Origin of the sequence: Donghicola tyrosinivorans (assembly GCF_003003355.1) — a bacterium.
Classification (GTDB): domain Bacteria; phylum Pseudomonadota; class Alphaproteobacteria; order Rhodobacterales; family Rhodobacteraceae; genus Donghicola; species Donghicola tyrosinivorans.
Window position 1 is genome coordinate 1 of sequence record NZ_PVTQ01000019.1, and the last position, 57671, is coordinate 57671.

At 59.8% G+C, this 57671-nt stretch carries 51 protein-coding genes, 1 pseudogene and 1 other annotated feature (1 of these 53 running past the window's edge); of the genes and pseudogenes, 33 read left to right on the forward strand and 19 right to left on the reverse strand.

Annotated features, from left to right (window positions below; genetic code table 11):
• Positions 1 to 298: 298 nt before the first annotated feature.
• From CLV74_RS22915 to CLV74_RS18980, 7 genes and pseudogenes are all read left to right on the forward strand, one after another.
• Positions 299 to 511, forward strand: a complete 213-nt coding sequence (locus tag CLV74_RS22915) for a hypothetical protein (RefSeq protein WP_170108110.1) — start codon at positions 299 to 301, stop codon at positions 509 to 511.
• A gap of 2 nt (positions 512 to 513) precedes the next feature.
• Positions 514 to 1251: an IS110 family RNA-guided transposase gene (locus tag CLV74_RS18955; RefSeq protein WP_245888613.1), complete on the forward strand. Its 738-nt coding sequence runs from the start codon at positions 514 to 516 to the stop codon at positions 1249 to 1251.
• Positions 1243 to 1358 (forward strand) — a sequence feature (AL1L pseudoknot). It overlaps the preceding gene by 9 nt.
• Positions 1266 to 2189, forward strand: a pseudogene (locus CLV74_RS18960) (IS3 family transposase); the annotation flags it as partial. Its footprint overlaps the feature before it by 93 nt.
• 187 nt (positions 2190 to 2376) lie before the next feature.
• Entirely contained in the window at positions 2377 to 3321 is a 945-nt protein-coding gene (locus CLV74_RS18965) for an L-dopachrome tautomerase-related protein (RefSeq protein ID WP_211299085.1), read from the forward strand.
• Positions 3322 to 3385: 64 nt separating this feature from the next.
• Positions 3386 to 4306 carry a sugar kinase gene (locus CLV74_RS18970; protein WP_106267952.1) on the forward strand — a complete coding sequence of 307 codons (921 nt, stop codon included), beginning with the start codon at positions 3386 to 3388 and terminating at the stop codon, positions 4304 to 4306.
• Complete coding sequence (locus CLV74_RS18975; protein WP_106267954.1) at positions 4303 to 5007, forward strand: SDR family NAD(P)-dependent oxidoreductase; 705 nt, start codon at positions 4303 to 4305, stop codon at positions 5005 to 5007. The genes CLV74_RS18970 and CLV74_RS18975 overlap by 4 nt, the downstream gene beginning before the upstream one ends.
• A gap of 20 nt (positions 5008 to 5027) precedes the next feature.
• Entirely contained in the window at positions 5028 to 5555 is a 528-nt protein-coding gene (locus CLV74_RS18980) for a 2,4'-dihydroxyacetophenone dioxygenase family protein (protein WP_106267956.1), read from the forward strand.
• A 183-nt stretch (positions 5556 to 5738) separates the two neighbouring features.
• On the opposite strand, the gene CLV74_RS18985 is transcribed toward CLV74_RS18980, so the two are convergent.
• Positions 5739 to 6749, reverse strand: coding sequence for a LacI family DNA-binding transcriptional regulator (locus CLV74_RS18985; RefSeq protein ID WP_281260670.1), 1011 nt, complete (start codon positions 6747 to 6749; stop codon positions 5739 to 5741).
• A 164-nt stretch (positions 6750 to 6913) separates the two neighbouring features.
• On the opposite strand from CLV74_RS18985, the gene CLV74_RS18990 reads away from it, so the two are divergent.
• From CLV74_RS18990 to CLV74_RS19050, 13 genes are all read left to right on the forward strand, one after another.
• On the forward strand, positions 6914 to 8443 hold the full coding sequence (locus CLV74_RS18990; protein ID WP_106267958.1) for a sugar ABC transporter ATP-binding protein: 1530 nt from the start codon (positions 6914 to 6916) through the stop codon (positions 8441 to 8443).
• Positions 8430 to 9449: an ABC transporter permease gene (locus CLV74_RS18995; RefSeq protein WP_106267960.1), complete on the forward strand. Its 1020-nt coding sequence runs from the start codon at positions 8430 to 8432 to the stop codon at positions 9447 to 9449. The genes CLV74_RS18990 and CLV74_RS18995 overlap by 14 nt, the downstream gene beginning before the upstream one ends.
• 29 nt (positions 9450 to 9478) lie before the next feature.
• Positions 9479 to 10522, forward strand: coding sequence for a substrate-binding domain-containing protein (locus tag CLV74_RS19000; protein ID WP_106267962.1), 1044 nt, complete (start codon positions 9479 to 9481; stop codon positions 10520 to 10522).
• Between the two features lie 122 nt (positions 10523 to 10644).
• Entirely contained in the window at positions 10645 to 11574 is a 930-nt protein-coding gene (locus CLV74_RS19005; protein ID WP_106267964.1) for an SMP-30/gluconolactonase/LRE family protein, read from the forward strand.
• A gap of 136 nt (positions 11575 to 11710) precedes the next feature.
• Positions 11711 to 12151 carry a GCN5 family acetyltransferase gene (locus tag CLV74_RS19010; protein ID WP_106267966.1) on the forward strand — a complete coding sequence of 147 codons (441 nt, stop codon included), beginning with the start codon at positions 11711 to 11713 and terminating at the stop codon, positions 12149 to 12151.
• 585 nt (positions 12152 to 12736) lie between these two features.
• Positions 12737 to 13996 carry a sensor histidine kinase gene (locus CLV74_RS19015; protein ID WP_170108111.1) on the forward strand — a complete coding sequence of 420 codons (1260 nt, stop codon included), beginning with the start codon at positions 12737 to 12739 and terminating at the stop codon, positions 13994 to 13996.
• 35 nt (positions 13997 to 14031) lie between these two features.
• Positions 14032 to 15102 (forward strand): isopenicillin N synthase family dioxygenase, encoded by a 1071-nt coding sequence (locus CLV74_RS19020; protein WP_281260671.1) that lies wholly within the window; start codon positions 14032 to 14034, stop codon positions 15100 to 15102.
• Between the two features lie 3 nt (positions 15103 to 15105).
• Positions 15106 to 15759, forward strand: coding sequence for a LysE family translocator (locus CLV74_RS19025; protein ID WP_106267971.1), 654 nt, complete (start codon positions 15106 to 15108; stop codon positions 15757 to 15759).
• Positions 15760 to 16005: 246 nt separating this feature from the next.
• The gene (locus CLV74_RS19030; protein ID WP_245888614.1) at positions 16006 to 16722 is read left to right on the forward strand and encodes an ABC transporter ATP-binding protein; all 717 of its coding nucleotides are present in this window, start codon (positions 16006 to 16008) and stop codon (positions 16720 to 16722) included.
• The gene (locus tag CLV74_RS19035; RefSeq protein WP_106267975.1) at positions 16716 to 19082 is read left to right on the forward strand and encodes an ABC transporter permease; all 2367 of its coding nucleotides are present in this window, start codon (positions 16716 to 16718) and stop codon (positions 19080 to 19082) included. The genes CLV74_RS19030 and CLV74_RS19035 overlap by 7 nt, the downstream gene beginning before the upstream one ends.
• A 3-nt stretch (positions 19083 to 19085) precedes the next feature.
• Positions 19086 to 20318: an efflux RND transporter periplasmic adaptor subunit gene (locus CLV74_RS19040; protein WP_106267977.1), complete on the forward strand. Its 1233-nt coding sequence runs from the start codon at positions 19086 to 19088 to the stop codon at positions 20316 to 20318.
• A gap of 122 nt (positions 20319 to 20440) precedes the next feature.
• Entirely contained in the window at positions 20441 to 21814 is a 1374-nt protein-coding gene (locus CLV74_RS19045) for an aspartate aminotransferase family protein (protein ID WP_106267979.1), read from the forward strand.
• A gap of 7 nt (positions 21815 to 21821) precedes the next feature.
• Positions 21822 to 23213, forward strand: a complete 1392-nt coding sequence (locus CLV74_RS19050; protein WP_106267982.1) for a glutamine synthetase family protein — start codon at positions 21822 to 21824, stop codon at positions 23211 to 23213.
• Positions 23214 to 23319: 106 nt separating this feature from the next.
• On the opposite strand, the gene CLV74_RS19055 is transcribed toward CLV74_RS19050, so the two are convergent.
• The 11 genes from CLV74_RS19055 to CLV74_RS19105 form a co-directional block, all read right to left on the reverse strand.
• Complete coding sequence (locus CLV74_RS19055; protein WP_106267984.1) at positions 23320 to 23772, reverse strand: SRPBCC family protein; 453 nt, start codon at positions 23770 to 23772, stop codon at positions 23320 to 23322.
• Between the two features lie 186 nt (positions 23773 to 23958).
• A complete protein-coding gene (locus CLV74_RS19060; protein WP_106267986.1) occupies positions 23959 to 24744 on the reverse strand; it encodes an XdhC family protein in 786 nt (261 codons plus the stop codon).
• A complete protein-coding gene (locus CLV74_RS19065) occupies positions 24741 to 25925 on the reverse strand; it encodes a vWA domain-containing protein (RefSeq protein ID WP_106267988.1) in 1185 nt (394 codons plus the stop codon). Before CLV74_RS19065 ends, CLV74_RS19060 begins: the two co-directional genes overlap by 4 nt.
• Positions 25922 to 26800 carry an AAA family ATPase gene (locus tag CLV74_RS19070; RefSeq protein ID WP_106267990.1) on the reverse strand — a complete coding sequence of 293 codons (879 nt, stop codon included), beginning with the start codon at positions 26798 to 26800 and terminating at the stop codon, positions 25922 to 25924. The genes CLV74_RS19065 and CLV74_RS19070 overlap by 4 nt, the downstream gene beginning before the upstream one ends.
• A gap of 114 nt (positions 26801 to 26914) precedes the next feature.
• Positions 26915 to 29344: an aerobic carbon-monoxide dehydrogenase large subunit gene (locus CLV74_RS19075; protein WP_106267992.1), complete on the reverse strand. Its 2430-nt coding sequence runs from the start codon at positions 29342 to 29344 to the stop codon at positions 26915 to 26917.
• Positions 29341 to 29835, reverse strand: a complete 495-nt coding sequence (locus CLV74_RS19080; protein ID WP_106267995.1) for a (2Fe-2S)-binding protein — start codon at positions 29833 to 29835, stop codon at positions 29341 to 29343. Before CLV74_RS19080 ends, CLV74_RS19075 begins: the two co-directional genes overlap by 4 nt.
• A 74-nt stretch (positions 29836 to 29909) precedes the next feature.
• On the reverse strand, positions 29910 to 30764 hold the full coding sequence (locus CLV74_RS19085; protein WP_106267997.1) for an FAD binding domain-containing protein: 855 nt from the start codon (positions 30762 to 30764) through the stop codon (positions 29910 to 29912).
• Positions 30765 to 30909: 145 nt separating this feature from the next.
• Complete coding sequence (locus CLV74_RS19090; RefSeq protein ID WP_245888615.1) at positions 30910 to 32049, reverse strand: MHYT domain-containing protein; 1140 nt, start codon at positions 32047 to 32049, stop codon at positions 30910 to 30912.
• Positions 32050 to 32184: 135 nt separating this feature from the next.
• On the reverse strand, positions 32185 to 35397 hold the full coding sequence (locus tag CLV74_RS19095; protein WP_106267999.1) for an efflux RND transporter permease subunit: 3213 nt from the start codon (positions 35395 to 35397) through the stop codon (positions 32185 to 32187).
• Positions 35390 to 36361, reverse strand: coding sequence for an efflux RND transporter periplasmic adaptor subunit (locus CLV74_RS19100; RefSeq protein ID WP_245888616.1), 972 nt, complete (start codon positions 36359 to 36361; stop codon positions 35390 to 35392). Before CLV74_RS19100 ends, CLV74_RS19095 begins: the two co-directional genes overlap by 8 nt.
• Positions 36362 to 36468: 107 nt before the next feature.
• Positions 36469 to 37425, reverse strand: coding sequence for a GlxA family transcriptional regulator (locus CLV74_RS19105; protein WP_106268050.1), 957 nt, complete (start codon positions 37423 to 37425; stop codon positions 36469 to 36471).
• A 76-nt stretch (positions 37426 to 37501) separates the two neighbouring features.
• On the opposite strand from CLV74_RS19105, the gene CLV74_RS19110 reads away from it, so the two are divergent.
• From CLV74_RS19110 to CLV74_RS19125, 4 genes are read left to right on the forward strand one after another with little or no spacing between them, the layout of a single operon-like run.
• Positions 37502 to 38662: an acyl-CoA dehydrogenase family protein gene (locus CLV74_RS19110; RefSeq protein WP_106268004.1), complete on the forward strand. Its 1161-nt coding sequence runs from the start codon at positions 37502 to 37504 to the stop codon at positions 38660 to 38662.
• Between the two features lies 1 nt (position 38663).
• Positions 38664 to 40688 carry an acetate--CoA ligase family protein gene (locus CLV74_RS19115; RefSeq protein ID WP_245888617.1) on the forward strand — a complete coding sequence of 675 codons (2025 nt, stop codon included), beginning with the start codon at positions 38664 to 38666 and terminating at the stop codon, positions 40686 to 40688.
• Entirely contained in the window at positions 40685 to 41467 is a 783-nt protein-coding gene (locus CLV74_RS19120) for a carnitinyl-CoA dehydratase (protein WP_106268008.1), read from the forward strand. The genes CLV74_RS19115 and CLV74_RS19120 overlap by 4 nt, the downstream gene beginning before the upstream one ends.
• 4 nt (positions 41468 to 41471) lie before the next feature.
• Positions 41472 to 42353 carry an alpha/beta hydrolase gene (locus CLV74_RS19125; protein ID WP_106268010.1) on the forward strand — a complete coding sequence of 294 codons (882 nt, stop codon included), beginning with the start codon at positions 41472 to 41474 and terminating at the stop codon, positions 42351 to 42353.
• Here the strand turns inward: CLV74_RS19125 and CLV74_RS19130 are convergent.
• Positions 42347 to 43282 (reverse strand): GlxA family transcriptional regulator, encoded by a 936-nt coding sequence (locus CLV74_RS19130; protein ID WP_170108112.1) that lies wholly within the window; start codon positions 43280 to 43282, stop codon positions 42347 to 42349. The two genes, CLV74_RS19125 and CLV74_RS19130, sit on opposite strands and share 7 nt — an antisense overlap.
• Positions 43283 to 43431: 149 nt before the next feature.
• Here CLV74_RS19130 and bcoG point away from each other — a divergent pair, with 149 nt between their 5' ends.
• From bcoG to CLV74_RS19160, 6 genes are all read left to right on the forward strand, one after another.
• Positions 43432 to 44352: a 3-dehydrocarnitine:acetyl-CoA trimethylamine transferase BcoG gene (gene bcoG, locus CLV74_RS19135; RefSeq protein ID WP_106268014.1), complete on the forward strand. Its 921-nt coding sequence runs from the start codon at positions 43432 to 43434 to the stop codon at positions 44350 to 44352.
• Positions 44349 to 45791: a carnitine 3-dehydrogenase gene (locus CLV74_RS19140; protein WP_106268016.1), complete on the forward strand. Its 1443-nt coding sequence runs from the start codon at positions 44349 to 44351 to the stop codon at positions 45789 to 45791. The genes bcoG and CLV74_RS19140 overlap by 4 nt, the downstream gene beginning before the upstream one ends.
• 108 nt (positions 45792 to 45899) lie before the next feature.
• A complete protein-coding gene (locus CLV74_RS19145) occupies positions 45900 to 47489 on the forward strand; it encodes an ABC transporter substrate-binding protein (RefSeq protein ID WP_106268018.1) in 1590 nt (529 codons plus the stop codon).
• 10 nt (positions 47490 to 47499) lie between these two features.
• Complete coding sequence (locus tag CLV74_RS19150; protein ID WP_106268020.1) at positions 47500 to 48459, forward strand: ABC transporter permease; 960 nt, start codon at positions 47500 to 47502, stop codon at positions 48457 to 48459.
• Entirely contained in the window at positions 48456 to 49274 is an 819-nt protein-coding gene (locus tag CLV74_RS19155) for an ABC transporter permease (RefSeq protein WP_106268022.1), read from the forward strand. Before CLV74_RS19150 ends, CLV74_RS19155 begins: the two co-directional genes overlap by 4 nt.
• The gene (locus CLV74_RS19160; RefSeq protein WP_106268024.1) at positions 49267 to 50880 is read left to right on the forward strand and encodes an ABC transporter ATP-binding protein; all 1614 of its coding nucleotides are present in this window, start codon (positions 49267 to 49269) and stop codon (positions 50878 to 50880) included. The genes CLV74_RS19155 and CLV74_RS19160 overlap by 8 nt, the downstream gene beginning before the upstream one ends.
• A 27-nt stretch (positions 50881 to 50907) precedes the next feature.
• On the opposite strand, the gene CLV74_RS19165 is transcribed toward CLV74_RS19160, so the two are convergent.
• The 5 genes from CLV74_RS19165 to CLV74_RS19185 are packed head-to-tail and all read right to left on the reverse strand — an operon-like array spanning position 50908 to position 55724.
• Complete coding sequence (locus CLV74_RS19165; protein ID WP_106268026.1) at positions 50908 to 52374, reverse strand: aldehyde dehydrogenase; 1467 nt, start codon at positions 52372 to 52374, stop codon at positions 50908 to 50910.
• A gap of 19 nt (positions 52375 to 52393) precedes the next feature.
• Positions 52394 to 53428 (reverse strand): LLM class flavin-dependent oxidoreductase, encoded by a 1035-nt coding sequence (locus tag CLV74_RS19170; protein WP_106268028.1) that lies wholly within the window; start codon positions 53426 to 53428, stop codon positions 52394 to 52396.
• A gap of 1 nt (position 53429) precedes the next feature.
• Positions 53430 to 54350: a flavin reductase gene (locus CLV74_RS19175; RefSeq protein WP_106268030.1), complete on the reverse strand. Its 921-nt coding sequence runs from the start codon at positions 54348 to 54350 to the stop codon at positions 53430 to 53432.
• Entirely contained in the window at positions 54347 to 55150 is an 804-nt protein-coding gene (locus CLV74_RS19180) for an alpha/beta fold hydrolase (RefSeq protein ID WP_106268032.1), read from the reverse strand. The genes CLV74_RS19175 and CLV74_RS19180 overlap by 4 nt, the downstream gene beginning before the upstream one ends.
• Complete coding sequence (locus CLV74_RS19185) at positions 55122 to 55724, reverse strand: amino acid synthesis family protein (protein ID WP_106268034.1); 603 nt, start codon at positions 55722 to 55724, stop codon at positions 55122 to 55124. Before CLV74_RS19185 ends, CLV74_RS19180 begins: the two co-directional genes overlap by 29 nt.
• 106 nt (positions 55725 to 55830) lie before the next feature.
• On the opposite strand from CLV74_RS19185, the gene CLV74_RS19190 reads away from it, so the two are divergent.
• From CLV74_RS19190 to CLV74_RS19200, 3 genes are read left to right on the forward strand one after another with little or no spacing between them, the layout of a single operon-like run.
• A complete protein-coding gene (locus CLV74_RS19190; protein ID WP_106268036.1) occupies positions 55831 to 56523 on the forward strand; it encodes a GntR family transcriptional regulator in 693 nt (230 codons plus the stop codon).
• Entirely contained in the window at positions 56520 to 56807 is a 288-nt protein-coding gene (locus CLV74_RS19195; protein WP_106268038.1) for a DUF1330 domain-containing protein, read from the forward strand. The genes CLV74_RS19190 and CLV74_RS19195 overlap by 4 nt, the downstream gene beginning before the upstream one ends.
• Positions 56808 to 56832: 25 nt before the next feature.
• Entirely contained in the window at positions 56833 to 57231 is a 399-nt protein-coding gene (locus CLV74_RS19200) for a carboxymuconolactone decarboxylase family protein (RefSeq protein ID WP_106268040.1), read from the forward strand.
• 10 nt (positions 57232 to 57241) lie between these two features.
• Here the strand turns inward: CLV74_RS19200 and CLV74_RS19205 are convergent.
• Positions 57242 to 57671: part of an IS30 family transposase coding region (locus CLV74_RS19205; protein WP_106268052.1), annotated on the reverse strand (this coding region is incomplete at its 5' end). Its footprint extends 215 nt past the window's final position; the window shows 430 of its 645 annotated nt.

A 57671-nucleotide genomic window follows, 5' to 3' on the forward strand; every position in this document is an offset into this window, starting at 1 on the left:
GCTCGGATCAAAGAACTAGAACGAGAGATCCGCGAGCTGCGTCAAGCCAACGAGATCCTTAAGAAGGCCTCAGCGTATTTCGCCCTGGCGGAGCTTGTCTTATGGAATTCTTGGCTCCTGAGGCAAAAAGGAGCCGCTGCCCGGCACCGCAACTTGCGAGGCAGCGGCGGGGGTGGCGTCGTGCGGAGCTTGGTCTTGTAGGACCGCGGTCGAGTTTGACGAGCCCCCGTCTTTTCTAACGACCTGAACAGATACGTGGGCTGCGGGCCCGAACGACAAGCATAGGTAGGAAGAAAAGATGGCGAAGGATACCATCGGAATAGATGTGTCGAAAGACCGTCTCGACGCGTTCTGGCATTCTCGGACAGAAGCACGCTGTTTACCCAATACGCCTGACGGCTTCAGGCAATTGTGCGACTGGCTGGGAAAAGAGGAAGACGTCCTTATCGTCTTCGAAGGTCAAACCATGGGCTTGACGGTGCCTATCACCGCGGGCTTGAACGGCATCTGAGCTTGGCAGAGTTGCCTTTCATCAAGGTCAATCCAAAACAGGCACGACGCTTTGCGCAGGCCATCGGGCGATTGGCAAAGACAGACAGCGTAGATGCCAGAATGCTGGCGCGCATGGGCGTTGTACTTGACCTGATGCCTCAAGTCGTCGAAGGCGAAGATGTTCATGATCTCAGAGAGTTGCTGACTGCCCGCCGCGCTTTGGTCAAAGATCAGGTGACTGCGAAGACCCGGCTTGCGACCGCACTGAACCCGCTCGTGCGTGAACAACTTAGTCGTCGTATTGACGACATCGGCGCCGATATCCAGGCAATTGACGCGGTTATTGCCCAGATCGCCAAGCAGCGAGGTACCCTTGAAGAGCGTATCCGCCGCCTGATGACCATCCCGGGGATCGGTCGGCTGACCGCGACCACTATGCTGATCGACATGCCAGAGCTTGGGCATCTTGAAGGCAAGAAAATCACTGCATTGGCCGGATTGGCACCAATGACGCAGCAATCTGGAAAGTGGCAGGGCAAAGAACGGATCACTGGGGGACGATCATCAATTCGGCGCGCGATCTATATGCCCGCGCTTGTCGCCATCCGCTTCAACCGAGATCTTCACGACAAATATCAGCAGCTACTAAAGGCCGGCAAAGCCAAGAAAGTCGCCATTACCGCCATCATGCGGCGTATGATTATCCTTGCGAACACCTTGCTGCGCGAAAAGCGAGATTGGCTGCCTGATCGCCCTTGACCAAGACAGATACTCGACCGCCCATTTCGCAAGTGATTGCTTTTATTGCAGAACATCGTGGATTTTACGGGGTCGAGCCGATGTGCAAAATGCTGCAGATTGCTCCGTCCACATACTATGAGCGGCGTGCTGTTTTACGTGATCCGTCCCGGGCCTCGGCTCGGGCAAAGGCTGACGCGTCCTTGTGCCTCAAGATCGAGGCAATTTGGGAGGAGAACCGCAAGCTCTTTGGCGCGCGAAAGATCTGGCATGTTTTGCGGCGCGACAGCGAAGACGTTGCTCGCTGTACTGTCGAGAGGTTGATGAAAGTGTTGGGGGTCAGGGGTGTGGTCCGGGGGAAGAAAGTCGTCACGACCAATCCTGACACATCGCACGCTTGCCCTGACGATAAGGTCAACCGCCAGTTCTTCGCGGACTGTCCCAACCAGCTTTGGGTGTCGGACTTTACCTATGTGTCTACGTGGTCGGGCACTGTGTACGTGGCCTTCGTCATCGACGTCTTTGCGCGGCGGATTGTTGGCTGGCGTGCATCCACTTCTATGAAGACCCAGTTCGTTCTCGACGCACTCGAGCAAGCGATCTGGCAAAGAAAAACACCAGATAACAAAAGCTTGGTTCACCATTCGGACCGCGGCTCGCAATATCTGTCTATCAAGTATACGGAGCGATTGGCGGATACAGACATTGATTTGTCTGTCGGAAGCGTTGGTGATGCCTACGATAACGCACTCGCCGAATGCGTGATCGGTCTCTTCAAAACAGAGGTGATCAATCAGATCGGACCATGGAAATCGGTCCGTGACGTCGAATGGGAAACGCTCAAATGGGTCGAGTGGTATAACAGCCGCCGATTGCTGGGACCCATCGGATACATTCCGCCCGCTGAAGCAGAGGAAGCATTCTATGCAAACCTGAAGTCACTCGATATGGTCGCCTAGTCGTTGAACAAAATACCCTCCGGCAAAGTCGGGGCGGTTCAATTCTGTCAAGGATGAGACGATCAAGTCTGCTTGGGAGGGCAGCGAGATCTACGGCAAGGCGCTGATCCAAGGGGCCAAGGTCGACAGCGCGGGCAACATCTATGTCTCCACTGCCCGCTGGGGCGGAAAAGAGATACCTGCGACCTTGTCCAAACTGGTCCCCGATGCCTCGGGCGGGTTTGCGCTGGAGGCATTCCCGAGCGAGGCGATGAACGACATCGCAAATGCAGCGGGCCTCAAGGCGGTTTTGGGCTTCGAAATCGACCGCAATGACGTGATGTGGATATTGGATCAGGGGCATGTGGCGGGCGCGCCGAATGCTGGGGGTGATGCAAAGCTGGTCCTGTGGGACATCAAGGCCAACAAGGAACTGCAACGCTACGAGTTCACGGGTGAGGAAGCGGACGCCAAATGCTCGTTCCTCAATGACATTGCCGTCGATAACGACACGGGATTTGCTTACATCGCAGACAGCGGCATTTTCTGCGATCCGTTGCACGGTGGTCTGATTGTCTATGATAGCAACACCAACACCGTGCGCCGTATTCTGGGGCAGAGCCGGTTCACCAATGATGAGCCGAACTTCTTTTTCAACATTGACGACCGCCCCGTTCTGAAAGGCGGCGGGATGCGGACGGGTGCCGACGGGATCGCCCTGTCGGGTGATAAAGAGACCCTCTACTGGACCAACCTGACGGGCAACCACCTTTACAGCCTGCCGACCGAGCTGCTGCGTGCCTTCGACACCAATGAAACTGTGATCGAGAACGCGGTCGATGTGGCCGCCGTTCTGCCCTCGAACACGGACGGGATGACCGCTGACAATGCGGGCAACATCTACATGACCGCGCTCTCGCTGGATGGGGTGATGAAGTTTGACGAAAGCACGCGCGAAGTGTCTCGGTTCGTCCATCACCCCGAGATGAACTGGCCGGACACACTGGCATGGGGCCCTGACGGGGCGCTCTATGTTGTGTCCAACCATCTGCATGTCTGGGTAGATGGGGACATGGATTTCGAGAACCCCGCGATCCCCAATTTCCGTATCTGGAAAGTGCCCGGCGTGGGCCAGAGCTACACCACCGAGTGAACATTTGCGGGCCATCCCCAATCGGGGTGGCCCATTCTTCCACATACCGAAACGAAAGAAGATCATGACCCCCGACATTCTCTGCCTTGGCGAACCGATGCTGGAGTTCAACCAACAGCCCGACGGCAACTACCTGCCCGGACACGGGGGGGACACGTCGAATTGTGCGATCGCCGCAGCCCGTCAGGGGGCGTCGGTCGGTTATGTGACCCATCTGGGTGCGGATACTTTCGGAAATTCCTTCATGGACCTGTGGCGGGCCGAGGGTATTGATACCTCAACGGTCAAGCAGGTGGCCACGGTCCACACGGGCATCTACTTTGTTACCCACGGCGCGGACGGCCACGAATTCAGCTATTTCCGAGCTGGATCGGCCAGCAGCCGGATGGGGCCGCAGGATTTGCCCGTCGATGCGTTGCAACAGTGTAAAATCCTGCACGTCTCGGGCATCAGTCAGGCCATTTCAGATTGCGCCGCCGATGCCGTATTCGAGGCGATCAGACTGACCCGCGCGGCGGGCGGCAAGGTGTCCTATGATACCAATCTGCGGCTCAAGCTCTGGCCGATAGAGCGCGCGCGGGCCGTGACCCATGCCGCCATGGCGCAATGCGATATTGCGCTGCCGGGCCTCGAGGATGCACAGTTGCTTACGGGGCTTACTGAACCTGATGCCATCGTCGATTTTTACCTGCGTCTCGGTGCCTCGGTCGTGGCGCTGACACTGGGGGCCGAAGGCACGCTCGTTGCGACACTTGATGAACGTGCGCGTGTTCAGGGGCGTATGGTTAAGGCAGTAGATGCGACGGCGGCTGGCGATACCTTTGACGGGGCATTCCTTGCGCGGGTCGCCGCGGGGGACACCCCATTTGAGGCCGCGCGATACGCCAATGCGGCGGCGGCTTTGTCGACCTTGGGTTATGGGGCCGTGGCACCGATGCCGTGCCGGCCCGAGGTTGAGGCATTCCTGTCGGAGGAGAGATCGTGAAAGAAGTTGTCATTATTGGCGGGACCCGTGGGATCGGGGCGGGGGTTGCCTCGGTCCTGCGCGGGGCGGGCTGGCAGATCAGGGCAACTGGCGTGTCAGAGGCAGAGGTTGCCGCGCATGCGGCCAACCACCCAGCGGATCACTGCGCGGTCCTTGATGTGCGGGATATGGCGGCGGTCTCGGCTTTCTTCAGTGGCCTGACACGGCTGGACGGATTGGTGAACTGCGCGGGCGTGCTGGCGCGTGGCGCAGAATACGACATCGAAACCTTTGAGCGGGTGATCGATGTCAACCTGACCGGCACGATGCGCTGCTGTCTGGCGGCACTGCCGCTATTGACCCAATCGGGCGGGGTGATTGTGAATACAGCGTCGATGCTTAGCTTTTTCGGCGGCCCGCTGGTACCTGCCTATTCGGCCTCCAAGGGCGGCGTGGCACAGTTGACCAAGGCGCTTGCGGGCAAATGGGCCGCGCAAGGTATCCGCGTCAATGCCGTTGCCCCCGGTTGGATCGCGACCGAGATGACACAAGCCCTGCAAGACGACCCAGCACGCGCTGAGCCGATACTTGGCCGCACGCCACTGGGACGCTGGGGTGCGCCCGCCGAGGTTGGCGCGCTGGTCGCTTGGCTGCTTTCAGAACAAGCCTCTTTCGTCACCGGCGCGGTCTATCCCGTCGATGGCGGATACGCTGCAATGTAATTTCAAGAAGGAAATCCATCATGCCCGTTCAAGGAAAAGACGACGATCCACGGATGCCCTATCAACTGCCGTTTCCGCCAGACGCGATGGATGAAATCGTCGTGCCGGAAGCTATCGCCACTGATGAGCGTATTTGGGTGCCTCAGGCAGAGAATGTCGCCTTCCGTCCGCTCTGCCTCAACGCCTCGCAGGGGTATTGGATGAACCTTCTGCGGGTGCGAAAATCGGGCGTTTTGTCCCGTCACCGCCATCCGCAACCGGTGCATGGGTTCGTGCTGAAGGGCCGCTGGCATTATCTGGAACACGACTGGGAAGCGAAAGAGGGCGGCTATGTCTATGAGCCGCCCGGCGAGACCCATACCCTTGTTGTTCCCGATGATGTTGATGAGATGATTACGTTTTTTCAGGTCAACGGGGTCATGCTCTATGTGGACCCGTGGGGTAAGACGATGGGGTTCGAGGACGTGTTCACCAAGATCGAGATGTGTCGCAAGCACTATGAAGCCGTGGGACTTGGCGCGGACTATGTTGACCAGTTTATCCGCTGATCGCCCCAATTGAGCGCGTCCCCATTTTTCGGACAGGGTATGCGGAGCGGCAAATTTTGCCGACTGATCATGTCGCCTGAAAAATGGGCTTTCACCGGTGTTTTGCCCAAGCGCCGCATACGGCCGAGCTGTGTTGATGCCGCTGATTCCGTCCTTCTAGATGTGGCTAGGATTGGACGCAGTTCAGAAGACAGTCGCGCCGGGGATCAGGACGTGCCCAACATCGCGGTTCTTCTCGACCACACGGCCTTGAATGCGTGACAGGACCATCTCGGCGGCCAGTTGCCCGATCCGCAAATTTGGCACCGCCGTCGAGGTCAGTCGGACCGGTTGGATCGCAGCAACGGGCATGTCGCCCCATCCTGCAATGCCGATGTCTTCGGGGATGCGCATCCCGATCTTCTGGCAGTAGTGGATACCACCGACGGCAAGGTTGTCATTCTGGTAATAGATCACCTCGACCCCGCGATGCGCCGCCAACAATTGCTCTGTGCCGTAGTGGCCCGGATAGAAACCCGGCACGTCGCGTAGTAGCACCGGCTGCACCAGCGTGCCGCCGGCATCCTCGATGGCTTGTCGATAGCCTGAAAGCCGTGCGGCGGCGGCATTGGCGGTTTGGTGAAAGGTGCCCACATAGCCGAAACGCTGGTAACCGCGTTCTGCAAGGTGTCGCCCCATCGCATATCCGCTGTCGAAATGATCAAGGCCGACGCACATATCGATAGGGCTGGAATTGTAGTCCCAGATCTCGACCACCGGAATGCCCGCGCCGCGCATCATGTGAACTGCCTTCGGACTATGGGCGCGTCCCGTCACGATCAGCCCCGCAGGTTTCCACGACAGTACTGTTTCGATCCAGCGCTCTTCTTGCTCAAGAGAATGCTCGTTCATGCCAAGCATTGTCTGATGCTGATAGGCACCAAGCTTGCGGTCGATGCCTTCCAGAACCTGTGTGAAAATCTCGTTGCCGAGGCCCGGGATCGAGACGCCCACAAAGGTGGAACTGGTGTCGCCTGCGAACACCGTCGCCAGTCGATTCGGCACGTAGCCCAATCGCTCGACCTCGGCCATGACCTTTTCGCGGGTTTGCTCGGAGTAGCCACCTTCTTCGCGCAGCACGCGCGAGGCGGTCATCTTTGAGACCCCCGCTGCCGCTGCGACCTCTGCGAGGCTTACCTTGCTGTTCTTGTTCACTTTTCCAGTTGCCTGCTCTAAGGTCCAACACCTACGTTACGGGTAACTTATTTGTATTGACGGACCGTCGTTTTGAAATAATGATACCCTTACGTTACGGGTAACTCAAGGCGATGTTGAGGAGCATCGAGCTATCCGTACAAGCATCCTGGAGGAGGATCGAGATGCTTGCGGAGGCAAGAAGAAACCTGTTTTTTAACGGGATAAATAAGCATTTCGGCGGCACATACGCACTGCGGAATGTCTCTCTCAATATCGAACGTGGAGAAGTTGTCGCTCTGCTCGGAGAGAATGGCGCAGGCAAGTCTACATTGATTAAAATTCTGGGCGGCATTCATCGCCCTGATGAAGGGCAAGTGCTGATTGACGGCCAGCCCTATGAACACCGCCCTGGAGGCTTTGGCGAACGGCAGTCTGTCGCGTTCATCCATCAGGATCTTGGGATGATCGAATGGATGACCGTTGCCGAAAATATCGCGCTGGCCTTGGGCTATGCCCGTAAAGGCGGGCTGATCCGCTGGGGCGAGGTTGAAAATTTTGCCGCCCGTGCATTGGCGAAAGTGCGCTGCGATATCGATCCGACCACCCGCGTGCAGGACCTTTCACGGACCGAGAAATCTCTGGTCGCGATTGCCCGTGCGCTGGCTGTCGAATGTGACTTTCTGGTGCTGGATGAACCTACGGCCTCTTTGCCTGCCGATGAGGTTGAACGCCTGTTCGAGGCCTTGCGCCCGCTGAAAGAACAGGGCGTAGGGATGATCTATGTCTCGCATCGTCTGGACGAGATATTCCGCATCGCCGACCGCGTGGCCGTTCTGCGCGACGGCGAATTGGTGGGGATGCGAGACATTGACCATACCTCACCGGAAGAGCTGGTCTATATGATTGTCGGGCGCAAGACGCGTCAGGTGATGAAGCCTGCGACTGAGGCGGGGCCTGCATTGCTGACGGTTTCTGGGTTGCATGTTTCCGGCGCGGGCCCTGTCGATTTTTCATTGCATCGTAATGAGATCGTGGGGCTAGTCGGCCTGCGCGGGGCGGGGCACGAAGCGGTGTCGCGCGCACTGTTCGGGGCCACATCATTTACGGGTGAAATCCGTCTTGAAGATCAGTTGCCGGATTTGACGTCTCCTGAGGCAGCGCTGAAATCGGGTATTGGCCTTGTGGCCCGTGACAGGACCGAAGAGTCCGTCGCCATGTCCCTGACCATTCGCGAGAATACGTACCTCAATCCCGCAGCCGTTGGGCGCAGGCTGCTTTCCTTCCTGAGCCCGCAGGAAGAGACACGGATGGCCGAAAAGATCGGCGCCGAAGTCGCGCTTTCGCCCAATGACCAGTCTATGGCGATCGAAAGCCTGTCAGGCGGCAACCAGCAGAAGGTGGTGATCGGGCGCTGGCTTGCAAGCGGCCGGAAACTGCTGATCTGCGAGGACCCGACAGCTGGCGTGGATGTCGGCGCCAAGGCCGAGATTTACGCCCTTCTCAACAAGGCCATGGCAGCAGGGGTCGGGATTATCGTTGTCTCGACCGATTTCGAAGAAGTCTCGCTGATTTGTCACCGCGCAATCGTCTTCAGTCAGGGCCGCATCGTCGGAGAGCTTTCCGGCCCCGCGCTAAGTACCGAAAATCTAATCCAGACAGCTTCCGCCTCGAATGCGGTTGCGTCGCAAGGAGCCAGCCATGCAGTCGCTTGAGTCCAATGCCCTCGAACCAACGCGGGCCGAGCTGCGGAATGCCGATACAAAGACCCGCGTACTGCGTCTGTTGCCGGTTTATGGCTTGGTGATCTTGACCGCGTTGTTGATCGGCGTCTTCTCTTTCCTGCTGCCCACGACCTTTCCGACGATGTTGAACCTGCGGGCGATCATCTCGGACAAGGCAATTATCGCACTGTTGTCACTGGGCGCGATGATCCCGATGGCAGCGGGACGCATCGACCTGACTGTGGGATATGGCATTGTGCTCTGGCACATTCTGGCGATCTCGTTGCAGACGATGCTTGGTCTGCCTTGGCCCGTCGCGATCTTTATTGTGCTGGCTCTTGGGTTGTTCACGGGCTTTCTGAACGGGATGCTGGTGGAAGTCGCCAAAATCGACAGTTTCATCGCGACACTTGGCACCGGCACCGTCCTTTACGCGCTTGCCCTATGGCATACCGGCGGGCGTCAGATGGTCGGGGCGCTGCCTGACAGTTTCTATGCGGTCAACGGCACCTTCATCTTCGGCCTTCCGATTACCGGCTTCTATGTCTTGGCAATCACGCTTGTGATGTGGCTCGTGCTCGAGTTCACGCCCATCGGTCGATACCTCTACGCTATTGGCGCCAACCAACGCGCAGCACAGTTGAACGGTATCCCGACCCGCAAGTTCGTGATCGGTGCCTTCATGTCCTCGGGCTTTATCACCGCCTTTGCTGGCGTGCTGCTGGCCTCAAAGCTGCGCATTGGTCAGGCCTCGGTCGGGTTGGAGTTCCTGCTACCGGCGCTGGTCGGTGCCTTTCTTGGCTCGACAACGATCAAACCCGGTCGGGTCAATGTCTGGGGCACCATCATCGGCGTGACCATTCTGGCGGTCGGCATTTCCGGCATTCAGCAATTCGGCGGGTCCTTCTGGGTCGAGCCGATGTTCAACGGCGTCACCTTGCTGATCGCAATCGGCATCGCGGGATACGCCCAACGGCGCAAGGGCGCCAAAAAATAACGAAGAGTCTCTGGGAGGAGAGTTTGCCCATGCATAGATTTATCAGTTCGATGTCGACGATTGCCTTGATGGCAGCGATCACATCTCCTGTCTTGGCCGAAACGGCCTTTGATGGGCCTAGTACCGGCCCGAAGGCCGCCGAAGGCAAGTCGATCGTCGTTGTGGCGGGCGATCTAAAGAACGGCGGAATTCTGGGGGTGACCAACGGCGTGGAGGAAGCCGTTGGCAAGATTGGCTGGGAGATGCGGGTGCTGGACGGCGCTGGCTCGATCCAGGGCCGGACCGGTGCGATCGGACAGGCGATGGCGCTGAAACCCGACGGGATCATCATCAATGGCTTCGATGCGGTAGAACAGCAGGCGGCCTTGGAAGAGGTCGTCAAGGCGGGCATCCCGATGGTCGCTTGGCACAGTGGCCCCAAGATCGGCTGTGACGCCCCCGGCGGAATCTTCGCCAACGTTTCCACCGATGCAATGGCTGTGTCCGACGTGGCCGCCGAGTGGGCCATCAACGATGGCGGCAAAGATGTGGGCGTGGTGATCTTTACGGATTCCACCTACCAGATCGCCATCGATAAAGCAGACCAGATCAAAGCCACGATTGAGGCCAATGGTGGCACGGTGCTGGAATATGTCGATACTCCGATTGCGGAAACCTCGTCGCGCATGGGGCCGCTGACCACCGGACTGCTACAGAAATACGGGGCGAAATGGACCCACGCCTTGGCCATCAACGACCTGTATTTTGACTTTATGGGACCGGCTCTGGCGTCGGTCGGTGTGCCAAGTGCTGATGCACCCAAGGCGGGGTCGGCAGGGGATGGCTCAGAGGCTGCATTCCAGCGCATCCGCACAGGCAACTATCAGGCAATTACTGTGGCCGAGCCGCTGAACCTACAGGGCTGGCAGCTGGTGGACGAGTTGAACCGTGCCATCTCTGGCGAGGCTTGCTCTGGCTATGTGACGACCCCCGCGCTGGTCACTCAGGAAGGGTTGGCCAAACTTGGGGATAGCAACACGTTTGACCCCGATAGCCCTTATCGCGACGCCTATTCCGCGCTTTGGGGTAAGTAAGACCGGCTTGGAAGGGACGGGGTACTGTTCCTTCCAATTCCCTTTGTTCTTCTTGCGTGCAATCGCCTGAACGCGGGCATGTCGCGCTGGGGCGTGGGGCCTGAAAACAAGGAAAGATGACGATGTTCGGAGTGCTGGAAGGTACCGGCTTTGAGGTGATCGCCCCTGAATTCGGGGAATGCCTGATTGGTCACGCCCGCGTCGAGCGCCTCTGGACGGGCGCACGCTGGTCCGAGGGGCCGGTATGGTTTGCCGCAGGACGCTATCTGCTGTGGTCGGACATCCCGAACAACCGGCTGATGCGGTTTGACGAGACTGACGGTTCGGTCTCGGTGTTCCGGCAGCCTTCAATGAATGCCAATGGCAATACCGTTGATCGGCAGGGACGCCTTGTCAGTTGCGAGCATCTGACCCGCCGCGTCACCCGTACGGAACATGATGGCTCTATCACTGTGTTGGCCGATGAATGGCAGGGTAAGCGGTTGAATTCGCCCAATGATGTGGTGGTGAAATCCGACGGCTCGATCTGGTTCACCGATCCCAGCTATGGGATCATGATGGATTATGAGGGCGAGCGGGCGGAAAGCCAGATCGGTGCCTGCCATGTCTATCGTATCGACCCCATTAGCAGAGAGGTCTCGGCGGTGGCGACGGATTTCGTCAAGCCTAATGGGTTGGCGTTTTCAGCGGATGAGAGAACGCTTTACATCGCGGATACTGGTGGCACCCATCAGGTGGATGGTCCGGCCCATATACGCCGCTTTGCGGTTGGTGATGACGGGCGTAGCCTTTCGGGTGGCGAGGTCTTTGCTGACTGCACGGCAGGTTTCTTTGATGGCTTTCGACTGGACCGTGACGGCCGGATCTGGACCTCGGCTGCCGATGGTGTTCACTGCCTGAATCCAGCGGGCGAGTTGATCGGCAAGGTCAGGATACCAGAGTTCGTCGGAAATCTATGCTTTGGCGGGGCAAAGCTGAACCGGCTTTTCATCGCCGGAACGACTTCGCTTTACTCGGTTTTCCTGAACGTGAATGGTATCTCTCCGTTGTGACGTCACAACAATGGGGGGCTTTGCTCCATAGTTAGGCTTGGTCGGGCTGATGGAGATGATGCTTCGCGCCTTGGGGTTTGTTTAAGAGATTGATTTTGTTAGCTTGCATGTAAAATGTCAGATGCAGGCAGCCCATATGGATCAAGGACACACCTATCCCGATGCTCAGGACCCGGAAAGAGTTGGGGCCTACCCAGCTGTGGTAAAGGCGGGTGGTGGCTATGTTTGGGACGAAGTTCTGGAGTATCGCGTCTGGTGTTTTCCGCGCTTGGGTGCTGAGGACCTCGAAGACGGTAGCGACTACTACTATGTAATTGACACCAAAAAAGACGCGCTTTGTTTTTCAGAAGAGAACGAAGGCGTCAAAGTCCCCTTGGCACTAGTTCTTCAGCGCGAATACATCGATGAGCCCGAGCAGGGGCAGTACATTCATCGCAAAGAGGAAAGGCTAACGGAGTGGCATGTTGCGTTTCTCAGCAGGCCGCGCAGAACCGCTAGAACCATTCCCGATTTCTTTGCTCCAGACGCGCCCGCGAACCGGCTGGAGATTTTGCGAGGCCAAGCGGGTTTAGAATGATCAAAGACCGGTGTGATGTATAGGGGTTTGGCAAGTCGGGGTCGCACCTCAGCGTCGAGGTATCTGTGGTCTGAGTTAAGTTATTGAAGCTCATCCCTAGAGTTTTGGGGTTCCGTGACGGTGCAGGATTCGCGGTCACAATGTAAAGCGGCGTTCACCTCGTCCTGATTTCTCGTCCAGCGTCTGGAAAAACACAAAAACGGGGTGCCAAGAGGCCTATCGCTTGTCGACTGAACAAAAAAAATTTTATATCTTACAAAGAATTAAGCGGTATCCATCTGTAGGTTGTCATATGGGTCGCGCAAATTGGTTGCCCTGATTTTTGCTTTGTTGCGCACTTGCAAACCTATCACTTTGCGTCTCAGATCGGGTTGAAATGACACCCTCAGCATGCCCGCTAAGGTTAACCTGTGTGAGAAATGCTTGAAAAGTAAACCTAAGCGAGAATAACATCAGGGTTGAGTGTGCTAACCAGTTCCAGGATGTCAGAGAATGCTTCAATCTGTGCCAACAAGCCTTCGCCAGAGAAATCGGGCGAGCGAAGCGCAGATGCTTCGGACTTTGAACACCTTCGCGGTGGATCTTATGTCCATTCCCTGTGTCGAGGATCTGTTCTGGTACGTTGCCCAGAACGTGGTCGGGAAATTAGGCTTCGTCGATTGCGTGATCTATCAGGCAAATGATGCGCAGACCGACCTGACCCAAGCCGCCGCTTGGGGGGAAAAGAACCCCTTCGGGCGCAATATTATCAATCCGCTGGTCATTCCCTTCGGGCGCGGCATCACCGGACAGGTGGCGCAGACCCGTAAGCCGGTCATCGTGGATGATCTCTTAAGCGATCTGAACTACATTCCGGACACCCAGCCTGCACGATCCGAGATCTGCGTGCCCTTGATTTGTGGCGGCCGGATTGCGGGTGTCATCGATAGCGAACATCCGGAAATCGGGTTCTTCGGTGATGCAGAGCTTGAGATACTCAGCACCGTTGCCGCAATGACCAGCGCCAAGCTGGAGTTGCTGGCGGAAACCGGCCGCTCGCAGCGGCGGTACGAAGATCTGGTGGTGGCCCATACCCAGCTGACCCGCGAAACCGAGAACCGCAAGGCGCTGGAAGCCAAGCTGTTCGAGGCGCGAAAGCAAGATGCGATCGGCCGCCTTGCGGGTAAATTCGCCCATGAGTTCAACAACCTTTTGACCGTGATCGCGGGCAATATCGAGTTGCTGGAATTGGACTCGCCCGAAGTCGGGTCTCAGGAAACGCTACAGGATGCGAAAACGGCGTCCGAGCGGGGGGCTCAGTTGATCCGCGATATGCTGGCTTTCGCGCAAAGAACGCGCCTTGTGCAGCAAACCGTCGATCTGAACGCGAAGGTGATCGCCTTCTGCGAAGAATGCGATGCGACCTTGTCGCGGGGTGTTGTCAAGGTTCTGGCAAAGGATATCTGGCCGGTTTCGGTCGACCCAACCGCTTTGGAAAATATGCTACTGGCTTTGACCCTGAACGGGGTCGAGGCAATGGACACCGACGGCGTGCTGAAGATCACGACGGAAAATGTCTTCCATACGTTGGCCGAGGCGCCGAATTTCCCGTCAGACCTGACGCCAGGGCGCTATGTGCGGTTAAGTATTACCGATGAGGGGCGCGGCATCGCGCCTGAACTTCTCGAACAGATTTTCGATCCTTTCTTCACGACCAAAACCGTGGGCGAGGGGACCGGTCTAGGCCTGTCGATGGTGCTTGGCGTGATGCGCCAGTCCGGCGGCACGGTCGCGGTGCATAGCGCCGTCTCGTTCGGGTCAACCTTTGATCTTTATTTCCCAGCTATCCCTATCGCCACGGAATAAGTGACCAAATTCAATACAGGGAGGTGCGGTCGCGAGTGGAAACGTTGATTGCAAACCAGCGGACTGACGGTTCGGGGAACGAAGAAGGTCTGCCTTTAATCGACATAAGCGGGATCAGAACTGCGGATAGACGCAAGCTGATGCAGATCGCTGACGAAATCGGATTAGCCGCGCGTGAAATCGGCTTTTTCAGGCTCATCGGACACGGGATTGACCTGTCATTGGTCGAAAGAACCTACCGTATGGCCGAGCGGTTCTTTGCCATGCCTGACGCGTATAAACGCGCCTATTACATCGGGCTAAGCTCGAACCACCGTGGCTATGTGCCGTTCACCGAAAAAGGGGACTACCCTGATGAGGTGAACCGCAGCTACGAGGCTTTCGATATGGGTGTTGATCTGCCCCATGACGATCCGGATTATCTGGCGGGCAACAGGCTGTTGGGGCCGAACGTCTGGCCTGACGTGCTGGGGTTCAAAGAGACGGTAGCCGAGTACTACAGGCAGATATCGGCTCTGGGGCGGTTGGTGAGTACGGTGCTGGAACTGCATCTGGGCCTGCCGCCGGGATCCATGACCGATCACATGACCAAGCCGATTTCGCAGCTACGCTTGCTGCACTATGTGCGCCGCAACGATCAGGTGGATACCAAGTCGGTGAACATGGGCGCCCATACGGATTACGAGTGTCTGACGCTGCTTCACACACGAAACGCGGGTCTTCAGGTCATGACCGCCGAGGATCGCTGGATCGATGTTCCCGTCGACCATCGGGTCTATGTGGTGAACATCGGAGACATGATGGAGGCTTGGACGAACGGGCTGCTACGCTCGACCCCCCATCGGGTGACGAACCGTAGCCCCGAGCGGTTCTCGATGCCCTATTTCGTGGCGGCGAACCACAGCACGGTAATCCAGCCTTTCCCCGAATTGGTAAATGCGGATAGACCGTCGGGATACGAGCCCTTCAGGGCAGGGGACCATTTGGAGCGGATGTTGATACGGGATTTTCCCTATCTCAGAAAGCAGGGCGCGGTCGCGTCTGGTGACAAAAGCCAGAGCGTCGAGAACCCGTTTGAAAAAAGAATGAACAGGAGCTCAAGTTAACATATGCCAAGTTTGGATGCGATGATTGCGGTGGCGCTGGCCGGATTGGCTCTAAGTGCGACTCCCGGTCCGTCGATGCTGTATGTGCTTTCTCGTACTGTAGGGCAAAGCCGTGCGGCGGGGCTGGCTTCGGCCCTTGGTCTTTGTCTGGGCGGGATCATTCTGGCGATTGCCTCGGCCTTGGGGTTGGCGGCGGTATTCCAACAAGCCGATTGGTTAGTGACTGGCCTGCGCTATGTGGGCTCGGCCTATCTGATCTGGTTGGGATATGGCATGATCCGCAGCGCCCGTGCTGACGCGCAGGTCACGCTGAACGTGGAAGAGGTGCGGAAAAAATCGCTAGGATCGATCATCTGGCAGGGCGTCGTTGTTGAAGTGCTGAACCCCAAGACGGTTCTCTTTTTCGCGCTGTTCTTGCCGCCCTTCATCAGTGCGGGCGATCCCCAAAGTGCCATGCAGAATGTGACGCTTCAACTGTTGGTCCTAGGAGCGCTGGTCCCGCTGACTGCAATTCCGTCTGATCTGGTGGTGGCCTATATGGGCGGGACCATGACGCGGGTTATCAATCGCCAAAGGGCCATGCGTGAAGGCATGGCTTGGGTCAGCGGATTGATCCTGATCGGGATTGCGCTGAACCTGCACCTGCAATTCCTTTAAGGCGATTTCACCGCGGTTTTGAAAGCACCCCACCGGCAGACTTTGCCGGTGGGGTTTGCGTTTCCGCGCAGTCTTCCCATTGCCGCGCGCAACGATTGGGTGCCGCCGCGACAAGTTTAGTCCCGCCGCCCGCAAGCTGATATGAATCAAGGTAGCCCCACAGCCCCTAATGCGACACTCTCGGGGTAGGTTTAAAGGCGCTCCCCTTCGTCGGGGGACGGCGCAGGGCGCATGGGTGGTTGCAGGGTGAAGCACAAAGACAGACTAGCTTTTGTCACGCGCGGCCTCACTAAAAGCTATGGCGAGGGGCGTTCGACGGTCCATGCTCTGCGTGGGGTCGATCTGGACATCCCCGAGGGCGAGATCGTTGTGATGCTTGGTGCCTCGGGCAGTGGCAAGTCGACGCTTTTGAACATCCTTGGCGGTCTTGACCGGCCCACCAGCGGCACCGCCCGTTTCCGCGATATCGATATGGGCTGCCTGTCCGACGAAGGGCTGACCAAGTTCCGGCGCATGCACGTGGGCTTTGTTTTCCAGTTCTACAACCTCATGCCAAGCCTCACGGCCCTTGAGAATGTGGAACTGGTGACCGAGATTGCCGAAAACCCCATGCCCGCGCAACGGGCGCTAGAACTTGTGGGGCTGACGCACCGGCTGGATCACTTCCCATCGCAGCTTTCAGGGGGCGAGCAGCAGCGCGTCGCTATCGCCCGCGCCATCGCCAAGCAGCCGGACGTGCTGTTCTGCGATGAACCCACCGGCGCATTGGACAGTGCCACGGGACGCGCGGTTCTTGAGGTTCTGGATCAGGTGAATGCAGAGCTGAACGCCACGGTTCTGATGGTCACCCATGCGGCGAATATCGCCGGTATGGCCCATCGGGTGATCCGGCTGGTGGACGGGCAAATCGGGCGGGTCGAGGTGAATAAGACCCGTCTGCCACCGGCGGAGATCGAATGGTGAGCCCCCTTGATCGCAAAATGCTGCGCGATCTGTGGCGGATCAAGACGCAGGCCATCGCCATCATTCTGGTCATCGCGACGGGGGTGATGTTGCAGGTGATGATGTCGGGGCTTGTGGCCTCGCTCACGGAAACGCGGCGCACCTATTATGAGCGGAACGCACTGGCCGAGGTCATCGCGCCCGCCGTTCGTGTCCCCGAAACAGTGCTTGGGCGACTGGCCGCGATTCCGGGGGTGGCGCGGGTCTCGGGCAGAGTGGTGGGCAGCGCCCTGATCGACGTGCCAAGCGATCCGGTTCCCATTCAGGCCCAAGCGGTCGGACTGCCCGAGAGCGGTGTTCAGGACCAGAATATCGTCTTCCTGACCGCCGGTCGTCTACCCGCCAAAAACCATCGGGATGAGGCGCTGCTGCTATCGGGGTTCGCAGCGGCCCACGGCTATAAGATCGGCGACCGGATCGATGTGGTGATGAACGGGGCGCAGCGCCGCATCCGGATCGTCGGCCTTGCCCAATCGCCCGAGTATCTGTTCGTTGCCGCTGCTGGCGAGATGGTACCAGACCCCGCCCGCTACGGGGTGATCTGGATGCGCCATTCGTCCCTTGCCAGCGTTTATGACATGACGGGCGCCTTCAATCAGGCGCTGTTTACCCTGACCCACGGCGCGTCAGAACAAGCGGTGATCGATGCCGCCGATCGTGTTCTGAAGCCTTGGGGCGGGACAGGGGCCTACGGGCGCAGTGATCTGGTGTCGGACCGGTTTGTCAGCGAAGAGATCGGCGGCCTCAGAACTATGTCCCGCGCCGTGCCGCCGCTGTTCATCGCTGTGGCGGCCTTTCTGCTGTACATCGTCGTCAGCCGCATCGTGCAGGCCGAGCGGGAAGAGATCGGCTTACTGAAGGCATTCGGCTACACGAACAAAGAGGTCGGCGTTCACTACACCAAGCTGCTACTGATCATCGCGGTTGCGGGGGCTGCATTGGGGTGTTTGCTGGGGGTGCTGGCGGGCAGGGCGATGATCCCGATCTACACCACCTTCTACAACTTCCCCTTCCTTGTGTTCCGGCCTGATCCCGCGTCTTTTGCCATTGGTGCGCTGGCCAGTGTCGTGTCGGCCTCGGCGGGCAGCGTCTTTGTGCTGCGGCGCATCTTTGCTCTGACCCCGTCCGAGGCGATGCGCCCGCCCGCGCCCGCAGACTATTCGAAAACCGTCAGTCTCAAGGGGGCTGTGGGCCGCTTGCTGGATCAGCCTACACGGATCGTTTTGCGCAGCCTTGCACGGTCTCCTTGGCGGGCTTTGGGGCTATCTGCGGGGATCGCGGGCGGCATGGCTTTAGCGTCAGGCATGACAACGATCTATGGCGCTTTTGACCGGATGATGAACCTCAGTTTTACGGTGATCGACCGTTCAGATGCGACGGTCTATTTCTACAGCCCCTTGGGAGAGAAGGCCGCGTATGAGTTGGCACGCATCCCTGGCGTTATCGCGGTCGAGCCCTTCCGCGAGGTTGCCGCTACCTTGAAGTTGGGGCGCAAGGAACATCGCGGCAGCGTCTCGGGTATGATCCTTGACCCGCAGATGGTGCGGGCGATTGATGATCAACTGGCTCCTATCCATCTACCCGATCAGGGGCTGGTTCTTAGTCAGGCGCTGGCCGATATTCTGGGCGCCGCGCCGGGGGATATGCTGACCGTTGATGTCCGCGAAGGCCGCCAGCCGGTGCTTGAGGTGCCCGTGACCCAAGTCGCCAGCAGCTTGATCGGCGCACCGGCCTATATGCAGATGCAGGCTTTGAACCGTGCGATGAGCGAGCCGAACCGCATTTCTGGTGCCCATCTGCGCGTTGATGCCGCACGGGCCGAGGCGATCTACCAGCGCCTGAAAGATATGCCCACCGTCGCCGGTGTCAGCGTGGCAGAGAACGCCCGTGCCTCACTGCAAAAACTGATGGATCAGGGGGCGGGATCGGCCCGATATATCATGGGAGCCGTGGCCTTTATCATCACCTTTGGCGTGGTCTACAACGCCGCCCGCATTGCCCAGAACGAACGCGCCCGCGACCTTGCCACCCTTCGGGTCATGGGCTTTTCCAAAAGTGAAACCCTGTTTGTCCTGCTGGGAGAGTTGGGGCTGATCACGCTGGTTGCCCTGCCGGTCGGCTCGCTGGCGGGCTATGGTCTGTCCTTCGCGATTGCGCGGGGGTTTAGCTCTGAACTTTACCAGATACCCGCCTCATTCGACCCGTTCAGCCACGGGTTTTCGGCGGCATTCATCCTTTGCGCCGCGGCCATTTCGGGCTTGCTGGTCGCACGTGACGTGAACCGGATGGACCTCGTGTCTGTCCTGAAATCGAGGGATTAAATCATGGCCCGCAAGAAACTGTCCCGCTCGGTCCTTATTGCGATTGCTGCCTGCCTTGTATGTGCGGCATTGGTATTTGCCTTCTGGCCTCGGGCGACAATGGTGGACTTGGGACACGTTAGTCGCGGCGAAATGCGCCTGACCGTGGATGAGCAGGGCAAGACGCGGGTGCGCGATGCCTATGTGATCTCGACCCCCATCGATGGGCGGCTGTTGCGGGTTCAGGTCCAGCCAGGTGATCCGGTTCAGCAGGGCGTGACAGTTGTGGCGCAGATGCTGCCTGCCAATCCCGCCGCGCTGGATATCCGTACCCGCGGGCAAGCCTTGGCTGCGGTTGAGGCCGCAGAGGCCGCCTTGCATGTGGCCGAGGCAAATCTGGAAGCCGCCCGCGCCGATGCGGATCTTGCGCAATCGGATCTGGACCGCACCAGCCGACTGGCAGGCAGCGGCATCGCCAGCCCTGCCGCTTTGGAGCGGGCGCAAAGCGCCGCCCGCGCGGCGCAGGCCCAATTGGCCACCGCCGCCGCTGCGATCGAACAGCAAAACGCCCAAGTTCGCAGCGCCCGCGCCGTGCTGATCGGCTTTAATGATCCGGATTTTTACGATGATGAAAATGACCATACCGATCAGGCGCGGATTATCCATGCGCCCATCAGTGGCGTGGTCTTGCAGGTCATTCATCAGGACGAAACCACCCTATCCGTCGGCTCGCCCATTCTTGTGATCGGCGATGTGGAGCAGGACCTAGAGGTCGTCGTCGAACTGATCTCATCCGATGCCATCAATGTGCATACCGGCGATCCGGTCGAGATTGTGAACTGGGGTGGCGAGGGGGCGCTGACCGGCAAGGTGATCCGCGTTGAACCCTATGGCGAGACAAAGGTCTCGGCCCTTGGGGTGGAAGAGCAGCGGGTGACGGCGGTAATCCATCTGTCCAGCCCGCCGCAGGACCGGATCGGTCTGGGGCACGGCTTTGCGGTTGAGGCGCAGATCGTGGTCTGGTCAGCCGAAGATGCGCTTAGGGTTCCCTCTAGTGCCCTGTTCCGAGAAGGCCCAGATTGGGCGGTTTTTGTCGCCAATGACGGCACGGCGCAGATGCGCCGTGTCACTATCGGCTTTGACAACGGACAAGAGGCCGAAGTGAAAGAAGGGCTGGCAGAGGGTGATCAGATCGTGCTGTACCCGCCTGCGGATTTGACGGGCGGCACGGCGATCACCCAAAGGGTAGTTGAATAGGAGCTGCGCGCTTTTTCACATGCTTGCGGGTGGTTCGCTGCGTCCAAAAGGCTTATCCGATTTCTCCACTTTTAATTTGATCAAATTGTGTCAAATAATGTGACGATCAACGGAGAGACGCGATGCCAAGCAGCGCAGACCACATTGCCGGTATTGACCGTGCCCGCCTTCAGGCCATCGCCGCCCGTGAGGCCGAGGCCTATGCTGCCGCACGGCCTGAAACCAGAGCCGCGCTGGATGCGGGGGCCGAGGCATTTCTGGATGGCGTTCCCATGCATTGGATGAAGGACTGGCCCATGCCGTTCCCGATGCTGGTTGCAAAAGCCAAGGGCGCAAAGCTGAGCGATCTGGATGGCAACAAGATCGATGATTTCTGTCTTGGGGACACGGGCTCGATGTTCGGCCATTCTCCGGCACCGGTCTCCAAAGCCATCCGCGATCAGGCGCAAAACGGGCTGACCTATATGCTGCCAACCCAAGCCGCATTGGCGGCGGGTCAACTGCTGACCCAGCGGTTCGGCGACTTTCGCTGGCAGATCGCGACCACCGCAACGGACGCAAACCGCTTTGCCCTGCGTGTCGCGCGGGCGGTGACCGGCAAGCCGAAGGTGCTGGTCTTTAACGGCTGCTATCACGGCACTGTAGATGACGCGATGGTCGCTTTGGAGGATGGCGTGACTGTCACGCGGGCAGGGCTGACGGGGCAGGTCACCGACCTGACCACCCTTGCCACCTGCGCCGAGTTCAATGACCTGAGCAGCGTTGAGGCAGCCCTAGCCACCGGACAGATCGCGGCCATCCTGACCGAACCCGTGATGACAAATTCCTGCATGGTGCTGCCGGACCCAGACTTTCACACCGGTCTGCGGGACTTGGCCACGAAATATGGCGCGCTTTTGATCATTGATGAGACGCACACAATCTCGTCCGGTCTGGGCGGCTATACCCGCGTGCATGGGTTAGAGCCGGATATTTTCGTGGTCGGAAAGTGCGTGGCAGGCGGGATGCCCACGGCCGTTTGGGGCCTGCGCCCCGAGGTTGCCGCGCAATATGCCCGCTACAATGAAGCCCGTCCTTCGGGCCATTCGGGCATGGGGACAACCCTGTCGGCCAATCCGATGCAATTCGCCTGTCTGACTGCGACCCTGTCTGAAGTTATGACGCCAAAGGCTTATGCCCGCATGGAAAAAGGGGCGAAGCGGTTGGCAGGCGGACTGGCGCGCGCGATCGCCGCACATGGCGCTCCTTGGCATGTGGTCCGCGTGGGCGCACGGGTCGAATTCATTTGTGCCCCTGGCCCCCTAAAGAACGGAACCGAGGCCGCCGCCGCCCATATGCCTTCAGTTGAGGCCACCCTGCACACGGCCCTTTTGAACCGCGGCTGCCTGATCGCGCCGTTCCACAACATGATGCTGATTAGTCCGGTGACCAAGAAGCGCCAGATTGATCGACTGATCACCGCCTTTGATTCAATCCTGACCGAGCTTTTTGCCTGAGGACCCTATGACTGACACTTGCCCCTCGGGCGCGACACTTGCCGAAGCCGAGGCCTTTCTGGCCGCACATCCTGAAATCGAAGCCGTGGATATCATCTTGCATGACTCCAACGGCATCGGGCGCGGCAAGATCATCCGCCGCCACGAACTGCTTTCTCTGTACAAGTCGGGCCGGCATATGCCGATCTCGATCCTTGGGCTGGATATCTGCGGCGAGGACGTCCATGAGACCGGTCTAATCTGGGATCAGGGTGACGGCGATCTGCGGGCTTGGCCGATCCCCGGCTCGCTGAAGGCGCTGCACAACACCACGCCGCCCCGCGCTGAGGTTCTGATGTCGCTGTATGAGCTGGACGGCCAGCCCATGACCTCGGACCCGCGGCACGCGTTGCAGCGGCAGGTGGATGCCTTGGCCGCACAGGGGTTAAAGCCCGCCGCCGCCTTTGAGCTAGAGTTCTTTTTGCTGGACCCTAAGCGGGATGAAAACGGCGACGTGCGTCCTGCCTCTGACGTGCTGGACGGGCGTTTCAGCCGTAAGACCGAGGTCTATTCCGTAGACCATCTGCACGGGATGCTGCCGCTGTTTTCTGACATCTACGCGGGGGCGGAAAAGGCGGGGATCAAGGCCGAAACCATGATCTCGGAATATGCACCGGGCCAGTATGAGCTGACCCTGCATTACCGAGAAGATGTGATGCAGGCGGCGGATGATCTGATCCGTCTGAAACGCATCGTGCGGGCGCAGGCCCGTGCCCACGGGGTGGTTGCCTGTTTCATGGCAAAGCCTGTGGCCGATTATGCCGGATCGGGGATGCACCTGCATGTGTCTTTGATGGATGAGGCTGGCCAGAACATCTTTGCCGAGCAACCGGACGCGGGCTGGACCCAGCCCCTGCTGCACGCGCTTGGCGGGCTGCGGTCGACCATGGCTGAATCCATGCTGGTCTTTGCGCCGCACCTGAATTCGTGGCGCCGATTTGCCAATCAAAGCTATGCGCCTGTCTCAACCAGTTGGGGGGTGAATAACCGCTCGGTGGCGTTGCGCATTCCGGCTGGCGACGTGAAAGCGCGGCGGATCGAACACCGTCCCTCGGGCGTGGATGCGAACCCCTATCTGGTGGCGGCGACTGTTCTGGCAGGCATCCGTTATGGGCTGGAACAACGCATGGACCCCGGAGAGCAGACCAAGGGCAATGGCTATAGCGAAGACGCGGACGACAGCGCGATGCCCCGCGATTGGAAATCCGCGATCGAGGCAGCCAAGTCTTCCGAGTTCCTGAAAGACGCTTTGGGCGAGGACATGCACCGCACGTTTACGGCGGTGAAAGCTGCGGAATATGCGCGGGTAGCGCGGACGATCTCGGATGTGGATTACGATCTGTACCTTCACACGATCTGATCAATAGAGCTTTAAGATAGATCTGTAAGGTGTTGTTATAAAAAGATGCCGCCCTAAGGCGGCATTAAGTCTCGCACGAAAGAGGTGTCAGAAGGCTGCTTACGCTTTAGGCTGCGCGGGCTTCTTCGACGATCTCGCCAAAGGATTTGAAGAACATGCCTGCCAGCTTGGTGGCGGTGCCCTTGATCAGGCGGCTGCCAAGTTGTGCCAACTTGCCGCCAATGTCGGCTTTGGCCTCATAGCGCAGGATGGTTTCGCCATCGACTTCTTCCAGCGTCACGTCCGCGCCGCCTTTGGCGTGACCGGCCGCGCCGCCATTGCCTTGCCCTGATAGGGACATGGCATCTGGGCCGCCAGTGGTGTCCAGCACGACATTACCTGAAAAACGCGCCTTAACTGGCCCAATTTTAAGGACAATTGCCGCTTCATAGGCGTTGTCATCGGTTTTCGTCAGCTCTTCACAGCCGGGAATGCAACGACGAAGCACATCTGGGTCCTGAAGCGCTGCGTACACCACATGCTTGGGGGCCGCGATGCGGATTTCATCTGTCAATTCCATGGAAGGTCCTTTCTTCAGCAACAGGGAAACTTGATATTCGCCAGTATCTCGGCGTGATCGGGTTTGAGGGTCACGCGGGTCAGTGCGCGACTAATCCACGAATTTTGATATTTTTCAGTAGCTTGTGTCTCTAAGTTCGTGCAGCTGTCGTGCACTGGCTGAGTCAAGCTACAAGGCGGGGGCAGATCATTCATAGCTGTTCTTCCCGTCAAAGCGGCGGCGCGTCTGGATCAGCTCTGCCAGAATGGACAGGGCGATCTCTTCGGGCGTCACCGCCCCGATATCGAGACCCGCAGGCGCCGAGACCTGATCGACCCGCGCTTGATCCGCACCGGCGGCGACCAGCTTGGGGGCAAGGGCAGCGTATTTCTTGCTGCTACCGACAAAGGCGATGTAACCGGCGGCTGATGCCAGCGCCTGTTGCAGCGCATCCATGTCCCCTTGGCCTTGGGTGGCGACGATAATGGCTTGCATGCGCGGAGCGTTCGGGCGGGGGTGGATGGCGGTTTCGACCGACCAGTGAAAGCGTGGGGCCAGATCGGCCAGCGCCATCGCGACAGGGGATGAGCCGACGACAACAAGTTCAGGCATGGGCAGGATCGGTTCGATAAAGATGTCGATGGTGCCGCGCGATGGGCAGCCGTTGCGGGCGTAGGTCACCCCGTCCACCTCGGATCCGGCGGCAAGGCCGCGCTCGCTGAGGTTCTCTTCGGGGGTGACCGAGATCAGACAGGGCGCGCCGGTCTCAAGCGCCTTCAGTGCCGCCCGCCGAACGGCCCCCCGCGCACAGCCGCCGCCCAGAAAGCCGCGAATGATCGCGCCTTCCGCATCGATGATCGCCTTGGCACCGGGCTTGGCCGAGGTGGTTCCGGCGGTGCGTACAATGGTGGCAAAGGCATAGGGCTCTTGCCGCAGGCGCAGGGTTTCGGCCATGTCGGCCATATCGCGCGAGATGAGATCGACGTAGGTCATAAGCGGGTTAACTCCGGTTCCAACGCAGCCAGATCGGCCAGCGTGTTGGCAGGCTCAAATAGATCAAGGTAGGGCAGGGCCGCAGCCATGCCTGCGGCAACGGGTTCGTAGTCTTTCCAGCCCTTCAGAGGGTTCAGCCAGATAATGCGGCAGCCCCGCTTGCGCAGGCGGGCCATCGCCTGTTCCAACTGGTCCGCGCTGGCGGTGTCATAGCCGTCCGACAGGATGATCACGACGCTGCGGCCATCCACAAAACGGCGGGCGTAGGTTTCTGCGAAAAGACCAAGGCAGTGCCCGATCTTCGAGCCGCCGCCAAAGCCGTCCGCCATAAGGGACATCCGCCCGATCGCCCGCATGGCGTCGCGGTCGCGCAGCGCCTCTGAGATGCGGACAAGGCGGGTGTGAAACAGGTAGGCATCTGCTGTGCTGTCACTGCGGATGAGGCCGGCGATGAAGGCCAAAAAGACCTGCGCGTAAACGCCCATAGACCCCGACACATCACAAAGGGCCACGATTTTGCGGTCCCGTTCGGGGCGCTTTCGGCGGAAAAGACGCAGAGGCTCGCCACCTGTCGAGAGGCTGCGCCGGATGGTTTTGCGGAAGTGCAGCCGGTCGCCTTTGCGGGCTGCGATCCTGCGACGCGAGCGTTTGTCACGCAGGGCAAGGCCCATGCGGCGGGCAACGGCCTCGGCCGCTGCGATGTCTTCGGGGGTGACCAGATCGCGCAGGTCGCGTTTTGACAGGGTTTTGAGCTGGCTGGCAATCAGTTTGCCGGTGCCGTCACGCTCTGCCTCGCCGTCGCCGCCGTCCGGCGCGGTGGCATTGCCGGTGCCGCCTGAGTCTTCGCCTTGCGCCCGGCGCGAGGAATGCACGCTGTCCTCCCCTTTTGACGCCTTCGGCGAGTGAACAACCTTTTGCCGGACACGCCCCATGTCCATCCAGTAAGACGCGAACAGATCGTCAAACCGTTCTGCCTCATCCTTTGAGCCTGTGCAGACAGCCCGAAGGGCGGCGCGGGCCAGCATCGGTTGCGCGGCCTCAACTTGGGTCAGGGCAGAGAGGGCTAGTTCGGTTTCCTGCGTACCAAGGCGCAGGCCGTTCTCACGCAGATGCGCCAGAAACCCTGCCATACGGGCCGCGACACCCGGATCACGGGCGGCAAAGCGGGTGACGCGGCTCATGCGGCTTTCCCCGCAAGGCGTTGCGACACTTCGGTCGAGATCGCCGCGCGGTCCGCTTGTGTCTTTAGCAGCGTCGTCAGGGTGGCCTGCAAAACCGCCGGATCGCGGGTCAGATCGTTGATCCCGAGGCCCATGAGGGCAGCGGCGAAATCCAGTGTCTCGGCAATGCCGGGGACCTTTTCCAGATCCTCTTTGCGCAGGGCTTGGACAAAGCCGATGACCTGCTCGGCCAGCCGTGCCTCGATACCCGCGCAGCGGGTGGTCAGGATGGCTAGTTCGGTCTCTTTGTCGGGGTAGTCCACATAGGCGTAAAGGCAGCGGCGGCGCAGGGCGTCTGACAGATCGCGTGTTCCGTTAGAGGTCAGAATAACCACCGGCTTGGAGGTCGCAGTGATTGTCCCAAGTTCCGGCACGGTGATCTGGTATTCGGCCAGCATTTCCAGCAGGAAGGCCTCGAATTCCTCATCCGCGCGGTCAATTTCGTCGATCAGCAGAACGGGCGGTGTATCTTGGGTGATCGCCTGCAACAGGGGGCGTTCCAGCAGATAATCGCGCGAGAAGATGCGTTCTTCGATGCCTTTGGTGTCCTCGCCGCGCTCGCTGGCGGCGCGGATAGACAGCAACTGGCGCTGGTAGTTCCATTCATAGATGGCTTGGGCCGCATCCAGCCCCTCATAGCACTGAAGGCGGATCAGCTTGGTGTCACGGGCGGCGGCCAGAACGCGGGCGACTTCGGTCTTGCCGACACCGGCGGCGCCTTCCAGCAGCAAGGGGCGTTGCAGTTTCAATGCCAGATGCATGGCCACAGACAGATCGTCCGAGGCGACATAGCCCAAGGTTTTCAGGCATGTTTGTAGCTCACGAAAGTCCTTCATCAGAGCCTCTTGCCGTTTGTCGTCTGAGATTCTTCACTCGGGTTCTGGGGGAGGCATTGCCTCCCCCAGCCATCGGCGCGCATGAGCCGCTCAGCTACGCGCACCGAAACCGGTTTACCCGTGCAGGCCCAACTCGTTGGCGGTCTTCCATATCCGCCAGTGATCGTGGGGCATGTGGGTGTGCCGCAGGCCAAAGGCCCGGAAGGCATCGTTCACTGCGTTCGAGAAGCAGGGCACGCCGCCCACATGGGGGCTTTCGCCCACACCCTTCGCACCGATGGGGTGGTGCGGCGAGGGGGTGACGGTGTGGTCGGTCTCATAGTTCGGAACCTCCCACGCGGTGGGCAGGAAAAAGTCCATCAGCGTGCCGGTCTTCACGTTACCCATCTCGTCATAGGCAATCTCTTGGCCCAGTGCGACGGCCAGCGCCTCGGTCAGACCGCCGTGAACCTGTCCTTCGATGATCATCGGGTTGATGCGTGTGCCGCAGTCGTCCAGCGCGTAGAAGCGGCGGATGTCCACTTCGCCCGTGTCCACGTCGATGTCCATCACGCAGACGTAAGCGCCGAAGGGGTAGGTCATGTTGGGCGGATCATAGTAGCTGACCGCTTCAAGACCCGGCTCGATCCCCGGAATGGCCTGATTATAGGCCGCAAAGGCGATCTCTTTCATAGTCTTGAACTTTTCGGGCGCGCCTTTGACCACAAAGCGATCAACGTCGAATTCCACGTCGTCGTCGTGGACCTCTAGCAGGTAGGCCGCGATCATCTGCGCTTTCGCACGGATTTTGCGTCCTGCCAGCGCGGTGGCCGCCCCTGCAACCGGTGTCGAGCGCGAACCATATGTACCAAGCCCGTAGGGCGCGGTGTCGGTGTCGCCTTCTTCGATCGTGATGCTGTCTGCGGGCAGGCCGATTTCTGTGGCAAGGATCTGCGCAAAGGTCGTGGCGTGGCCCTGACCCTGACTGATGGTGCCTAGACGTGCGATGGCCGATCCGGTGGGGTGGATGCGAATTTCGCAGCTGTCGAACATGCCAAGCCCAAGGATGTCGCAGTTCTTCACCGGACCCGCACCGACGATCTCGGTAAAGTGGGTCAGGCCGATGCCCATTAGCTTGCGGGTTTTGCCAGCCTTGAAGTCCTCGACTCGCTGGGCCTGTTCGGCGCGCAGCCCGTCATAGTCCACGGCCTTCATCGCCTTGTCCCAAGCGGTGTGATAGTCGCCGCTGTCATATTCCCAGCCAAGGGCGGCTTTGTAGGGGAATTGGTCCTTGCGGATAAAGTTGATCCGGCGCAGCTCGGCCGCGTCCATGTTCAGCTCAATCGCCAGAACCTCGATCATCCTTTCGATGAAATAGACGGCCTCGGTTACGCGGAACGAGCAGCGATAAGAGACGCCCCCCGGTGCCTTGTTGGTGTAGACCCCGTCCACGGCCAGATAGGCGGTGGGGATGTCATAGGAACCTGTGCAGATGTTCATGAAACCGGCGGGGAATTTGGTGGGGTCCGCGCATGCGTCAAAGCCGCCGTGGTCCGCGGTCACGTGACACTGAAGACCGGTGATCTTGCCCTCTTTGGTGGCGCTGATCTTGCCTGTCATCCAGTAATCGCGGGCAAACGCGGTGGTCATCAGGTTTTCCATCCGGTCTTCGATCCACTTGACCGGCACACCAGTCACGATGGATGCCACGACCGAACAGACATAGCCCGGATAAGCGCCCACTTTGTTGCCAAAGCCGCCGCCGATATCGGGGGAAATGACGCGGATGTTATGCTCTTCAATCCCCGAGATCAGGCTGACCACGGTACGGATTGCGTGCGGTGCCTGGAAAGTGCCCCATAGGGTCAGCTTGCCGTTCACCTTATCCATCGAGGCCACGCAGCCGCAGGTTTCCAGCGGGCAGGGGTGGGTACGGTGGTAATAAACGGTCTCTTCTGCGACGACCTCGGCGCTGTCGAGAACCTGCGTGGTAGCTTCCTTCTCGCCCACTTCCCAGGTGAAGATGTGGTTGTGATGCTTGCGGGGGCCGTGGGCGCCATCGGGCAGGCTGCCGTCTTCGGCCACCAGATCCTCGCGCAGAACCACGTCGGATTTCAGGGCTTCAAAGGGATCGACGATGACGGGCAGTTCTTCGTAATCCACCTCGACTAGCTCGACCGCGTCGGCAGCGATATATCGATCCTTGGCGACCACATAGGCCACCTCTTGCCCTTGGAACAGAACCTTGCCGTCGGCCAGCACCATCTGTTTGTCGCCAGCAAGGGTCGGCATCCAGTGCAGACCCAGAGGGCGCAGATCCTCGGCGGTCAGAACCGCAATCACCCCGTCCAGCGCCAGTGCCGCAGAGGTATCAATCGACTTGATCCGCGCATGGGCATAGGGCGAGCGGACAAAGTCCCCGAACAGCATACCCTTCAGCTTGATGTCGTCTACATAGTTGCCCTTGCCTTGGGTAAAGCGGGCGTCTTCCACGCGCTTGCGCTTGCAGCCCATGCCGCCCAGAGCATCAACGCGGCTTTCACGGGTTGTGACTTCGTCTTTCATTCTGCCGCCTCCTTGACTGCGTTCATCTCTGCCGCGGCGGCGAGGATGGATTTCACGATGTTCTGGTAGCCGGTGCAGCGGCAAATGTTGCCTGCCATGCCGAAGCGGACTTCTTCTTCGGTGGGGTTGGGGTTTTCTTCCAGCAGCTTCGAGGCGCGGGTGATCATGCCAGGTGTGCAAAACCCGCACTGAAGGCCGTGATGTTCTTTGAACGCCGTTTGCAGGACGTGCAGGTTGTCGGGGCTGCCAAGGCCCTCGATGGTGGTGATGTCGGCGCCATCGGCTTGCGCAACAAAGACGGTGCAGGATTTCACCGATTTGCCGTTCAGCGTGACGGTGCAGGCACCGCAGTGGGAGGTTTCACAGCCGATGTGCGGCCCGGTGATCCCCAGACGTTCGCGCAGGGTGTGGATCAAAAGCTCGCGCGGTTCGGCCAGAAATTCTTGTTCCTCGCCGTTCACCTTGAGCGTGATGTGCATTTTCTTGGACATGGGTTATCTCTCGAATTTGGGTGCGCGACCGCGCGGCCAAAGGCTGCGCGCGATCATGGATCAGAGCGATGGCGTCAGGCGCGGGACCAAGCGCGTTCAATGGTGCGGCGCAGGATGACGCTGGCGGCGTGGCGCTTGAACTCCACGGGGCCACGGTTGTCCTGTGCGGGGTCAATATCGCCCAACATGGCCTGCACGGCGGCCTTGATCGCTGCGTCATCAACCGATGTGCCCACTAGTGCATCGCCTGCGGCAACCGAATGGACCGGCGTGTCGCTAAGGTTGGTCATCGCGATCGAGGCTGCGGTGCAAACGCCGTTCTCTTTCACCAGCTGCACGGCGGCAGCGGCGGTGGCATAGTCACCGATCTTGCGTTTTTGCTTCACATAGCCATAGCCGCCTTGGGGTACGGCAAAGCTGACGGCAGTCAGCACTTCGTCGTCCTCGCGGGCGGTCATGTACGCGCTTTCGTAGAAGTCACGCGCTGCGACGGTCCGTTCGCCATCAGGACCAACCAGATGGAAGGTCGCATCAAGGCACTGCATCAGGCCCGGCATGTCGTTGCCCGGATCACCGTTTGCCACGTTGCCGCCGATAGTGCCCATGTAGCGCACCTGCGGGTCGGCGATCTGCAGCGATGTTTCGCGCAGGATCGGCGCGGCGCTGGCAAGCTCTGCACTGTCGATGATATCGTGCTGCGTGACCATGGCACCTAGGCGAACGACGCCATCGGCCACGGAAATGCCGCCAAGACCCTCGACGCTTTGCAGGTCGATCAGGTGAGGCACATCCGCCATGCGCAGCTTCATCATCGGTATCAGGCTGTGACCACCCGCCATCACGCGGGCATCGTCTCCGTACTGGGTCAGCACGGCTAGAACACCCGCCATGTCCTTTGGACGGTGGTATTCGAAGGCTGCTGGAATCATTGCCTCTCCTCCCTAAGCAATCAGTCTGGCTTGTCGGGAGGCTGCGCCGAGGCAGGGCGCCAGGCTTTAGAAATCGCTTTATTTTCGCGCATTTTGCACGAAATGCGCCGTTCTCTGCACGAATTGCGCCGCCACTTGCACGGGTTCAGGCGAAAACGTCTTCTGCATCTTTAAGGTGAGAGCGGCTGACTGGCACGTCCGGCAATCCGGTCACCGCGAATGAGCATCGGCCCTTGTCTTTGCTGCGCTCAAAACGGGCGACTTTGCCCGGATTGACCAGATAGCTGCGGTGCACCTTGATAAAGCCTTCGGGCAGCAGGCGCTTGGTGGCTTCGGTGATCGGCCAGACGCAGTAAAAGCGTCCGTTGGACGTGTAGACCTGCGTGTAGTGACCGTCAGCGCGGACGAATGCGATGTCTGTTGCGGGGACGCGCACCTTGCCGCCGTCCTTTTCGCAGGGCAGCCAGAGGGGCGCTGCGGGGGCTTTCGGCTTTTGGGTCAGCGCTGCTGGTGCTGCGTCGATTGCAGCCTCTTGCGGGGCGGGGGATGGGGCGATCTCATTTGGTACCAGCATGGTCGAGCCCACCCAGAGAAAGGCGCCAAAGATCACAAAGCTGCTAAGGATCACGCCGATGGCCATGACCTCATTGCTAATCAGGGGGCCGATCTCTTGGGTCGCAGCTTCAGCGATGAAATTGGTGCTGGTCATCGCTAGGCTATGGACCGCTGTGACTGCCACGCCAAAACAGATGGTCCCGATAAGGATGTTCCGGTTGGTCCGGCTGCCATAGGCGATCCCGAAGGCCAGAATGCACAGGCCAATCGCCAGCACCGATGAGCTGATTACGCCAAAGGCCGTATAAACAGGACGGCACAGTTGCATGCCTGCCATGCCCACGTAATGCATGGTCAGAACGCCGACCCCCACCAGAACTCCTGCGGCAAAGATCGTAACGTGGGTGCGTTTGGTGAAATGCAGCAGCAACAGTGCCATCGTGACGATTAGGATCGCGATCAGCGCCGAGACCAGCGTCACCGCCGCATCATAATAGAACAGGATCGGCATTTGCAGGCCAAGCATGGCCACGAAGTGCATCGACCAGATGCCGCCGCCCAATGTGATCCCCGCCAAGGCCACCGACAGTTTGCGTTGAAGGACAGTCTTTTTAGACAGATCTTTGGTTAGGGAAAGGCCCGTCGCGCCGGCGACCAGAGCCACCAGAAACGCAATCGCAAGCAACCAGTAGTTATGCTGATAGTCGATGAACTCCATGGCGCGGAGCATGCATGAGGCGACCGATTGACGCAACATGGCTTTCAGAGACGTCGGGTCTCTTCTTTAGAATGGCAGATTTCAAAGGGTCTGGGCCGTTCGAAAGGACAAAGGGCGCACGGGATGCATGCGCCCTTTGGTGTTCAATCAGGTCTTGGCGATCCGGTAGATGGCCGGAATCACCAGCACCGTCAGTGCAGTGGACGACAGCAGTCCAAACAGCAGCGAAATCGCCAGACCCTGAAAGATCGGGTCCACAAGGATCACCGCCGCCCCGATCATGGCCGCCAACGCAGTCAGCAGGATCGGTTTGAAACGGGTGGCGCCTGCCTCGATCAGCACATCCACGGTCACGCGGCCCTCGGGGTCTGCGTGGCGGATAAAGTCCACCAAGAGGATCGAGTTGCGCACGATGATGCCCGCCAATGCGATAAAGCCGATCATCGAGGTAGCCGAGAACGGCGCGCCGAACAGCCAATGACCGACCATGATACCAAGGAAGGTCAGCGGCACCGGCGTCAGGATCACCAGCGGCAGACGGAAGCTGCCGAACTGCGCCACAACCAGCACGTAGATGCCTAAAAGCGCGATGGCAAAGGCGGCCCCCATGTCGCGGAAGGTGACCCATGTGACCTCCCATTCGCCGTCCCAAAGCAGAACAGGCGTTTCGGGATTGTGGGGCTGGCCGTTCATGCTGATCTGGGGCTTGGTGCCTTCGGGCCAGTCCATCGCGTCCAGTTTGGCGGCAACTTCCAGCATTCCGTAAAGGGGCGCTTCAAAGTCACCAGCCAGTTCGGCCATGACCATCACCGCCTCTTGCCCGTTGTGGCGGAAGATCGGGAAAGACGCGCTTTCTTCCGACAGGGCCACCACATCGCCAAGCTCCACCACGCCGCGCCCGCCGGGCAGAGCGTTGGCGGGAACGGGTGTGGACAGAGCCTCGGCGTCCATCACACGGTCTCCGCGATCACGGGTCACCACGATCGGGATCGGCGGGCGACCTTCGCCGCGGTGGGAGTAGCCCACGGTGCTGGACCCGTTCAGCAGTTGCAGGGTTTGCAGGGCGTCGGCCTCTTGGACATTGTAGAACTCAAGGTCCGAGGGCTTCAGTTCAGCCCGCAAGCGGCGGGCTTGGGTGCCATAGTTGTCGTCGGTGTCGACGATAAAGGGCACTTCTTCGAAGGCCGCGCGCACCTTTTCAGCCACCGCACGACGGGTTTCCCCATCGGGGCCATAGATTTCGGCCAGCAGCGTGGCGATGACCGGCGGGCCGGGAGGGGGCTCGACCGTTTTCAGGATAGTGCCTTCGGGCATGTCGATCGCCTCAAGCCGTTTGCGCAGGTCCAGCGCGATATCGTGGCTGGTACGATCGCGGTCTGTCTTGGGCAGCAGGTTCAATTGCACCTCGCCCATTTCAGGGTTTTGGCGCAGGTAGTAGTGACGCACCAGACCGTTGAAGTTGAAGGCCGAGGCTGTGCCCGCATGGGTCTGCAGGCTGACCACCTCTGGCAGGTCCAGCGCAATGGCAGCGACCCGCTGCGCGATGGCGTCGGTTGCCTCGACGCTGCTGCCTTCGGGCAGATCGATCATCACCGAGAGTTCGGATTTGTTGTCGAAGGGCAGCAGTTTGACCGTTACGTCCTTGGTATAAAGCATCCCAAGCGAGCCGAAGGACAACACCACCACGATCATCAGAAACACCGCGCTGCGCCCTTTGCCAGCCAGCAGCGGGCGGGCGATGCGGGCATACATCCGGCCCATGCGGCCACCGGGTGTGCCGTGATCGTCATGGTGCAGGCTGGCCCGTCCGGCGATCTTGAACATCAGCCAAGGGGTGATGATCACCGCCACAAAGAACGAAAAGATCATCGCGGCCGAGGCATTGGCGGGAATGGGGCTCATGTAAGGGCCCATCAGGCCTGAAACGAACAGCATCGGTAACAGGGCCACGACCACGGTCAGTGTGGCGACGATGGTAGGGTTGCCGACCTCTGCCACCGCGGCGACGGTCGCGCCAAACCGGCTTTGTCCTTCCTTCTGCATGCCCCAGTGGCGGGCGATATTTTCGATCACCACAATGGCATCATCCACCAGAATGCCGATGGAAAAGATCAGTGCAAACAGCGAGACGCGGTTCAGCGTATAGCCCATCATATAGGCCGCAAAGAGCGTCAGCAGGATGGTGACAGGGATCACGATGGCAACCACAATCGCCTCGCGCCAGCCGATTGTGAAAAACACCAGCGCCACGATTGAGACGGTCGCCAAAGCAAGGTGGAAGATCAGCTCATTGGCCTTTTCATCGGCGGTTTCACCATAGTCGCGGGTGACTTCGACCTTGACAGAATGGGGGATCAGCTTGCCCTCCATCGCCTCGACCGAGTGCAGCACCTCTTCGGCCACGGTCACCGCATTGGCACCTGCGCGTTTGGCCAGCGCCAAGGTCACAGCGGGGGCGCGGCTAACGGTACCGTCTTCGGCTTTGCTGAGGGTGCTGACATAGGCGTCGTCAAGGTTTGAGACAAAGCCCACCTCGGCCACATCACGCACATAGACAGTCCGGCCATCGCGGGCGGTCAGTTCCAGATTGCCGATTTCATCGGGGGTGGTCAGGGTCTGGCCCACGATCAGGCTGACTTGCTGGCCTTCATCACGGATCAGGCCACCAGGCGCGGCGCTATTGGCACCCTGAACCTTGCCCACCAATTGCTGCAAGGTCACGCCATAAAGTGCCAGCTTTTCAGGGATCGGAGCTACGCGCAGGGCCTCTTCCGTGCCGCCGATCAAATAGGTCAGACCCACGTTCTGGATGCTGGCCAGATGCACCTCGACCTCTTTGGCGATGCGGGTCAGATCGGCTGCGGTCACGTCGGCAAAACCTTCGGCAGGGCTGAAGGTCAGCGAGACAATCGCCACGTCGTTGATCCCGCGTCCCACTACAAGAGGTTGGGGAATGCCAACGGGGATCCGGTCCAGATTGGCCAGAATACGGTCACGCACGCGCAAGATCGCAGTGTCCGCGGAAACGCCCACATCGAAACGGGCAGTAACCATGACGCTGTCATCGCGGGTGTCGGAATAGACATGTTCGACCTGATCGATGCCTTTGACGATAGTCTCCAAAGGCTCGGTGATCAGTTTCAGTGCGTCCTCGGCCCGCAAGCCGCTGGCATCTACAAAGATATCCACCAGCGGGACCGAGATTTGCGGCTCTTCCTCACGGGGCAGGTTCATCAAGGCAATGAGGCCAACCGCCAGCGAGGCCATCAAGATCAGCGGTGTCAAAGGGGATTTCAGGAATGCACGGGTCAAATTGCCCGCCAGTCCCAGCGCCCCTGATTGGATGTGTTCATTACTCATCAGCGATCACCAGCGTTTCACCGGCACTGAGGCCCGTGACGATTTCCACCATGGCCGCATCGCCGCTGCCGATCACGTCACCGGGGATCACCACCTGATGCACGGGCCCTTGGGCGGTCTGGACCGTCACATAGTCCAACCCGGCCTCCTGGTGCAAAGCGGCAGCGGGTACCAAAAGGGCCTGACGTTCGGCCACGGGCAGGCGTACCTGCACTCGGCGACCGACAAAGCGGTCATCAAGGCCCTGAACCTCAACGTCGGCCTCAACCCGTCCGCCTTCGATCAGGGGATAGACCTTGGCCAGCGTGCCGGTGATTGTGCCGTCCGCGCGGGCGATTTCGATGCTGTCGCCGGTTTGCAGGGCCTCGGCATGGCGTTCGGGGATCGAGAGGCGCAGATAGCTACCGCCGCCGCCGATCACCGCCACGCTTTCGCCAGCACCAATGACCGAGCCACGGGCCACTGGCACATCCAGCACCACGCCCGCATCGGGGGCCAATACCTGTCCTTCTTCAATCTGGCGTTCCAACACCAGACGTTCGGCGGAAATTGCGGAAATCTCGCCGTTAAGCACATCAACCGCCGTTTGCAGCGCATCCAGTTGCTGGTTCGAGATCACGCCCCGTTCTTTCAGCGCCGTGCCGCGATCAAGATCCGCCTGAGCGGTGTCCAAACGGGCCTGTTGTGCCTCAAGGCGAGCATCCAGCGCCGAGATCTGAAAGTCGATCTTTGTGTCGGTGATCACGGCGATCTGTTGGCCTGCGGTGACCATATCCCCTTCCGAGACCTCAAGTGTCTGCAGAGTGCCGTTGATCCGCGCACGGGCAGGAACCCTGTCACGGGTTTCGATCTGTCCGAAGACCGATTTCCACTCGGTCACAGGGGTTGCGGTTATCGTGAACGACTCGGCAAAGGCGGCGGTGCTTGCGCAGGCCAGCCCTAGGGAAAACAAGAACGCGCGCATCATATCCTCTAAGGTTTGGAATTCCAAATATTGAATATGATGGGCGGCATTTCAATGATCTAGCGCAAATTCTTTGGGTTTTCCCGCGAAGAGCGCCCATTGTGCGGTTATTTGACCTCTCGCTCTGTAATGCGCAGTTCTCTTGGGGCGATGCCGAATTCCTTCTTGAACGCCCGTGTTAGGGCGCTGGCATTGAGGTAGCCGCAGCGGGCACTGATCTCTTCGACTGAAAAGCCGGTGTTCAGGCACAGCCTGCGGGCCTCGCGCAGGCGGATGGCTTGGTAAAGCCGAGCGGGGCCAAAACCGTAGGCTTCGTTGCAGAGTTTCGAGAGGGATTTTTCTGGCAGGCCGATCCTCTGCGCGAGGTCGGGGATTGCGACCGGCACTTCGATATTTCGCCGCATCAGCGCCGCTGCCATCCGCAATTTGCCCGCGCGAGTCGCCTTCATCTGGGGGTCAAACCAACTGGCTTTCTCACCGAACATGAACAAGGCGCTAACCTCTAGGGCCAGCATCGGGCCGTGGTGTTGCTCGATCAACTTCAGGACCAGTTCAAACGTTGTGGTGGCCCCGCCGCAGGACATGATCGGACTGTCCAGAACAAAGCGGTCTTCGGTGACGTGAACAGCGGGGAAGGTTTCGGCAAAGTGGACCAGTTCGTCCCAGTGGATGGTGGCGGTGTGTCCGTCCAACAAGCCAGATGAGGCCAGCAGCCAACTACCCATATCCATGCCCACAAGGGTCCGGTACCGCGACCGCGCCGCCCGTAGGCCAAGGTGGCAGGCAGAGGTCGCGTGGGTCTTGAAGCGGTAGCTGGGCATGACAAACAGGTAGTCGCCCCTCTCATGGCCCAAAGCCGCATGAGGTTGGACCGGCAGCCCGCTAGAGGACACCACCCCGTCTCCGTCCAGACTTAAGAAGGACCAGCGATAAAGGGGCTTGCCCGACAGGGTGTTCGCAGCCCGCAGCGGCTCGACCGCGTTGGCAAGGCACAGGTTGGAAAAGGCATCGAACAGCAGGATGCCGACAGTGCGCGTTGCGTCAGAAGATTTCCAAATCTGCATGAAATTGGCCGAAAACTGCATGATGTGATGGTGAACTCTGCCGCACTCTACCTGTTATCCACAAGGGGAGAGATCGATGCACTTCGGATTGAGCGATGAGCAAGAGATGATCGTCAGCACAGTGCGGTCCTTCGTCGAGAACGAAATCTATCCGCATGAGGCGATGGTTGAGCGTACTGGTCAGGTGCCGTTCGAACTGGGCCAAGAGATAAAGCGGAAGGTCATCGATCTGGGGTTTTACGCCTGCAACTTTCCCGAAGAGGTGGGCGGTGCGGGGCTTTCTCATCTGGATTTCACTCTGGTTGAACGAGAGTTGGGTCGCGGATCGATGGCATTGACCCATTTCTTTGGCCGCCCCCAGAATATCCTGATGGCCTGCGCAGGCGATCAGCGCGAACGTTATCTGCTGCCTGCGGTGCGCGGCGAAAAGATGGATGCGCTGGCGATGACCGAACCCGATGCGGGCTCGGACGTGCGGGGCATGAAATGTTCGGCGCGGCGGGATGGTGGCGATTGGGTCATCAATGGCTCAAAGCACTTTATCTCTGGCGCGGAACATGCTGATTTCTTTATCGTCTTTGTAGCAACAGGTGTGGATGAAACTCCTAAAGGGCCGAAGAAGAGGATCACCTGTTTTCTGGTGGATCGCGGCACGCCGGGGTTTGAGGTGCGCGATGGTTATGCCTCGGTCTCGCATCGGGGCTACAAGAATTATGTGCTCTATTTCGACAACTGCCGCCTGCCGGATGCGCAGGTTCTGGGCGAGGTGGACGGCGGTTTCGCGGTCATGAACACGTGGCTCTATGCGACCCGTCTAACGGTGGCCGCGTTCTGCGTGGGGCGCGCGCGACGTTGCTTCGATCATGCCCTCAGCTATGCGGCAGAGCGCAAGCAGTTCGGTCAGGCCATCGCCAAATTCCAAGGGGTCAGTTTCCAGATTGCCGACATGATCACCGAGATTGACGCCGCCGATTTGTTGACCCTCTCGGGCGCATGGCGGCTGGATCAGGGCTTTGAGGCGAACCGAGAGATCGCCAGCGCAAAGCTTTACGCCTCGGAGATGCTGGCGCGGGTGACTGATGCGACCTTACAGATACATGGGGGCATGGGGCTGATGGACGATTTCCCGATCGAGCGGTTCTGGCGCGATGCGCGGGTGGAACGGATCTGGGACGGGACCAGCGAAATCCAGCGGCATATCATCAGCCGCGATCTGTTCCGACCCTTGGGGGCCTGAGGTGCAGCGCCTTTTCCAACCGCGTTCCATCGCGGTAATTGGCGGCGGCACGTGGTGCGCCAATGTGATCCGAGAATGCCAACGGATCGGCTTTACGGGCCAGCTTTGGCCGGTGCATCCCTCGCGCCCAGAGATCGCGGGGGTGCCGGCATTCCAAGACCTTGATCATTTGCCAATGGCGCCGGACGCCGCCTTTGTCGGTGTGAACCGAAGCGCGACTGTTGACGTGGTACGTTGCCTCTCGGCAATGGGTGCGGGTGGCGCGGTGTGCTTTGCGTCCGGCTTTCGCGAAGCCTTGGGAGAGATGGCGGACGGCAACGATCTGCAAGAGGCTCTGGTAGACGCTGCAGGGCAAATGCCGATTTTGGGGCCCAACTGCTATGGCTATGTGAATGCGCTGGACGGTGCCGCGCTGTGGCCTGACGTGCATGGGATGACCCGATGCGACAGCGGGGTTGCTATCGTGGGGCAATCGTCGAACGTGGCGATCAACCTGACCATGCAGGTGCGGGGTCTGCCCATCGCCTACGCGGTGACCGTGGGCAATCAGGCGCAAACCGGTATGGCGCAGATCGGTGAGGCGCTGCTGGCCGATCCAAGGGTCACGGGGCTGGGGCTGCATATCGAAGGCATCAGCGATCTGCGCGCCTATGAGGCACTGGCCGCCACGGCCCACCGCCTTGGCAAGCCGGTCGTTGTGATGAAAGTTGGCGCCTCTGAGCAGGCGCGCACTGCTACTGTCTCCCACACCGCGTCCCTCGCGGGCAGCGATGCGGGGGCGCGGGCACTGATGGCGCGGTTGGGCTTTGCCATAGTCGATAGCCCCGCGACCTTGCTTGAGACCCTGAAGATCCTGCATTTGACGGGCGGCTTGGCATCGCGCCGCATCGCCTCGATGTCTTGTTCGGGGGGCGAGGCTTCGCTGATGGCCGATCTCGGGCAGGCGCTTGGAGTGGAATATCCGCCTTTGGGGCAGGCACAAGCTGCGGCCTTGCGCACGGCCTTGGGGCCTAAGGTGGCGCTGGCGAACCCGCTGGATTATCACACATATATCTGGGGCGATCAGGCGGCACTGACCGGCTGTTTTAGCGCTATGATGCAGGGTGATCTGGCGCTTGGCTGCGTGGTGCTGGACTTTCCAAGGCAAGACCGGTTCGACGCCCCTGAATGGCAGTTGGTTTTGAATGCTGTGGCCGAAACGCGGTTGGAGACGGGCAAGCCCATGGCGCTTTTGGCCTCGATGCCGGAAGGGATGCCCGAAGCTGTTGCCGTGAAGGCGATAAAGGCCGGTGTGATCCCCCTTTGCGGGATGGCCGACGGGCTAAAGGCCATCGCGGCCTCTGCAGCTGTTGCAGCGCCCAATTCAGAGCCGCTTTTGATGCCAAACGTGGCATCACCGGCGCAGACGCTGGATGAGGGACAGGCAAAGGCTCTGCTTGCGCGTTTTGGTCTGAGTGTGCCGCGCAATGCACTTGCGCATTCGGGAGAGGAGGCCGCTCGGATAGCCACTGAAATCGGCTTTCCGGTTGTCCTGAAGGGCCTTGGAATTGCGCATAAGACCGAGGCTGGTGCTGTGGCGGTCGGCCTATCCAGTTCCCAAGCGGTGTTGGAGGCGGCAAAGGCGATGCCTTGCGATCGCTTCCTCGTCGAAGAGATGATCGATGATGCCGTGGCCGAACTGCTGATTGGTGTGGTCTGTGATCCGGCCCATGGGTTTGTCCTGACCCTTGGGGCAGGTGGTGTCCTAACCGAAATCCTTGCGGATACGGTGTCATTGCTGTTGCCTGTGACCGAGGGGGACATCCGCGATGCCTTGGCCAGCTTGCGCGCCGTACCGCTGCTGTTTGGGTATCGGGGGCGTCGTGCCGCGGATATCGGCTTTGTTGTGGAGGCTGTCCTCTCGGTCCAGAGTTTCGTGACCGCTCACGCGGCGCAGGTGCAAGAAGTAGAAATCAATCCGCTGCTGTGCTGTCCGTCTGGTGCAGTGGCAGTGGATGCGTTGATCCGGCTGGGAGAGGCCACATGACATCCCCTTTGAAAACCACTCGCAATGGCGCTGTGCTTGAGGTCGTTCTGGACCGACCCAAAGCCAATGCGATCGATCTTGCGACCAGTCGCGCTATGGGCGAGGTCTTCACCGACTTCCGCGATGACGACAGCTTGCGGGTGGCGATTATCACCGGCGCGGGCGAGAAATTCTTTTGCCCCGGATGGGACTTGAAAGCCGCTGCCGAAGGCGACGCAGTGGACGGGGACTACGGCAAAGGCGGCTTTGGCGGCTTGCAGGAACTACGGGGGTTGAACAAGCCAGTGATCGCGGCGGTGAACGGGATTGCCTGCGGTGGTGGGTTGGAGTTGGCCCTGAGCGCTGACATTATCCTTGCCGCTAGCCACGCCAGTTTCGCGCTGCCGGAAATTCGGTCGGGGACGGTTGCCGATGCGGCCTCGATCAAGCTGCCAAAGCGCATTCCCTACCATATCGCCATGGAGATGCTGTTTACCGGTCGTTGGATCGATGCCGAAGAGGCCGCCCGATGGGGCCTCGTGAACCGCATTTTGCCTGCCGATGATCTGATGGCAGAGGCCCGCGCGATGGCGCAGCAATTGGCCAAAGGCCCGCCGCTGGTCTTTGCCGCCATCAAGGAAATCGTGCGCGAGGCCGAAGATATGAAGTTCCAGGATGCGATGAACCGGATCACCAAGAGCCAGTTTGCGACGGTTGAGAGGCTTTATCGTTCCGAAGACCAGTTAGAGGGCGCGCGGGCCTTTTCCGAAAAGCGCGATCCTGTCTGGAAAGGGCGATAATCACGTGAACTACGCCGAATATCTATCTGAAGAGGTTCAGGATTTTATCGCCAAGACTGAGGAGTTCTATCCCCGCGGTCTGGACCTTTCTGACTGGGATATAGTGCGGGCGGTTTATGACCGGATGTGCGCGCATTTTAGTGGTCTGAGACCTGATGGCCTGCCGGTCGAAGACCGGCTAATCGCAGAGGTGCCAACGCGCATCTACGGAGCGCAAAGCGCGGTCACGATCCTTTTTGCCCACGCGGGCGGCTTTGTGTTGGGGGGCCTCGATAGTCACGACGATCTATGTGCAGACATTGCGGTCGGGACGGGGTGCCAAGTGGTTGCGGTGGACTATCGCCTTGCGCCGGAAAACCGCCATCCGGCAGCCTATGAGGATCTGTCCCATGTGGCCGAAGTGCTGTGCCCTCAGGGGCCAGTGATCCTATGCGGTGACAGTGCGGGCGGGACTTTGTGTGCGGCCTTGGCAGGCACGCGGGCTGATCTGGGGTTTCGTGGTCAGGTGCTGTTGTATCCGTTGCTGGGTTATGCAGCCGAAGGAGGCAGCTTTGACCTACATGCCCATGCGCCGATGCTGACCACCGCTGAGCTAAAGGATTACGCTGCTGCACGGGGCAGTGCGCCTGATGATCCTAGTGCGGTGCCTGCGCTGGGGGATTTGGCGAACTTGCCGCCGACGCACCTATTCCCTGCCGAATGCGATCCCCTGTGTGATGATGCGGTCCGCTATCATGAGGCAGCTTTGGCCGCAGGGGCTGATAGCCGACTTACCGTGCAGATGGGCATGGTGCATGGTTGGCAGCGGGCGCGGGGGCATGGCCCCAAGATGCGTGCGTGCTTCGCGCAAATTCTTCAGGCGATACGGGAATTGGCGGATCAATGAGGGCGTGATCCGCGGGATTTCCGGATGGGATGACCGAAGGCTTTGCGGAAGGCTTTGCCAAGGGCCGAGGCATCCGCGTAGCCGCAGCGCAGGGCGATTTCCCGCAGGTCGTAGTCGGTGCTGGTGGACAGCTCTCGCGCATGGGTCAGGCGCATCAATTGGTAATATCGCCCCGGTGACATCGCCAGTTCGGCCTGAAACAGCCGGTCTAGCGTGCGGCGGGTCAGGCCCGATTGTTGGGCCAGTTCTTCCAAAGACAGGGGCGTTTCGATCGTCTCGACCATCCGGTTCACGATCTGGCGCAGTTGCGCCGTGCCTTTCCCTTCAAGGCGGTTCGGGCCCCGTCCGGTGCTTTGCTGTTGGGCGGCATCATGCAGGAACATGGTCGAGGCAATGAACGCATCCGCCGGACCGAATTGCTCAGAGATCATTGCCAGCATCAATTCCAGCGCCGTCGATGCACCGCCGCAGGTCGAGATGCGGGGATGCTTCACAAACCGCTCATAGCTGGGGCGCACCTTGGGAAATTCCTCGGTAAAGTCCGAGATTACCCCCCAATGAATCGTCGCGGTCTGGTCATCCAGAAGCCCTGCCGAGGCCAGCAGCCAACTGCCCGTATCCGCCGCCACTATGCTTGCCGCTTGGCGGGTCAAAAGGCGTAATGGGCGTAGGTTTTCCGGCTTTGCGTGTTGTCGGTAGCCGTAGCCGCTGACAACCATTAGCAGATCGCTTTTAATTACATCCTTGCAGGCCAAGTCCGGCGCGATGTTCAGCCCGCTGGAACTGCGGGCAGGGCCATCATGAGGGGTGACGATGTGCCAGTGTAGAGCGCTTTGGCTTTGGTCGCGGACGGCACGCAGAGGCTCAAGCAGGCACGACAGCACCATGTTCGAGAACCCGTCGTACAGAAGGATCGTGACCGATTTCACTGGAATTTGTCCTAATTGGAAGATTTGTTGGCACATATGGAATAAAAAATCCTGCCTCTCCGCAATAGCATTTCTGAAAAGCGCTGCCTGAATCGCACCCGACTTTGTGCAAGGCCCCGACGCGCGATCCGAATTTCAGGAGTTTGCCGATGCCTTTGGCGATGAACAAAGAGGTCTTTATCACCTGTGCCGTGACCGGCTCTGGTGCGACGCAGGACCGCTCGCCCCATGTGCCGCGCAGTCCGGCGCAGATCGCGGAAAGCGCGATTGATGCGGCCAAGGCCGGTGCGGCGATTGTCCATTGCCATGTGCGCGATCCCGAAACCGGCAGGCCATCACGCGATCCGGCCCTTTACCGCGAAGTGACCGAGCGTATCCGCGATGCCCAAGTGGATGTGGTGCTGAACCTGACTGCAGGGATGGGCGGCGACATCGTCTTTGGTTCGACCGAGGCGCCGTTTCCCGTGAATGCTGCCGGCACAGATATGGTCGGCGCGACAGAGCGGATGGTCCATGTGGCCGAATGCCTGCCAGAGATTTGCACGCTGGATTGCGGCACCATGAACTTTGCCGAGGCCGATTATGTCATGACCAATACGCCCGGCATGTTGCGGGCCATGGGCCGCATGATGACCGAGCTTGGCGTCAAACCCGAGATCGAGGCGTTCGACACAGGCCATCTGTGGTTCGCAAAGGAGCTGGTGAATGAGGGGACTTTGACCTCTCCGGCCTTGGTGCAGCTGTGCATGGGGGTGCCATGGGGCGCGCCGAATGATCTGCATACCTTCATGGCGATGGTGAATGCGGTGCCGCAGGATTGGACGTGGTCTGCCTTTAGTCTTGGGCGGGACCAGATGCCCTATGTCTCGGCCGCAGTGCTGGCGGGGGGCAATGTTCGCGTCGGGCTTGAAGATAACCTGTGGCTTGGCAAAGGCCAGTTGGCCACGAACGCGCAACTGGTGGAACGCGCCGTGACGCTGATCGAGAATATGGGCGCCCGTGTGGTGGGCCCCGATGCCGTGCGTGAACGGCTTGGGCTGGTGAAACGGGCCCCGAAGGTGGCAGCATGAGCGCCCCGCGTAAGAAGGCCGCCATCATTGGCGGCGGTGTAATTGGCGGCGGATGGGCGGCTCGGTTCTTGCTGAACGGGTGGGATGTGGCGGTCTTTGATCCCGATCCTGAGGCCGAACGCAAAATCTCTGAGGTGATCAGCAACGCCCGCCGTGCCTTGCCCGCGCTTTATGATCGGGCGATGCCAGATGAAGGAAGCCTGAGCTTCCATCAGCATTTGGCTGAGGCGGTTTCGGATGCCGATTGGGTGCAGGAAAGCGTGCCTGAACGGCTGGATTTGAAGCATAAAGTGTTGGGGTCTTTGTGCGACCTTGCGCCCGATGCGGCGGTGATTGGGTCTTCAACGTCGGGCTTCAAGCCTTCGGAATTGAACGAAAAAGGCGCCCGTGCTGTGGTCGCCCATCCTTTCAATCCTGTGTACCTGCTGCCGCTGGTCGAACTGGTGGGCGAGGCGGAGCATACGGAAAAGGCCGCCAGTATCCTGCGCCAGATCGGGATGTACCCGCTGACCCTTCGCAAAGAGATCGACGCGCATATTGCAGACCGCCTGCTTGAGGCTGTCTGGCGCGAAAGCCTTTGGCTGGTGAAAGACGGTATCGCCACGACCGAAGAGATCGACGATGCAATCCGCATGGCCTTTGGCATCCGCTGGGGGCAGATGGGCCTGTTCGAGACATACCGCATTGCGGGTGGCGAGGCGGGGATGAAGCACTTTATGGCGCAGTTTGGCCCGTGCCTGGCGTGGCCGTGGACCAAGCTGATGGATGTGCCGGAGTTCACCGATGAGCTGGTCGATCTGATCGCGGGCCAGTCCGATGCGCAGTCCGGCCATATGTCGATCCGTGAACTTGAGCGGCTGCGTGATGACAATATCGTCGGCATGGTGCGGTCACTGAAACGCACCGGCTCGGGCGCTGGCGGGGTGGTCAAAGCCCATGAAGCGGCGCTGGCCAGTGGCGAGAGTAAAGACGGTTTGCCCGTCACCGCCCGCCGTCAGGTGCCCACCAGTTGGACCGACTACAACGGGCATATGAATGAGACGCACTACCTAGAGGCGGCCTCGCAGGCGACCGATAACCTGATGGCAATGGTCGGTGCTGACGAAAAATATGTCGCTTCTGGCAAGAGTTACTTCACCGTCGAGACCCATATTCGATACTTGGAGGAGGTTCACGCCGGAGATCAACTGACCATTACGTCGCAGGTTCTGGCAGGAGAAGGCAAGCGATTGCATCTGTTCCATCGTCTTTGGCGCAAAGATGGAACCTTGGCCGCGACAGTCGAGAAAATGTTGCTGCACACAGATCTGACCACGCGCCGCGCTTGCACGCCAGAGGATTTGGTGGCGAAACTGGTGGCGCAGATGGTGGCGGATCATGCGGGTAAACATGCCGATGGTGCCGCCCGCTATGTGGGTCAACCCAGAGACACCGCCTGAGTGACCTGACGCGCATAAGAATTTCGAAGCGGCCCGCCGCTTCGCACATAAGGCCCCCGAAAAAGGGGGAAAGGCCAAAGGCCAAAATTAACAACAGGGAAAACAAAAATGACTGATCAGACAAAAGGCACGACCTTCCAGCGTTTCAGCCAGAAAGGGATGACACGCCGTCAGATGCTTGGCCGGGCCAGTGTGCTCGGCCTTGGTGTTTTGGTGGGGGGCACTGTTCCCTTCCGTGCCGCTCTGGCACAGTCGCCTGTAAAGGGCGGCATCCTTAAGATGGGCCTTGGCGGCGGTGAAAGCACCGAGTCACTTGATCCCGCAATGGCGCTGGCGCAGGTGGCGTTCCACGTCACCCGCACCTTCGGCGAGACCTTGTTGGACGTGAACAACGACGGCTCGCTTGACATGCGTCTGGCCGAGGATGTGTCCTCTAGCCCCGATGCCAAGACTTGGACCTTCAAAATCCGTCAGGGCGTTAAGTTCCATGATGGCGCGGTTATGACCGCCAATGACGTTCTGGAAACCATGCGCCGCCATTCGGACGAAGAGGCGAAATCCGGTGCGCTTGGCATCATGAAAGGCATCGCGGATATGCGTGTGGATGGCGACAACTTTGTTGTCGAACTGACCGATGCCAACGCCGACCTGCCGTTCCTGATGTCGGACTATCACCTTGTGATCCAGCCGAACGGTGGCCGTGACAACCCGAACGCAGGCATCGGCACCGGCCCCTACAAGGTGGTCGAGGCAGAGCCCGGCGTGCGCTACACCTTTGAAAAATTTGCGGACTACTGGGATGACAGCCGCGGCCATTTCGATGGCGTCGAATTTGCCGTGATCAACGATGCAACCGCCCGTAACGCGGCGCTGCAATCGGGTCAGGTGCATATCGTGAACCAAGTCGCGCCCAAGGTGGCGGGTCTGTTGGGCCGTGCGCCCGGTATCTCGGTCAAGAACGTCTCGGGCCGTGGTCACTATGTGTTCATCATGCACTGCGACACCGCGCCGTTTGATAACGCGGACCTGCGTATGGCGCTGAAATACGCGATCAATCGTCAGGAATTGGTGGACAAGATCCTGCAGGGCTATGGCTCGATCGGGAACGACATTCCGATCAACTCGGCCTATCCGCTGTTCGATGACAGCATTCCCCAGCGCGAATATGACCCCGAAAAAGCCAAGGAATACTACGCCAAATCCGGCCATGACGGCAGCCCGATCATCCTGCGCGTGTCGGATGTGGCCTTCCCCGGTGCGGTCGATGCGGCGCAGCTGTTTCAGGAAAGCGCCCGCGCCTGCGGTATCCCGCTGGAGATCAGCCGCGAGCCCGCAGACGGCTATTGGTCCGAAGTGTGGAACGTGCAGCCCTTCTGCGCCTCGTATTGGAGCGGCCGTCCGGTACAAGACCAGATGTACGCCACTGCCTATCTGTCGACTGCAGACTGGAATGACACCCGCTTCAAGAACGAAACCTTCGACGCCAAGCTGTTCGAAGCCAAGGGCGAGTTGGACGGCGCCAAACGCAAGCAGCTCTACCGTGAGATGGCGGACATTCTTAGCAATGAAGGCGGTCTGATATGCCCGATGTTCAACGATTTCATAGAAGGTGTCAGCGATCAGATCGCGGGCTGGGAACAGAACGGCGTCTGGGAAGTCATGAACGGTCTGGCTCCGCACAAGTGTTGGCTGGCCTGAGGCGGGCCGGATGAACGCATTAGTCCTTAAATTGTTGGTCCAGCGCATTGCGCTGGGCCTGCTTTTGATTTTTCTGGTTTCGATCATGATCTTTCTGGGCACGCAGATCCTGCCCGGAGATGTGGCGCAATCGATCCTAGGGCAGACGGCCACGCCGGAATCCCTTGCGAACTTGCGCGAAGAATTGGGTCTGAATGTTCCGCCGCTTGAACGCTATCTGAACTGGCTTGGCGGGGTTGTGCGCGGGGATCTGGGAACATCGCTGACCAACGGGCGCGATATCGGCGCGTCCATTGCGGACCGTCTGGGGAACACCCTGTTTCTAGCCATGTGGGCGGCGATTATCTCGGTCCCGCTGGCGATTACCCTTGGCCTTGTCTCGGTTCTTTATCGGGGGCGCTGGCCGGACAAGCTGATCTCGGCGGTGACGCTATCCGCGATTTCGGTGCCTGAATTCATGATGAGCTACATCCTGATGTACTATGTGGCCGTGCAACTGGGATGGGCCCCGTCGGTGGCGATGCTGAACGACCGGATGAGCCTTCTGGACAAGCTGCACGCTATATCGCTGCCCGTTGCCGTTCTGGTCATGGTGGTATTGGCCCATATGATGCGGATGACCCGCGCGGCCCTGCTGAACGTGATGCAGTCGGCCTATATCGAGACCGCCGAGCTGAAAGGCCTGCGCCGCGCAAGCGTGATCTGGCGTCACGCCTTTCCAAACTCGATCGCGCCGATTGTGAACGTGGTCATGCTGAACATGGCCTATCTGGTTGTGGGCGTCGTCGTGGTTGAGGTGGTCTTTGTCTACCCCGGTATGGGTCAGTATCTGGTGGATCACGTGGCCAAGCGCGATGTGCCGGTGGTGCAGGCCTGCGGTCTGATCTTTGCCGCCGTTTATATTTTCCTGAACATGTTTGCAGATATCGTGTCGATCCTGGCGAACCCCAGATTGAGGCACCCGAAATGATGCGCCTTCCTCTTCCGACCTTGATCGGACTGTTTATCACCGGACTGTTCCTGTTTACCGCCATTTTCGCCCCGTGGATTGCGCCCTATGGCGTCAGCGAAGTGGTTGGCGACGTGTGGGAACCGGCCTCGGCTGAATATTGGCTCGGGACGGACAATATCGGACGTGACCTCTTGTCCCGCATGATCTGGGGCGGTCAGACGACGATCTTTGTGGCGATTGCCGCGACGGTGGTCAGCTTTGTCACCGGCTCGGTTCTGGGGCTGTTCGCGGCAGTTGTGGGCGGATGGCTGGATCAGCTGATGTCGCGCTTTGTCGATCTGATTATGGCGATCCCGACGCTGATCTTTGCGCTGGTGGTGCTGTCGGTGATGCCGGTGACCATCCCTGTGCTGATCCTTGTCATGGGCCTGTTGGATTCCACCCGCGTGTTCCGTCTATCCCGCGCAGTCGCCAGCGATATCGCGGTTATGGAGTATGTGGAATCCGCCCGCCTGCGCGGCGAAGGGCGCGCTTGGGTGATCTTTCGGGAAATCCTGCCCAACGCCTTGTCGCCTTTGGTGGCCGAGGCGGGGATGCGCTTTATTTTCATGGTACTTTTCGTCTCGACCCTGTCGTTTCTTGGGCTTGGCGTGCAACCGCCTGCGGCGGACTGGGGCGGGATCGTGAAAGAGAACAAGGACGGGATCGTTTACGGCATACCGGCTGCACTGCTGCCCGCGGTTGCGATTGCGGCGCTGGCGATCAGCGTGAACCTTGTGGCCGACTGGGTGCTGGATCGCACCTCCTCGTTGAAAGGGGGGCGCAATGCCTGATCATGTGCTGAAGATTGACAACCTCAAGATCGAAGCCACCGCTTATCCTCCCGGTGAGGCGCCCCGCCGCGTGACAATTGTGGACGGCGTGTCCTTAACCTTGGAAAAGGGCAAGGTACTGGGGCTGATCGGGGAATCCGGTGCGGGTAAGTCCACGATTGGCCTTTCGGCGATGGCCTATGGCCGTGGCGGGATCGAACTGACCGGTGGTGAAATCCACCTGAACGGGCGGGAAATCCGCAAGGCAAAGGGTGCTGTTCTGCGGTCCTTGCGCGGGGCTGAGGTCACCTATGTGGCCCAATCCGCCGCTGCTGCTTTTAACCCTGCGAAAAAGCTGATGGAGCAGGTGATCGAGGCCACAGTCTCGCACGGGCGGGCCTCGCGCCAAGAGGCGAAGGAGCGGGCGGTTGATCTGTTCCGCAAGCTAGGGCTGCCCGAGCCGGAGACCTTCGGAGATCGTTATCCTCATCAGGTGTCGGGCGGGCAGTTGCAGCGTGCGATGACAGCGATGGCACTGTGTCCACAGCCTGATCTGGTGATTTTCGATGAGCCCACGACTGCGCTGGATGTGACCACGCAGCTTGGCGTTCTGGCCGCGATCAAGGGGGCGATCCGCGATCTGGGGGTGGCTGCGCTTTATATCACCCACGATCTGGCGGTGGTGGCGCAGATTGCCGATGACATCATGGTGCTGCGGCATGGCAAGACGGTGGAGTACGGCTCGACGCGGCAGATCATCACCGAACCGCAGCAGGACTATACCCGTGCGCTTGTGTCGGTGACGGCCAAAGAACATGCGGAGAAGACTTCGGACCAACCGCCTGTTTTGCAGGTCACTGGCCTTTCTGCGGAATATCGCGGGATGGGGCGTGATGTGCTGTCGGATATCAACATCGCGATCCAGCCCGGCACGACGCTGGCGGTGGTGGGGGAGTCCGGCTCTGGAAAATCCACGCTGGCGCGGGTGATCACGGGGCTTTTGCCGCAAAAGGCGGGGCAGGTGCTGTTTGATGGACGCGCGTTGTCTCGTGATCTGAAGGGCCGCAGCCGTGAAGACCTGCAAGAGTTGCAGATGATCTATCAGATGGCTGACACGGCGATGAACCCGCGGCAAACCGTGGGAACGATCATCGGGCGTCCGTTGCAGTTTTATTTCGGTATGAAAGGCGCGGCGCTTCGGGATCGGATCGTGCAGTTGCTGGATGAGATCGAACTGGGCGCGGGCTTTATGGACCGCTATCCGGCCGAGCTATCCGGCGGGCAAAAGCAGCGTGTCTGCATCGCCCGCGCGCTTGCCGCCAAGCCAAAGCTGATTATCTGTGATGAGGTGACCAGCGCACTTGATCCGCTGGTGGCCGAGGGGATTTTGCAGCTGCTCTATGATCTGCAACAGCGTGAACAGGTGTCCTACATGTTCATCACCCACGATATCGCAACGGTGAAAGCCATCGCGGATTCTATCGCGGTGATGCATCTGGGCAAGGTGGTGCGCTATGGGCAGAAGTCCAAAGTGCTGTCGCCGCCCTTTGATGATTATACCGAAATGCTGCTGCGTTCGGTTCCCGAAATGCGGCTGGGGTGGATGGAGGAAGTGGCACAGGTCTAGGTGCCACCTTCCGCCGCGGGTTTTAGCCTAGCGCATCACAAAGGGGTCAGGGATGGGATCATCGCTGACCCGCAGCCACACGGTTTTGACGGTGGTGTAATCAAGGGCGGCTTGCAGGCCGCCTTCGCGTCCGTGGCCAGATAACCCATGCCCGCCAAAGGGCGCGATGGGGCTGACGGCGCGGTATGTGTTGACCCAGACGATGCCCGCCTGAATACGGCGGATCATCCGGTGCGCGCGGGTCAAATCGCGGGTGAAAACGCCAGAGGCAAGGCCGAAGGCGGTGTCATTGGCGATGCGCACGGCGTCTTCTTCGGTGTCAAAACCCACGACAGACAGGACGGGGCCAAAGAATTCTTCGGTCAGGCAAGGTGCATCAGGCGCGTCCGAGCAATCAATGATCGTAGGTTTGAAATAGAACCCGTTGCCGCTTGGGGCCGTGCCGCCGGTGATAACCCGCGCCCCTGCGTCGCAAGAACGGGCGATCAGGTCTGTCGCATGGTTCCGCTGGCGGGCGCTGCAGAGGGGGCCGACCTCGGTCGCCATGTTGTCTGGCTGGCCGATCACGATGGCTTCGGCCTTGGCTTTCAGGCGCTCAAGGAAGGCCTCTTTGATTGAATTCTGCACGACAAGGCGCGATCCTGCCACGCAGCTTTGTCCCGTTGCCGCGAAGATGCCCGCGACTTGCGCGTTGGCGGCGCTGTCCAGATCTGCGTCCTCAAACACGATAAAGGGCGATTTACCCCCCAACTCCAGTGAGACACTGGCCAGATTTTCGGCGCTGCCGCGCACGATATGGCGGGCGGTGTCCGGCCCGCCGGTAAAGGCCACATGAGCCACATCGGGATGGCTGGTCAGCGGCGCGCCGCAGGTGGCGCCAAATCCGGTGATGACGTTCAGCACGCCTTTGGGAAAGCCTGCCTGATCGAAGATGCGGGCAAATTCCAAGAGGGGCGCGGGCCCTTCTTCCGAGGCCTTCAGCACCACCGTACAGCCCGCCGCTAGTGCAGGTCCCAGTTTGACCGCCGACAGAAAGAGTTGCGAGTTCCAAGGCACCACCGCTGCCACAACCCCGATGGGTTCGCGGCGTAGCCAGACCTCCATGTCGGGTTTGTCGATGGGCAGATGCGCCCCTTCGATCTTGTCCGCAAGCCCCGCGTAATAGCGATAGTAATCGGCCACATAGGCAATCTGGGCCGAGGTTTCGCGGATGATCTTTCCGGTGTCGCGGGTTTCGATCTGCGCTAGCTTCTGCGCGTTCTCGGCCAGAAGGTCGGCCAGCCGCATCAGCAGCTTGCCCCGTGCTGTGGCCGTCATGCCCGCCCAGTCAGGCGTGTCAAAGGCGCGTTTGGCAGCGGCGACGGCGCGGTTGACGTCATCTTCTTTGGCCTCGGGCATCATGGCCCAAGGTTGCGCTGTGGATGGATCAATGCTGGGGAATTGGCCCGATCCGTCGCAGAAAGCTCCGTCGATATATAGCTGGTAACGCTGCATGGGCTGCTCCTTTGCGGGGTTACTGAAAGGCGGGCATGACGTCCGAGATGAACCGCTGAAGCGAGGCTTTCTTGCGCTCGAAGCTCATGCCAGAGTCGATCCAGAAACTGTACTCGTCATAGCCCATGCCTTCATAGACCTTCAGGCGTTTGATCACCGCGTCCGCGTCACCGATGACCAGATCGCGCATCATCGCATCGGCGGAATAGAAGGGGTGGGCTTTGATGTCTTCGTCGCTGAGCGTCTCGATCAGGCCCTGCTTGACCTCGCGCTTGTTCATGAACCATGCCCCGAAGTAGTTGTAAAAGCGGTTCAATTCGTCGGCGGCCACGGCGGCGTCGGCCCCGTCTTCTGCCACATAGGTGTGCATCAACAGCATGATCTTGGGGCGAGGTGCCTCCGTGCCTGCGCAGGCCGCATCAAAGGTGTCGATCAGGTGGCGCACCTCAGGCTCGCCCTTCCAGAGAGGCGTGACCTGCACGTTGCAGCCATGTTTCACTGCAAATTCAAAGCTGTTTGGATCGCGGGCGGCCACCCACAGGGGCGGGCCGTTTTCCTGCAAGGGCTGCGGGGCAGAGGTGGTTTCGGGGAAGGAATAGAACTGGCCTTCCTGCGCGTAATCCCCTTTCCACAGTGCCCGCAGGGCAGGGACCAATTCGCGCATCCGCTGGCCTGCTTCCCAAGCATCAAGACCGGGCATCATGCGTTCGTATTCATAGGTATAGGCGCCGCGGGCGATGCCAAGTTCCAACCGGCCTTCGGTGATGATGTCGGCCATCGCCGCCTCGCCCGCCAGCCGGATCGGATGCCAGAACGGCGCGATGACGGTGCCGGTTCCTAGGCGGACGTTGCGGGTGCGGCGCGCCAGATCCACCAGATTGAGCAATGGGTTCGGCGCAATGGTAAAGTTCATGCCGTGATGCTCGCCGGTCCAGACCGCGTGCATCCCGCCTTCGTCGGCGATCTGGCACAGCTGGATAAATTCGTCATAAAGCTGCTTTTGGCAGTCGTCCGCAGAGATGCGTTCCATGTGGGCAAAAAGCGAGAACTTCATTTCAAATTGTTCCTTTGTTAATCGGGCGCACTTCGCCGCTGCGGGCGTTTCCGTAATAAACTCCGAAATTTCCAAGCTTTGCCTCGCTGGCAAAGCGGGTCAGCATGGTCAGCATCGCGGGGTCGGCGATATCCATCAGCGCCGAGGGTTCGGGCGTGACGAAGGTGCCGCCTCGCGGGGTGCCTTCGGGCGCATCACAAAGGAAGGTGATGTGCTGGCAGCCGCGCAGACTGTCCTCATAGACTGCATAGATGAAACCTGCCTCGGTCTTCAGGCCGGTCTCATCGATCAGACGGGCTAGGGTGGCCGACAGCCCCTCTTTGCCGACGCGGGCTTCGGGGAGGGTCAGGTTGCCGTCCTTGCGATCCACCAGCAGCACCGTATCGCCGCGCTTGATCAGGGCCGAGACCATAACCCCTGTCTGCCCCTCTAGTGCCTCGGCCTCGGAGGCGGGGGTCACATAGGCACCGCGGGCATAGCCAAGGCCGGGGGCAGGGGCGGTGTCAAAGGCCTTGACCTCTCCGATCAGGATGGCGTGGTCGCCGGCGGGAACCACTTTGTGCATGGCGCAGTCGAACCATGCCGAGACGCCTTCGAGCACCGGTGCCCCTTGCGGGCCTTTGCTCCAGTTGACGCTAGCAAAGCGGTTTTCGGACGGTCGGGCGAAGGTGTTCGAGACATCTTTCTGGGTCTCGGCCAAGACATTCACCGCAAAGCCGGATGCCTTGGTAAATGCCTCATAATTGGCCGAGCGATTGGCCAGACACACCAGCACCAGCGGCGGGTCTAGCGAGACTGAGGTGAACGAATTTGCCGTAAAGCCCAGAGGCTGGCCATCGTCGTCCATGGCCGTGACCACGGTGACACCTGTCATGAAGGTGCCAAATGCCGTGCGCAACGCGCGGGGATCAAGATCACTCATCGGGGGTCCTCCTGTGTGGGTGTCGCCAACCATGTGTCTAAAGCTGCGTTTACGGCCTCGGGCGCGGTGAGGTTAACCATATGTCTGTGCCCCTTGATCACGACACAGCGCCCGTTGGGGGCGGCATTTGCTATTGCTTGCGCCATTGCGGGCGTGGAATTGGCATCGCCGTCGCCGGTCAGCGCCAGAAGCGGGCAGGTGATGTCCTTGATCCGGTCAGCATAGGTCGCGTCGCCGCGGGCGAACGCGCCATATGCGACAGCGTAGCCCTTGGGATCGACGGAGCGCAGCCATCCAGCCACCAGATCGCGGGCCGCGATTTCGGACGGACTGTCACCGAACCAGCGGTTCAGCGGTGTTTCCAGATCGATCTGGCCGTCTTTGATCTGGCTCGCGCGGGCCTCAACTGCGGCGCGGGCCTCGGCTGAACGGCGATAGACGCCGTTAATCAGGGCAACTCTGGCCACCAGGTCGGGGCGCGTTGCCGACAGTCCGCCAGCCACCAGCGCGCCCATGGAATGGCCTGCCAGACTGACGCGGCCAAGGCCAAGAGCAGTGATCGCATTCGCGGCCCATGCCACGAAATCTTCTAGCGTCGCGCCAAGGGGCAGGGCGGTGCTGCCCCCATGCCCGGGCATATCCAGCGCAATCACGCGGCGGGCCTGCGCTAGATGCGCGATCTGCGGTCCCCAAGCGGCGGACTGCATGCCGACACCATGGATCAACACAACCGGCGGTCCGCTTCCCGCCGATCTGAAGCTAAGGGTGCCCTCAGACAGCGGCAGGGTTGTCGACGTCATGACCAAGCTCCTTGAGGTCCTGATACCGGTCACCGATGCGGTGATGGGGGCGTCCGCCGATGGATGCGCCAAGCGCCACGACAATCTCGTCCGGCGCGGGGGCGTCAGCGATCGACAGTTGGATCGTCAGGTAGTGGCTGCGCCGACCGCCATCGTTCTTGTCCATCAGCGGGATCATCAGCGGTGCGTTGGCCGGACCGCGCGTGTTGCAAAACGCCAGATAGGATTTCGCGCCGACGGCCTCGCGATAGTGGTTGCCGAACCGTAGGGTGTGGATCAGGGCCGAGGCATGTTCGACCTCACCGTTCACGCCGACGATGGCCGATTTTCCATAACCTTCAACCTTGTCACCGCCGCCAGCGGCCTCCAGCACCATGCGGGTCAACAGGGCACCCAAACCCGGTGCGCAGTCGGTGATCTCGGGGCGCAGATCTTCGACAAAGCCGCGACCAGCCCACGGATTCTGGATCACCGCCACCGCTGCAATCATTTTCAAAGGCACCGGTGCGGCCTTGCCTCCTTCGATGAGCGTTTCCTCAACATGAAGCAGGGTCTTGCGGATCACAGCGGGCATGGGGGCGTCCTTGGTTGAAAGTGAATCGTCTGATTTGAATATGGTGTGCCGTAATACAATCAGTCAATTCTCTTGTTCGGCGAAATCCGCACTGCTAGCTTGAGGCATGCAGAATCGAGGCCTCAGTAAGATTGACCTTCAACCCACAACCCTTCGGGATGTGGTTCTTGAACGGTTGCGGGATGCGATCATCGACGGAACGTTCAAACCGGGCGAGCGTCTGGTGGAGCGGGTTTTATGTGAGCAACTGGGCGTCAGCCGCACAGTGGTGCGCGAAACCCTGCGCTATCTGGACGCCGAAGGTCTGGTTGAGTTGCAGCCCAACAAGGGGCCGATTGTCTCGCGCCTGACATGGGATGATGCGCGGCAGATTTACGACATTCGCCTCAAACTTGAGACAGAGGCCGCCAGCGCCTGCGCCGCACATATGACTCCCGCGCTGCACAGCCAGTTGTCTGCAGCGATGGAAGCTTTGCAGAAGGCGCAGGCCGACATGGACGGCGGGGCTTTGTTCAAGGCAACGACCTGTTTTTACGACGTTATTTTTCAGGGTGCGCAGCATTCGATCGCATGGGAGGTGGTCCAACGCCTGAATGGACGCATCTCGCGCCTGCGTTTGATGACCCTGACCAGCGCCGAACGGCGCACACCGGGGCCGACCCATATGCGGAATATTTATAAGGCGATCCGCAGCGAAAATCCCGATGCCGCACGTCAAGCGGTCGAGGATCACCTTTTGGACGCAAAAGCCGTGGCTGAAAAGCTGCTGGCGCGGGAGCTGGCCGAGGTGGGCGAATGAAAAAGGCCTATTGGATTGCCCGTGTCACTGTCACCGATCCTGAAGCCTATGCAGGGTATCAGGCTTTGGCACCTGCGGCCTTTGCCCGCCATGGGGCGGTGTTCTTGGCCCGCGGCGGGACGACCGAATGCATCGAAGGCCCTGTATGGGAGCGCCACGTCGTAATAGAATTCCCGTCCTTGGATGCGGCCAAAGCCTGCTACGCGTCACCCGAATACACAGCTGCGCGGGCCAAGCGTTATGGCGCTTGCACCGCTGAAATTTTCATCACCGAGGGCGCATAAGCGCCAATGCAAAGCGAGGACGACGATGGGAACCTTTGATGAGAATCTATTTCTGAAAGGCCTCGAACAGCGCAAGGCAACCTTGGGCGCTGAATATGTCGAGAAAAATCTGGCTGCCGCTGATGATTTTACCCGTCCGTTTCAAGAGGCGATGACCGCATGGTGCTGGGGCTTTGGTTGGGGCGATGACGTGATCGACGCCAAAACGCGCTCGATGATGAACTTGTCGATGATCGGGGCGCTAGGGAAGATGCACGAATGGGAATTGCATTGCCGAGGCGCGATCAACAACGGGGTCACGCAGGAAGAAATCCGCGCAATCATCCATGTGATCGGGATCTACTGCGGCGTGCCGCAGGCGCTGGAGTGTTTTCGCGCGGCGCGGAAGGTGTTGGACGCGATGGAAAATGTGCGCGCTACCTGAAGCGCGACTCCTATTCCTTTCGAGGGTAGGGGGGCCGTCCCATCTCTTCCATCATTTTTTCGCGGAAGACCTCGGCTGGTGTCCTCCAGCCGAGGCATTTTCTGGGTGTTGCGTTGAGGCGGTCACAGATCATTTTCAATTCATGATCTGTGACTGCCGTGATGTCGCGCTTTCTTGGCAGCCATCTACGAGCGCGTCGGTTTGTGTTTTCAACGGTGCCTTTCTGCCATGGGCTGGACGGATCACAGAACCAGGTTTGCGTCCCGATCTCGGCTTGCAGGTGTGGCCAGCTCACGAACTCGGTGCCGCGGTCAAAGGTGATGGAACGACGCGCGATGTAGGGTAGATCACGGACAGCTTTCATGATTTTGCCCATAACGGGTTTGGTCCGTTTGTCCGGGTTCTTTAGCAGCACGGTAAACCGGCTGACACGCTCAACC

Excerpts from the sequence above, each read along its gene's own strand:
- CLV74_RS19025 (WP_106267971.1), top strand. The coding sequence starts at position 15,106 with ATGCCAAGTTTGGATGCGATGATTGCGGTGGCGCTGGCCGGATTGGCT.
- CLV74_RS19085 (WP_106267997.1), bottom strand. The coding sequence starts at position 30,764 with ATGATTCCAGCAGCCTTCGAATACCACCGTCCAAAGGACATGGCGGGT.
- CLV74_RS19070 (WP_106267990.1), bottom strand. The coding sequence starts at position 26,800 with ATGAAGGACTTTCGTGAGCTACAAACATGCCTGAAAACCTTGGGCTAT.
- CLV74_RS19165 (WP_106268026.1), bottom strand. The coding sequence starts at position 52,374 with ATGCAGCGTTACCAGCTATATATCGACGGAGCTTTCTGCGACGGATCG.
- CLV74_RS19015 (WP_170108111.1), top strand. The coding sequence starts at position 12,737 with ATGTCCATTCCCTGTGTCGAGGATCTGTTCTGGTACGTTGCCCAGAAC.
- CLV74_RS19065 (WP_106267988.1), bottom strand. The coding sequence starts at position 25,925 with ATGAGCCGCGTCACCCGCTTTGCCGCCCGTGATCCGGGTGTCGCGGCC.
- CLV74_RS18995 (WP_106267960.1), top strand. The coding sequence starts at position 8,430 with ATGCAGTCGCTTGAGTCCAATGCCCTCGAACCAACGCGGGCCGAGCTG.
- CLV74_RS19095 (WP_106267999.1), bottom strand. The coding sequence starts at position 35,397 with ATGAGTAATGAACACATCCAATCAGGGGCGCTGGGACTGGCGGGCAAT.
- CLV74_RS19045 (WP_106267979.1), top strand. The coding sequence starts at position 20,441 with ATGCCAAGCAGCGCAGACCACATTGCCGGTATTGACCGTGCCCGCCTT.
- CLV74_RS19055 (WP_106267984.1), bottom strand. The coding sequence starts at position 23,772 with ATGGAATTGACAGATGAAATCCGCATCGCGGCCCCCAAGCATGTGGTG.
- CLV74_RS19075 (WP_106267992.1), bottom strand. The coding sequence starts at position 29,344 with ATGAAAGACGAAGTCACAACCCGTGAAAGCCGCGTTGATGCTCTGGGC.
- CLV74_RS19000 (WP_106267962.1), top strand. The coding sequence starts at position 9,479 with ATGCATAGATTTATCAGTTCGATGTCGACGATTGCCTTGATGGCAGCG.
- bcoG (WP_106268014.1), top strand. The coding sequence starts at position 43,432 with ATGCCTTTGGCGATGAACAAAGAGGTCTTTATCACCTGTGCCGTGACC.
- CLV74_RS18980 (WP_106267956.1), top strand. The coding sequence starts at position 5,028 with ATGCCCGTTCAAGGAAAAGACGACGATCCACGGATGCCCTATCAACTG.
- CLV74_RS19200 (WP_106268040.1), top strand. The coding sequence starts at position 56,833 with ATGGGAACCTTTGATGAGAATCTATTTCTGAAAGGCCTCGAACAGCGC.
- CLV74_RS19110 (WP_106268004.1), top strand. The coding sequence starts at position 37,502 with ATGCACTTCGGATTGAGCGATGAGCAAGAGATGATCGTCAGCACAGTG.
- CLV74_RS18970 (WP_106267952.1), top strand. The coding sequence starts at position 3,386 with ATGACCCCCGACATTCTCTGCCTTGGCGAACCGATGCTGGAGTTCAAC.
- CLV74_RS18990 (WP_106267958.1), top strand. The coding sequence starts at position 6,914 with ATGCTTGCGGAGGCAAGAAGAAACCTGTTTTTTAACGGGATAAATAAG.
- CLV74_RS19195 (WP_106268038.1), top strand. The coding sequence starts at position 56,520 with ATGAAAAAGGCCTATTGGATTGCCCGTGTCACTGTCACCGATCCTGAA.
- CLV74_RS19040 (WP_106267977.1), top strand. The coding sequence starts at position 19,086 with ATGGCCCGCAAGAAACTGTCCCGCTCGGTCCTTATTGCGATTGCTGCC.
- CLV74_RS19155 (WP_106268022.1), top strand. The coding sequence starts at position 48,456 with ATGATGCGCCTTCCTCTTCCGACCTTGATCGGACTGTTTATCACCGGA.
- CLV74_RS19080 (WP_106267995.1), bottom strand. The coding sequence starts at position 29,835 with ATGTCCAAGAAAATGCACATCACGCTCAAGGTGAACGGCGAGGAACAA.
- CLV74_RS19140 (WP_106268016.1), top strand. The coding sequence starts at position 44,349 with ATGAGCGCCCCGCGTAAGAAGGCCGCCATCATTGGCGGCGGTGTAATT.
- CLV74_RS19150 (WP_106268020.1), top strand. The coding sequence starts at position 47,500 with ATGAACGCATTAGTCCTTAAATTGTTGGTCCAGCGCATTGCGCTGGGC.
- CLV74_RS19035 (WP_106267975.1), top strand. The coding sequence starts at position 16,716 with ATGGTGAGCCCCCTTGATCGCAAAATGCTGCGCGATCTGTGGCGGATC.
- CLV74_RS19190 (WP_106268036.1), top strand. The coding sequence starts at position 55,831 with ATGCAGAATCGAGGCCTCAGTAAGATTGACCTTCAACCCACAACCCTT.
- CLV74_RS19060 (WP_106267986.1), bottom strand. The coding sequence starts at position 24,744 with ATGACCTACGTCGATCTCATCTCGCGCGATATGGCCGACATGGCCGAA.
- CLV74_RS19090 (WP_245888615.1), bottom strand. The coding sequence starts at position 32,049 with ATGCTCCGCGCCATGGAGTTCATCGACTATCAGCATAACTACTGGTTG.
- CLV74_RS19185 (WP_106268034.1), bottom strand. The coding sequence starts at position 55,724 with ATGCCCGCTGTGATCCGCAAGACCCTGCTTCATGTTGAGGAAACGCTC.
- CLV74_RS19170 (WP_106268028.1), bottom strand. The coding sequence starts at position 53,428 with ATGAAGTTCTCGCTTTTTGCCCACATGGAACGCATCTCTGCGGACGAC.
- CLV74_RS19105 (WP_106268050.1), bottom strand. The coding sequence starts at position 37,425 with ATGCAGATTTGGAAATCTTCTGACGCAACGCGCACTGTCGGCATCCTG.
- CLV74_RS19010 (WP_106267966.1), top strand. The coding sequence starts at position 11,711 with ATGGATCAAGGACACACCTATCCCGATGCTCAGGACCCGGAAAGAGTT.
- CLV74_RS19160 (WP_106268024.1), top strand. The coding sequence starts at position 49,267 with ATGCCTGATCATGTGCTGAAGATTGACAACCTCAAGATCGAAGCCACC.
- CLV74_RS19100 (WP_245888616.1), bottom strand. The coding sequence starts at position 36,361 with ATGCGCGCGTTCTTGTTTTCCCTAGGGCTGGCCTGCGCAAGCACCGCC.
- CLV74_RS19145 (WP_106268018.1), top strand. The coding sequence starts at position 45,900 with ATGACTGATCAGACAAAAGGCACGACCTTCCAGCGTTTCAGCCAGAAA.
- CLV74_RS19175 (WP_106268030.1), bottom strand. The coding sequence starts at position 54,350 with ATGAGTGATCTTGATCCCCGCGCGTTGCGCACGGCATTTGGCACCTTC.
- CLV74_RS19005 (WP_106267964.1), top strand. The coding sequence starts at position 10,645 with ATGTTCGGAGTGCTGGAAGGTACCGGCTTTGAGGTGATCGCCCCTGAA.
- CLV74_RS19120 (WP_106268008.1), top strand. The coding sequence starts at position 40,685 with ATGACATCCCCTTTGAAAACCACTCGCAATGGCGCTGTGCTTGAGGTC.
- CLV74_RS19050 (WP_106267982.1), top strand. The coding sequence starts at position 21,822 with ATGACTGACACTTGCCCCTCGGGCGCGACACTTGCCGAAGCCGAGGCC.
- CLV74_RS22915 (WP_170108110.1), top strand. The coding sequence starts at position 299 with ATGGCGAAGGATACCATCGGAATAGATGTGTCGAAAGACCGTCTCGAC.
- CLV74_RS19180 (WP_106268032.1), bottom strand. The coding sequence starts at position 55,150 with ATGACGTCGACAACCCTGCCGCTGTCTGAGGGCACCCTTAGCTTCAGA.